Here is a 56672-nt window from a genome sequence, read left to right on the forward strand (position 1 = left end):
CGCCGGCGACCTCTTCGCGCACCCGACCGTCGGCGCGCTGGCGGCCCACCTCGACGGGCTGGCCGTCGACCCGACGCCGCTCGGGGAACCCGCCGGCCCGGCACCGGCCGGCCCCGCGCCGCTGTCGGCCGCGCAGGCCCGGCTGTGGTTCCTGCACCGGCTCGACCCGGCGGACACCTCGTACCTGCTGGCCTTCGCGGTGCGGTTCGACACGCCGGTGGACCCGGACCGGCTGGCCCGGGCGCTGACTCGGGTGGTCGAGAAGCATCCGGCCCTGCGCACCGTGTTTCCGGTCGGGCCGGACGGGCCGGTGCAGCACGTCCTCCCCGGCGCCGGGCCGCCGCCGCTCGTCGCGCCGCCCGAACCGGGCACCCCGCTCGACGAGCGGCTCACCCGACTCGGCGTCGAGGCCACCCGGGCCCCCATGGACCTGGCCACCGGGCCGTTGCTCCGCGCCCACCTGGTGCCGGACACCACCGGCCGTGCGGTGGCGCTGCTGCTCGTCGTGCACCACATCGTCTGCGACGACTGGTCGTTCGGCCTGATCGTGCGGGAGCTGGCCCACGCGTACGACAACGTCGCGACAACGGCGCCGGAGCCCCCGGTGGCCGGCCCGGCGGCGTTCGCCCTGGCCCAGCGGGACTGGCTAGCCGGTCCCGCCGGGCGGCGGGCGCTGGCCGACCAACTCGACGAGCTGCGCGGCGCACCCGACCTGCTCGACCTGCCCGCGACGGACCGGCTCGACCGACGCGCGGCGCAGGCCGGACCGCACCGGTCGCCGTCCGGCGCCACCCTGCGGACCACAGTGGACCCCGCCACCGCCGAGGCGGTACGCGAACTGGCCCGGGCCGAACGGGTCAGCCTGCACATGGTCGGGCTGGCCGCCTTCGCGACAGTGCTCGGCGCCGCCACCGGCCGGCACGACCTGCTGATCGGCGTGGCCTTCGCCGGCCGGACCAGTGTCGCCGCCGAACGAAGCGTCGGCTGCCACGTCAACACCGTGCCGCTGCGGCTGCGCCCCGCGCCGGAGCGCGGTTTCGCCGACCTGCTCGCCGAGGCCCGCCGGGCCACCCTGTTCGCCGCGGCCCACCAGGACGTGCCCTTCGACCTGCTGGTGGAGCGGCTACGGCCCACCCGCCAGCCGCACCGCACCCCGCTGGTGCAGGTCGCCTTCGGCGTGCAGAACGCCCCACCGGCCCGACACCGCACCGCGGCCGGCGTCGAGTTCACCGGCGAGGAGCTGACCCCGGACACCGCCCGCCTCGACCTGACCCTCTGGCTCGACGAGCGGCGGGACGGGCTGGCGGCGCTGTGGACGTACCGCACCGATCTGTTCGACCACGACGGGGTGGTCACCTGGCACCGCCGGTTCACGGCGTTGCTGCGGACCGCCGCCGCCGACCCCCGACGCAGTCTGGCCGACTGCGTCGACACCCTGGGAGCGAGAGATGACTGAGCAGACCCGGGTCGCGCGGAGCATTCCCCGTCGCGGCCGTGAACGGAACCTGGTGGACGTCCACCCCGACTGGCCCGGCGGCCCGCTGCCGGCGCTGATCCGGGCCAACACACCCGACGTTGATCTGGCCGGCTGGCTGGCCGGACGCCGCGACGAGGTCGATGAGCTGGCCCGCCGGCACGGGGCCGTGCTGTTCCGTGGCTTCGCCGTGGCCGGCGCCGAGGACTTCCGCACCGTGATGGCCGCGCTCTCCGACGAGGTCCTCAGCTACGGCGAACGGTCCTCGCCCCGCAGCCAGGTCACCGAGGGGGTGTACACCTCCACCGAGCACCCCGCCGATCAGCCGATCGTGCTGCACAACGAGCAGTCGTACACGGTGAACTGGCCCCTGCGGATCGTGTTCCACTGCGAGGTGGCGCCGGGCGCGGGTGGGCGTACCCCCCTCGCGGACAGCCGCCGGGTGCTCGCCCGGCTCCGCCCGGAGACCGTCGCCGAGTTCGAGCGGCGCGGGGTGCTCTACCGGCGCAACTACCTGCCCGGCATCAGCCTGACCTGGCAGACCGCGTTCCAGACCGAACGACGGGAGGACGTCGAGGCGTACTGCGCCCGCGCGCTGATCGACGTGGAGTGGGTCGGCGAGCGGCAGTTGCGCACCCGGCAGGTCCGCCCGGCGGTACGCCGCCACCCGGTCACCGGCGAACGGACCTGGTTCAACCACGCGCTGTTCTTCCACGTCACCTCCCTGCCCGACGACGTCAGCGCCGGGCTGCGGGCCGCCCTGGGCGAGGAGGACCTGCCCTACCAGACCGCGTACGGCGACGGCACGCCCATCTCCGACGAGGTGCTGGCCGAGCTGCGGGCCGCGTACGCCGCCGAGACCCGCTCCTTCGACTGGCAGCGCGGGGACGTGCTGCTGGTGGAGAACATGCTGGCCGCGCACGCCCGGGATCCGTTCACCCCACCCCGGCGGATCCTCACCGCCATGTCCGATCCGACCGCCGCGCCCGAACTGACCGAGGCGACCCGCGCGATGCCGGCTCCGACCGGGGACCGGGCATGAGCGGGCCGGCGCCGCGTCGACGCGGTACCGGCACGGTCAGCTCGCCGGTGTCCCGGCGGGTGCTCGTGGACGACCGGTTCGTGCTGCTCGTCGAGGCCGCCGTGCCCGACCTCGACCTGGCCGGTTGGCTCGCCGGCAGGCGCGAGGAGCTGCTCCGGGACCTGGACCAGTACGGGGCGGTGTTCTTCCGCGGCTTCGAGGTGCGCACCCCCGACGACTTCAGCCAGGCCGCCCGGGCGGTCAGCCCGGACCTGCTCGGCTACCTGGAACGGGCCGCGCCCCGGCACGAGGTCGCCGACCGGGTCTTCACCTCCACCGAGTTCAACGCCGAGCAGTGGATCCCGCTGCACCACGAGATGTCGTACTCGCACAACTGGCCCAGCTACCTCTACTTCTGGTGCGCGCAGCCGGCAACCGGCAGCGGCGGGGCCACCCCGCTGGCCAGCGAACGGGTCATCACCCCGCTGATCCCTGCCGACGTGCGGGAACTCTTCCTCCGCTCCGGGGTCTGCTACGTGCGCAACTACGGCCCGCACCTGGACCTGCCCTGGCAGGAGGCGTTCCAGACCACCGACCGGGCCGAGGTGGAGGCGTACTGCCGCGCCTCGGCGACCGAGTTCACCTGGCTCGGCTCCGACGGCCTGCGGACCAGGGCCCGGCGGCAGGCGGTCGCCACGCATCCTCGTACCGGGGAGACGGTGTGGTTCAACCACGCCCACCTGTTCCACGTGTCGAACATGCCGGCCGAGGTGTCCGGCGCGCTGCTGCGCGAGTACGGCCCGGATGGGTTGCCTCGCAACGCGTATCTCGGTGACGGGCAGCCGATCCCCGACGAGGTGGTCGCCGGGCTGCGCGAGCTGTATCGGGAACACGCGGTGTCGGTTCCCTGGCAGCGCGGCGACGTGCTGGTGGTGGACAACTTCCTGGCGACCCACGGTCGCGAACCCTTCAGCGGCGACCGGCAGATCCTGGTCGCCATGTCCGACCTCTACGTCAACCGGAGCGTTCTGTGAACGGTTACCGTCTGTCCCCCGTCCAGCGGCTCGCCTGGTCGGCCAAGCAGGACCTGGTCCGGGCGCGGGTGCGGTTGGACCGCCCGCTGGACCGGGCCCGGTTGCAGAGCGCCCTGGACGCGGTGGTGGCCCGGCACGAGGCGCTGCGCCTGACCCTGGTGCACCACCCGGGTCTGCGGGTGCCGATGCAGGACGTCGACGACGACCGCAGCGTCACCGTCGGCGCGCAGGGCGAGCTGTCGGTGACCCTCACCGACGATGCGCTGGAGCTGACCGCCACCCCGCTGATCGCCGACCCGGCCAGCCTGCGTCTGGTCCTCGCCGACCTGTCCCGGGCGTACGCCGGCGAGGCGTTGCCGCCGGATCCGGAGGCGTTGCAGTTCCTCGACGTCGCCGAGTGGCAGCTTGAGGAGCGCGAGCAGGCACCGGCCACCGCCGCGCCGACAGCGCCGGCCGCCCGACTGGTCACCCCGCACGGGGACGACCCGACGGCCGTGGTGTCCGCGACCGTTTCCGCCGCCGAGCTGACCGACGTGGCGCGGGCCGCCGGTGTCGAGCCGGAAACCGTGCTGCTGGCCGCGTGGGCGCTCGCGGTGTCCCGGCGCGCCGAGGCACCGGAGGGCGCCGACGAGATGGACCTGGTGCTGGCCCGGTGGAGCGACGGCCGTCATGCCGCTGGCACCGCCGAGGTGGTGGGTCCGCTGGGCGGCTACGGCCCGCTCCGGTTGGCCCTGCCGCTGCCCACCGCGCCCGCCGACCTGCTGGCCGTCGTCCGCGCGGCCGAGAGCACCGCCGACGACACGTTCCACCTGGTCGACCCGGTGGACGAGCAGTCCGGGGCGGTGGCGGGCTTCGCGGTGCCCTTGGCTGCCGCGCCGGCCACTGCCGCCAGGCTCGGTGGCGTCACTGTGGAGATCGACACCCCAGCGGCGGCGGCCGGCCCGCAGCTGACAGTGCTGGCCGAGGGCGACCGGGTCACCCTGGACGTGGTCGGCGGCCAGTGGCTGCTCGACGCGCTGCTGGCGGTCCTGCGGACCCTGCCCGCCGCGCTCTCCAGCGCCGACGCGCCGTCGGTGCTCGGCGACGCCGAGGGCCGCTGGCTGACCGACGCGGCGGGAACACCGTCGCAGGCGTCGGCGCGTACCCTCGTGGACCTTTTCGACGCGGGCCTGGCGGGGATGGACGAGCAGGCCGTGGCGGTGGTCGCGGCGGACGGCGCGTACACGGCCGGTGAGCTGGGGGAACGGGCCGCGCGGGTGGCCGGGGCCCTGGCCGCGCGCGGCCTGTCCGGCGCCCCGGTCGGCGTGCTGGCCGACCGGTCCCGGGACACCGTCGTGGCGTTCCTCGGCGTGCTGCGCGCGGGGGCGGTCTTCGTGCCGTTGGACCCGGACGCCCCGTCCCGGCGGCTCGCCGCGCAGATCCGCGCGGTCGGCGCGGAGGTCGTCGTCGGCGACGGCGGTGCGGCGACCGTGACGGTCGGCGACCTCGTCGCGGCCGGCGACCGCCCGCCCGCCGCGATGCCGGCCCCGACCGACCCGGCGTACGTGATCTTCACGTCCGGCTCCACCGGCACTCCCCGGCCGGTGCAGGTGTCGCACGGCGCCGCCGCGCACCTGGCCGACGCCCTGGAGCAGGTCGTGTACGCGGACAGCCGCCCCGGTCTGCGGGTGGCGGTGAACGCCCCGCTCACCTTCGACGCCAGCGTTAAGCAGCTCGTGCAGCTCGGCCGCGGCCGCAGCCTCTACCTGGTGCCCGAGCGGGTCCGCCGGGACGGGGCGGCACTGGCTGCCACGCTGGCCGACCACGGTGTCGACGTGCTCGACCTGACCCCCTCTCAGCTGCGCATCCTGCTCGCCGGGGCGGGTGACATCCGGCTTCCCGGCCTGCTGCTGCTCGGCGGTGAGGCGATCACACCCGACCTGTGGGAGACAGTCGCCGCGCTGCCCGATGTCCGGGCGGTCAACCTGTACGGCCCGACGGAGTGCACGGTGGACACCACTGCGGCGCACGTGCGTGCCGGGGAGGCCCCGACGATCGGCCGACCCCTGCCCGGCGTCGCGGTGTGGGTGCTCGACGAGCAGCTGCGCCCGGTGCCGCCGGGCGTGGCCGGTGAACTCTGCGTCAGCGGCCCGCAGCTCGCCGAGGGTTACCGGGGCGACCCGGAGGCCACCGCCCGGCGGTTCGTGACCGTGGCGCTGCCGTCCGGGCGCACCGAGCGGGTGTACCGCACCGGCGACCGGGTCCGCTTCGACGCCGACCGGCGGCTGCGCTACCTGGGTCGGCTCGACGACCAGGTGAAGATCCACGGGTTCCGGGTGGAGCCGGGCGAGATCGCGGCCACGCTGCGCGAGCACCCGGAGGTGGCCGACGCCGCGGTGATGGCCCGCGACGACGACGGGCACGGCGACCGGCTCGTCGCCTACGTCCGCCCGGGTGGCGCACCGACCACTGTGGACGTCGATCGGATTGCCGGAGTCAACCCCCACGAGACCCGCTACCTGTACGACGAGATCTTCGTCCAGCAGGTCTACCTGCGCGACGGCATCGTGCTGCGGCCCGGGGCCACGGTCCTGGACGTGGGCGCGAACATCGGCATGTTCTCGCTGTTCGTGAACGCCGTCTGCCCGGACGCCACGATCCACGCGTTCGAGCCGGTGCCGTCGGTGGCCGACCTGCTGCGCCGCAACGTCGCCGAGTTCGGCGTGCCGGCCACCGTGCACGCGGTCGGGTTGTCCCGGACGGCCGGGGAGGTGTCCTTCACCTACTACCCGGGCTACTCGATGATGTCCGGCCACGCCGCGTACGCCGACCCGGACGCAGAGGTGGCGGTGATCAAACGGTTCCTCGCCAACGAACGCGACGCCGGCGCCGACCGGGAGGTGCTGCTCGACCGGGTCGACGAACTCCTCGCGGAACGCTTCGCCGGCCGGGAGATCACAGTGCCGGTCCGGCCACTGTCGGCGTTCCTCGACGAGCTCGCCCCGGAACGGATCGACCTGCTGAAGATCGACGTACAGCGGGCCGAGGCGGATGTGCTCGCCGGGCTGGAGGATCGGCACTGGCCGCTGGTCGCGCAGGTCGCCATGGAGGTGCACGACGCGCCCGGCACCGACACCGAGGGCCGACTGGCCGAGCTGGTCGCCACCTTCGAGGCGCGGGGCTTCGACGTGGTGACCCGGCAGGACGACCTGCTGGTCGGCACCGACCGGCACACCCTGCACGCCGTGCGCCCCGAGTACGCCGCCGATCCACGCCCGGCCGTGGTCGTCCCGGCCGGGCCGACGGCAGGGCCCCTCGACGAGCGACTCACCGGCTGGCTGGCCGACCGGCTCCCGGCCCACCTGGTCCCGGCGGCGGTGGTGCTCCTCGACGAGCTGCCGCTGACCCGCAACGGCAAGCTCGACCGGGCGGCGCTGCCCGTGCCCCGCCTCGACCGGTCGCACGGCGGCACTGTGGTGGCGCCTGCCGACCGGGCCGAACAGATCCTCGTCGAGGCGTGGCGCGAGGTGCTCGGGGTGGCGACTGTCGGCGTGACGGACAGCTTCTTCGCGCTCGGCGGCGACTCCATCCGCAGCATCCAGATGCAGGTCGCCGCGAACAAGCGAGGGCTGTCCTTCCGGCTCAGCGACATCTTCACGTACCAGACGATCCGCGAGCTGGTCACGCACGGCGAGATCACCGTCGCCGGGACCGACGCGGTGGCCGGCGCGGCGTCGGTCCCGGCGGCCGGACGCTTCGCTCTGGTGGCCGCCGCCGACCGGGAGCTGCTGCCCGCCGGGCTGGCCGACGCGTACCCGATGACGACCCTCCAGCAGGGCATGGTCTACCACTGTGAGCTGACCGGCGACCCGGCGATGTACCACAACGTCACCGCGCACCGGATCGCCGCGCCGTTGGACGCGCCCGCGCTGCGGCGCGCGCTGGCCGGTCTGGTGGCCGCCCATCCGGTGCTGCGGACCGGGTTCGCGCTGGGCGCGTACTCCGAGCCGTTGCAGCTCGTGCACGCCGACGTGCCGGTCGAGGTGCCGGTGACGGATCTGACCGGTGTCGACGCACAGACCCGCCGCGCCCGGGTCGACGAACTCGTGGCAGCCGAGCGGGTACGCCCCTTCGACCTGGCCCGACCGCCGCTGCTGCGGTTGCACGCCGTCCGGGAGGACGTCGACGCGTTCACCCTGATCATCGCCGAGTACCACGCCATCCTCGACGGCTGGAGTCTGCACCTGTTCCGCACCGACCTGCTCGCCGCGTACGACCGGGAGCGGGCCGGCGCCTCTCATCCGGCCCGCCCCGGCCTGCCGTTCCGGGAGTACGTGGCCGCCGAGCGACGGGCCCGGACCGATGAGGCCAGCCGCCGGTTCTGGCTGGACGGTCCCGGCGCGGTGCCGCCGCTGCTGCTCGGCGGGGCCGCCCCACGGACCACCACCACCCAGCAGGTGCCACTGCGAGCGGGCACCACCGACGCGGTCACCGAGGCGGCCCGGGCCGCCGGCGTACCCGTCAAGTCCTGGCTGCTCGCCACCCACCTGCGGATGCTCGGCGAACTCACCGGCCGCGACGACGTGGTCAGCGGACTGGTGGTCGGTGGGCGGCCGGAGGGCGAGGGCAGCGACGCCACCCTCGGGCTGTTCCTCAACACCCTGCCGGTCGGTGTGGAGCTGGGCACCCGTTCGCTGGCCGAGCTGGCCGCCGAGGTGTGGCGGGCCGAACGGGACATGATGGGGCACCACCGCTTTCCGCTGGCGGAGATCGTCCGGGCCGGAGGGGTCGGACCCCGCTTCGACCACTTCTTCAACTGGACGCACTTCACCAACGACCCGGCCGGTGGCGGCCCCCGCATCGTGGACAGTCGGGGCGTCACCGTCGACGTGGCGTTCAGCCTCGCCGTCGACGCCGAGCTGGACGCGGACACCGGCCGCCTCGCCCTCACCCTCCAGTACGACCACCGCACCGTCGCCGGGGACCGGGTCGACGCGTTCGCCGACGGCTTCCGTCGCCTGCTGGCGGCCGACCCGCACGCGCCGCTGGCCGCCGTTGCCAGCGGTGGGCAGGCGGCCGGCGATGCGTGGGCGACCCGGGTGGCGGCGGCCTGGCAGGAGGTGCTCGGGGTCGCGCCGGATGATCCGGCGACCGGCTGGTCGGCCGCCGGCGGTGACTCGCTGCGCGCGCTGCGGCTGGTCACCATGCTGCGGCAGCGCCACGGCAGCGACCTCACGCTGCCCGAGTTCGTGACGCTGGGCAGTTACGGCGCACTGGTGGACCGGGTGGCCCGGTCATGACCGGTCTCAGCACCTCCGCCGTGCACGGCGACGACGGACTGGTCCCGGGCGGAGCCGTCGCGCCGCCGATCGTGCAGAGCGTCACCTTCAGCGCCGACTCCGACGAGCAGTTCACCGCGATCGCCACCGAGACGCGGGGCAGCGCCTTCTACACCCGCTACGGCAACCCGAACCACGCCCAGGTGGCCGCCGTCGTCGCCGAGCTGGAAGGCGCCGAGACGGGGCTGGTCACCGCCTCCGGGATGGGGGCGATCAGCACCATCGCGCTGGCCCTGCTCTCCGCCGGCGACCACGTCGTGGTGCAGCGCAGCACGTACGGCGGCACCACCTCGCTCACCACCGGCCTGCTGTCCCGGTTCGGGGTGTCGTACACCCAGGTCGACCAGACCGACACCGAGGCGTTCGCGCGGGCGATCCGGCCACGGACCCGGCTCGTGCTGGTGGAGACGCCGAGCAATCCACTGCTGGAGCTGACCGACCTCACCGCAGTGGTGGAGCTCGCCCACGCGACCGGCGCGCTGGTGGTGGTCGACAACACCTTCGCCACACCGGTCAACCAGCGTCCGATGGCTGTGGGGGCGGACCTGGTCTGGCACAGCGGCACCAAGTTCCTCGGCGGCCACTCCGACGTGTCGGCGGGAGTGGTCGTCGGCTCCGCCGAGCTGGTCGAGCGGGTGTGGCAGACGGCCATCGTCACCGGCGCCACCCTCGGCCCGGTGGACGCGTGGCTGCTGCTGCGCGGCATCCGTACGCTGCCGCTGCGGGTGGAGCGGCACAACGCCAACGCCCTGGCCCTGGCCCGTGCGTTGGAGGAGCATCCGGCGGTGGCCCGGGTCCGTTACCCCGGGCTGCCGTCGCACCCGCAGCACGCGTTGGCGCGGCGGCAGATGACCGGCTTCGGCGGGGTGCTCAGCGTCGACCTGCGGGCCGGCCGGGCCGGAGCCGCCGCACTGCTGGACGGGCTGCGGCTGGCCAAACGAGCGGCCAGCCTCGGCAGCGTCAGCACGCTGGTGGTGCACCCCCGGTCGATGTGGGCAGGCATCGTGGACCCCGAGCAGTTGGCCGCGACCGGCATCGGGGACGGGCTGGTGCGCGTCTCCACCGGCATCGAAGACACCGCCGACCTGGTGGCCGACTTCCTCGCCGCGGCGGACAAGGCGACCGGATGACGATCGGAGCCGTCAGTCTCGCCTCGACGGGGCGCCGATGGCCAGGACAGCGGTGTCGTCGGTGAGCCCGTCGCCAAAGGTGGCGAGAAGTTCGGTGACGGCCATGACGGCGGTGGCGGCGGTCGCGGGTGCGAGAGAGCCGGCGAACCGGGCGAGGGCTGCCGCTCCGTAACGGCCGTCGGCGGTCTCACCGCCAGTCGTACGAGCCTCGGTGAGGCCGTCGCTGTAGAGCAGCAACGTGTCGCCCGGATTCGCAACGAGGATGGTGTTGGTGTATCGGGTGTTCGGGAAGGCGCCCACAATGCGGCCCTTCGTAAGGTGGTAATGAACGGAGCCGTCGGCCCTCAGTAGCAGCGGTTCCGGATGCCCGCCACTGGCGATGACCGCGGTGAAACCGCCGACGGTCGAGGTGGGTGTGAGGATGCCGAACACGACGGTGCAGTAGCGCGCATCCTCCCGGTATTCCTGCCAGAGCACGGTGTTGAGGTTGTGCAGCGCGGCAGCGGGGTCGGGGTCGTAGACGGTTGCGGCGCGCAACGTGTAGCGGGCCAGAGCGGTGACGGCGGCCGCTTCGACGCCCTTGCCGCTGACGTCGCCGAGGAAGAACCCCCACCGGCCATCGACCAGGGGAAAGAGGTCATAGAAGTCGCCGCCGACCTGGTCGGTGGAGGCCGCCCGGTAGTACGCGGCGCTTTCCATTCCAGGTGGCGTCTGCAGCACGGCGGGGAGGAGGCTGCGCTGCAGCTTGCTGACGAGATGCCGCAGCCGCTCGTCCTCGCGCTCCGCGGCTTTGCGGGCGTTGAGGAGCTCTCTCTCGTAGGCGCGGCGCATCGTGGCGTCGAAGATGGCCGTCCGGATGAGCTGGGGTTGACCTTCGCTGCCACCCTTGACGACGGAAGTCACGAGGACCGGCATGCGAACGCCGTCCTTCGTGCGGAGGTCGAGGGCGACGCCGCCGATCTCGCCCCGCATGGCCAGCATCGGCGCGAAGTGGGTTTCGTGGTAGATCCGGCCGCCACCGGTGAGCAGGTCGCTGAAGCGGCGTCGGCCGACGAGTTCCTCACTGCGGTAACCGAGCCAGGCCAGCAGGGTGCCGTTGATCTTCGCGATGGTGCCGTCCAGCAGGGTGGACAACTGCCCGCAGGGCGCATTCTCGTACAGGTCTTCGAGGTCGTCTTCAAGCAGGGCAGAGAACCCGACCTCACTCGGCTGGGCACTCCCGTCATCGCCTGGGCCTTGTCCGTGAGGGTCAGGCCCCGCAGGGGCGGTCATCGGTAGGCGGTCCTGACAAACGACGTGATCGCTGCGGCCGTTGCCTCCGGCGCGCTCAGCTGCGGGCAGTGCCCGGTCGCGTCCAGTGTGACGAGCTGACTTCCGGCGATCTGCGCATGCACGAACGCGCCGACTTCGGGCGGCGCGATGGCGTCCTGGGCACATTGCAGGATCAGGGTGGGAACGCTCACCGCGGCGAGATCCGCACGGTTGTCCGACAGGAACGTCGTCCGGGCGAACACCTGCGCCATCGCGGGATCCGTCCGGCAGAAGCTCGCCGTCAGCTCTTCACCCAGCTCCGGCCGTTCCGGATTGCCCATGATCAAGGGTGCCATGCTCGACGACCAGCCGAGATAGTTGCTGTCCAGTGAATCGAGCAGGTCGTCGATGTCGTCGCGAGTGAAACCGCCCCGGTAGTTCTCGTCATCGATGTAGCACGGTGACGGGGTGACCAGGACGAGCGCGGAGAAGCGGTCCGGCTCGCGGTTGGCTGCGATGACCCCGATGCTCGAACTGACCGAATGCCCGACGAAGATCGGCTGCTGGAGGTCGAGGTCCTGGCAGATGCTCAGCACATCATCGGCGTAGCCGTCCAGGGAGGCATACCGGTCGGCGTCCCAGGCCGCCGGGTCAGCCTTGCCTGATCCGACGTGATCAAAGAGCACCAGTCGGGCCCATTGTCCGAGTTCGGTGGCCACGTGACGCCACATGTGCTGATCACAACCGAAGCCGTGCGCGAGCACAACGGTAGGGCCGTCCTCACGGCCAGCCAGCACCACGTTGTTGCGGTTCCGAACGCGCATTCGCCTATCTTCCATCACCCGCATCTGCGGACCAAGCGGGCTCAGCTGGGCGAACGCCGTCGCACGAACGACCTGGTGGAGCCGGTCGTGGGTGCTCCCCCGGAAACGCGGAAGTCCTCTGCCTGGTGGCGACGGACCGTGGCGCGGCGAGAGGCTCGTGTGCCACCTGTTCGACCTCCTCCACGGCCGCCAGGACCTGTGCCACACCCAGTGCTGCCAACGCCGGGTGGATCCCGGTCACCGGCGCGGGGCCCGGGGGGACCGGCCCGGCCCAGAGCGCCCGGTGCCAGGGACGGTCGGCGGGCGGCCCCCACAACGCCGGTGACACCGGCCCGAAGAGCAGGACGGACGGGGTCGCGTAGGCGGTGGCGAGGTGACCGATGCCGGTGTCGCCAGCGACCACCAGACGACAGTGGGCGACCAGGGTGGCCAACTCCCCCACCCCGGTGCGCCCCGCGAGGACCGCAGAACCGGGCAGCCCGGCCCGGGCCGCGACCTCGGCGGCAACGGTCCGCTCGCCACTCGACCCGGTGACCACGACCCGGTGCCCCCGACGGGTCAGTTCCCGGGCCACGGCGGCGAACCGGTCGACCGGCCAGCGCCGCTGCACAGCCTTCGCCCCCGGGTGCACGATGGTCGCCCCGATCGGCAGGTCCTGCGGTGGTGGTCGGCGCAGCGCGAGGTCGTCCGGGTTGGCGGCGATGCCGTACCAGGCCAGGAGACGGCACCACCGGTGGACCTCGTGTTCGTCCGGCCGCCACGCCGGTCCGGTGTGGTGTCCCGCCTCGGGGCACGCGAAGGCCATCAGCCGCCGGGGCTGGGCGGTGTGCAGCAGACGGTGCGACTGCGGTCCCCGCCCGTGCAGGTTCACCGCCCAGTCCGGCGACGTCGACGGCCACTCGTACGGCCCCAGCCCGTCCACGTCGATCAACTGGTCGACCACACCGATCAGGTCGACCATCGGCGCGAGCCAGCGCGGTGCCGCCAGTGCCAGTCGGTCATGCGGGGCGGCGACCCGCAACGCGCGCAGGGCCGGCACGACGGTGGCAAGATCACCGATGCCGAGGGCTCGGAGCGCGAGGATCACGGGTAGGAACTTTCCTGTTCGGCGCAGACGACCATTTCCCGTACCGCGCAGCCGGCTGGTTGGGACAGCGCGAAGAGCACCGCGTCGGCGACGTGGGCGGGGTCGTTGAGTACGGCGTCCGGCCCCGGCCGGTACTGCTCGTCGCGGTCGTCGAAGAACGCCGTCCGCATGCCCCCCGGGATGAGCAGGGTGACGCCGACCGAGCCGGCCAGTTCGGCGGCGAGGGCGCGGGTGAAGCCGACGACGCCGAACTTGGCGGCGCAGTAGGCGGTGGCGTCGCTGACCGCCTTGACGCCCAGCGTGGAGGCGACGGTGACCACCGTGCCCCGGGAGCGTTCCAGGCTGGGCAGCGCGGCCCGGATGACCGCAGCGGTGGCGAGCAGGTCGACGGTCACGACGCGTTCCCAGATCTCGGCGGGGACGTCGGCGAGCCGGCCGGGGGTGTCCGTGCCGGCGGCGGTGACGACTGCGTCCAGTTCACCGGCCTGCTCGGCGAGCTGACGGGTGGCCAGTTCGGCGGCCCGGGTGTCGGCGAGGTCGCACTCCACCCACGGCACGCCGTCTGCCGGCTCCTGCCGATCCAGCACGTACGGGCGTGCGCCGGCCTTCTGCAGGGCCGTCACGATGGCGGCGCCAAGACCACTGGCACCACCGGTGACCAGGACCGCCTTGTTGGTCAACGAGTTCATCGTCGTCCTTCCGTCAACTGTCGGCCGCCGGCACGGGCGGCGGCGATGGTGCTGGAGGTGGAGTGCCCGTCGAGGTAGGGCACGAGCACGACCTGTCCGCCCCAACGGCGTACCTGGTCGGCTTCGGGCAGGTCCGGGTGGTCCGGGCCGGCGCCGGACAGGTAGTCGCCGCCCTTGACCCAGATGTCGGGGCGCAGCCAGGAGAGCACCGCGTGCGGGGTCGGCTCGTCGAAGATGACGACGGCGTCGACACAGTCCAGTGCGGCGAGCAGGCGGGCCCGGTCGGCCTGCGGGGTGAGCGGGCGGTCGGGGCCCTTCAGTTCGGCGACACCGCGGTCGGAGTTGAGGCAGACGATGAGGCAGTCGCCGAGCCCGCGGGCGGCCTGGAGGGTGGCCAGGTGTCCGCTGTGCAGGAGGTCGAAGCAGCCGCCGGTGGCGACAACAGTCCCGTCGTTGGCGCGTACCCGGGCCAGCACGGCCGCTGCCGCTTCCCTGCCGTCGCCGGTCGCGGTGGCCGGGCGCCGAGCGGTGACGGCCCTGTCACTGCCGGCGGGGTGATGAGCCTCGGTGAGGGCCACGATGCCGGCCGGACCGCCGGCGGCGACGTAGGTCGAGGCGACCCGGACGGCCTCCTCGACCGCTTCCGACACCAGCGCCCCGTCTGCCAGGGCGAGAGCGGCCGCGGAGGCGAACCGGTCACCAGCGCCGCAGGTGTCACCTGCGGTCGCCGTCGACGCCGGTACGACCAGTGGTGCCCCGCCGTTCTGGCACAGCAGGCTGCCGTCGTCGCCCAGGGTCACCGCGACCGCGGCGGCACGCCAGCGGTCCCGCAGGGTCCGCGCGGCGCGGGCCACCCCGGAGAGTCGTGGACCGGTCGCCGCGTCGCCGGTGAGCCGGAACAGTTCCTCCTCGTTGGGCGTCAGCAGCCGACAGCCGGGTACGGCCGCCGGCCCCCGCGGGTGCGGATCCCAGACCACCGGTGCGGACGTCGCGGCGAGCGCGCGCCGCAGCGCCGGTTGCCGTGCCACGCCACGCCCGTAATCGCTGACCAGGATGGCTCCCGCCCCGGCCAGCACCTCCAGCGTCGCCGCCGACGGTTCGCCGCACGGCGGGGTGTCGCCGCCACGGTCCAGCCGGAGCAGGGTCTGTCCGCCGGCCCGCAGCCGGATCTTCTCCGGGGTGGCGCCGCGCAGCGGCAGTGGATGCAGGCGCACCCCGGCGGCGGTGAGCAGGGCGGCCAGCCGGGCCGCGGCCGGGTCGTCGGCGAAGGCGGTGACCAGCGCCACGTCGTGCCCGTCGGCGGCGGCGAGCAGTGCGGCCAGCCCGGCCCCGCCCGGGCGGTCGGTGGCCGACGTTTCGTTCAGCACCAGCGCCGGGGCGTCCGGGCAGAGCCGGTCGACGGTGCCGTCGACGTCCCGATCCAGCAGGGTGTCCCCGAGTACGACCAGTGGGCCGCTCATGAGGGCGCCTCCTCGTGGGGTGCCACGCTCAGCAGGTGACGCGCGGCGGATGGCGCTCGCCCGTTTCGTCCGGCCGGCAGCGGCGCCGAGGTGTCGTGGGCGGCGAGCAACTGGCCCGGTGCGGCACGCCGCTGCCGAAGCAGGGCCTGGTCGACGTAGGAGCAGAGCAGGTGCGTCGAGACCAGGTGCAGTTCCTGTACCACCTGCGGCTCGGGTGACGGCACGGTCAGCGCCTCGGCGCAGGCGTCGGCGAGCGGGTTGGGCGCCGGGCCGGTGAAGGCCCAGCAGGTCAGCCCCGCGTGCCGTCCCGCGTCCGCCGCGGCGAGCAGGTTCGCACTGCGGCCGCTGGTAGACATCAGCAGCAGGATGTCGCCGGGCCGGCCGTGGGCCCGTACCTGCCGGGCGAACATCTCGTCGAAGCCGTAGTCGTTGCCGATCGCGGTCAACGACGATGTCTCGGCGGTCAACGCGATCGCCGACAGCGGAGTCCGGTCGTCGCGGAGCTTGCCGACCAGTTCGGCGGTGAGGTGCTGGGCCTCGGCGGCACTGCCGCCGTTGCCGGCAGCCAGCAGCCGGCCACCGGCGGCCAGGGTCCGGGCGAGGTGGGTGCCCCAGCGGCTGAGTCGCCCGGCGGCGTCGCGGTAGCCGGGCAGGGCCCGGGACAGCTGGGTCAGGTGCGCGTCGAGAAGCAACTGTTCGGTCATCAGGCCACCGCCCCACTGGTCTGCGACGCGCCGCACACGGCGGTGTAGACGGCGTTGAGGCGGGCCGCGGTCCGGGCCCAGGAATAGCTGGTGCGGATCCGCTCGACGGCGGCGATTCCGTAGCGGCGGCGACGGTCCGCGTCGGCGAGGAGACGACGCAACGCGTCGCCCAGCGCCTCCGGGTCGCGGGGCGGCACGAGGTCGCCGGTGACGCCGGGAACGACGGTGTCGGTCAGGCCGCCGACGGCCGTGCCGACCACCGGTGTCCCGCACGCCATCGCCTCCAACGGGGTCAGCCCGAAGGGTTCGTACCAGGGGGTCGCCACCAGCAGATCCGCTGAGCGGTACCACCGGGCCATGTCCTCGCGAGGTACGGCGCCGACGAGGTGCACCCGACCGGCGACGCCCTCGGACTCGGCCAGCGCACGCAGCCGCCGGGCGTACCCGTCATCGGTCAGTCGCGTCGCCGGGGGGCCACCGATCAGGACGTACTCGGCTTCGGGTACCGCCCGCAGTGCACGTACCGCGTCCTGGAAGCCTTTGCGATCGACCAGCCGGCCCACGCCCAGCAGGCGCGGTCGGCCCGGGTCGCGGCGGGCGGCGGGGCCGTCCGGGGTGAAGATGCGCTGGTTGACCCCGGACGGTACGACGGTGATCGCCGAGCGGCGGACGCCCATCCGGGTCAGCTCGTCCACCTCGTCGGCGCACTGGGCGATGACCCGGTTGACGCTGCCGGCGAGCATCCGTTCACACCTGATCCGACGTGGTGGGCTGGTGTCGGCCGCACCCTGGTGGCGGCGTTTGACGGTGCCGAGCGCGTGGAAGGTCTGCACCACCGGCACGCCGGTCTGCCGGCCTGCGGCGAGGGCCGCAAGGCCGCTCATCCAGAAGTGTGCGTGGGCCACGTCCGGTCGCCACACGTCGTCGTCCCAGTGCCGGGCGAGCCACCGGCCGAATTCCGGCATGTACGGCGCCAGCTCGTCCTTGGGTGTCGGCTCGGCCGGTCCGGCCGGTACGTGGACCACGCTCACCCCGTCGCCCAGCGCGACCACTGTGTCCTGGTGCGGCTCATCGCGTCGGGTGTAGACGCGCACGTCGTGTCCCTGGTCGGCCAGGGCGACGGCGAGTTCAGCCACGTGGGTGTTCTGTCCGCCTGCGTCCGGGCCGCCAAGTGCGGCCAGCGGGCTCGCGTGTTCGGAGATCATCGCAATGCGCACTGTTCCTCCTGGAATAGTCGGTCCCAGTCCGCGAGGAACCGGTCGAGGCCGTACCGGCCGGTGGCGGCCCGGCGGGCGTGCTCGCCCATGGCCCGCGCGGCGACCGGGTCTTCGATCAGCCACGCGGCGGCCTCCCGCAGCGTGCCGAGGTTGGTCGACAGCACGCCCGCCTCGGGCGGTACGGCAGCGACCGCCTCCGTGGTGGCCAGCGCGACGACCGGCATTCCGATGGTCATCGCCTCCAGGAGGCTGAGCCCGAGCGACGTCCATCGACACAGGTGCAGGTAGGCGCGCCGTCGGGCGATCTGCTCGTGCAGCAGCGCCTGAGGCAGGTCGTAGGTCGCGAGGCGGTCGGCGGGCAGTTCGACCGCCTCGGCGAGGGCCTGCACGTTCATCCCGAACACGTCCAGTGGAGCGATCGAGGCGAACTGGGGCATCAGGTCCGTGCCGGTGACCCGCCAGCGGCGTACCGGTTCGTTTGTCACCACCGCCAGCCGCGCCATGCTGCCGTCGTAGCTGACCCGGGGTGGGACGATGCCGTGCTCGACGACTGTGGTGCGCGTGGCACCGGTGTCCCAGAACAGGTCGTTGAAGTGGGTGACGTGGGCGACGAGCAGGTCGTCGCGGTCGGCCATCGGATGGCGGGTGTTCGGTACGTCGCCCTTCGGGGTGTTGTGCTCGACGTAGATCGCCCGCAGGTCCCGGCCGGGGCGCCGTCCCAGCCAGGTCTCGGCCAGCTCCAGTTCCTCGGGTCGTTGCAGGACCACCAGGTCGACTGACTCGGTGGCGAGTTGGTCGGGCGTGACCTCCTCGACGGAGGCCGGCCAGTCGTAGGTCTGTGCCCGGCCGAGGCCGTACGGGCCGCGGTCCGGGGTGACCGGGACGAGGTATCGATGCTTGCCGTGGACGAACGCGGTCGTCCACGCGCCGTGTACGTGCCACACCAGGATGTTCATCGCACTCCTTCCGCTGGCTCGGGGGCGGCCCGCGCGGCGAGCAACCGGACGGCGGCCACCACCTCGGCCGGGTCGACCGCGGCGAGGCAGGGATGGCCGGGCACGGGACAGACAGTGGCCCTGGTCTGCCGGCAGGCGGCCCCGGCGTCGCCGACCCGGACCAGCGGCACCCGGTAGGGCGCCCACTGCCCGAACGGGACGGTGGGGGCGAACAGGCTGACCACCGGCGTGCCAACCGCGGCGGCCAGGTGGGCGGGACCGGTGTTTCCGACCACCACACAGTCGGCCTGCGCCAGAACGACGGCCAGTTCCGCCAGCGAGGTACGACCGCCGAGATCGACCCCGCCCGCCGCCGCCACCTGGGCGGTCAGCTCACGCTCGTCCGGGCCGCCGGTGACCACGACGGGGTGACCGGCGCGGGCGAGAGCCGAGACGATCTCGGCGCAGCGTCGGGGCGGGCAGGCCCGGGCCGGTACCGAGGCGCCGGGATGGACGACCACGTAGCCGGCCGGGAGATCGACCGGCGAGCGGGTCGGCAGCGCCTCGGCATCCAGCCGCAGCACTGGTTCGTCCCGAGCAGCCAGCCCGAACCCGGCCACGGTGGACAGCGACAGCGCCCGCTCCGCCTCCGGTATCCCCGGGGGCACGCGGTGACGCAGGTCGAGCAGGCTGCCGGGGTAGTCGTCACTGATCGCACCGACCCACGGCACGCCGGCCATCCGCAGCAGCAGCGCCAACGGCAGCGGTGACTGGTGGAACGACGTGAAGATCAGCGCCTGGTCGGCGCCGACGGCGGCGAGCCGAGCGGTCAGCGCCCGCATCGCCTCCGCCTGCACCGGTGCCGCCTCCGGGTCGATCCACGGCAGCGGCCACTCGATCACCTCGTCCACGCCCGGCAGCAGTCGCGCGGCGGCCCGGCCGCGCGGGCCACACAGCAGCACCACCCGATCCGCCCCGTGCGCCACCGCCCGGATCGCCGGCCCGGTGATCAGGACGTCGCCGGCCGAGTCGCTGCGCACCACCAGCACGGTGCCCCGCCGCCCGCCGGTCCCCCGCTCCGTTGCGGCTGCCGGGTCGGCGGCCAACCCGGCGTGTGCCAGCGCCTGACGGCGGAGAATCTGGTCGACCGCGTCCGCCAGGTCGACGGCGACCGTCGGCGCGGCATCGATCTCCTCCGGGCGGGTGACCGGTGTCGGTACCAGAATGCCGGCGGCCCCGGCAGCCGCCGCAGCGACCATGTCCCGGCCGATGTCGCCGATCACCGCACAGCGGCTCGGGTCGGTGCCGAGCGCCCGGGCGGCCGCGTCGACCAATCCGGGTGCCGGCTTGCGGCACCGACAGCCGTCGCCCTCCTGGTGTGGGCAGACCTGCCAGGTGTCGAAGGGGCCGAGCAGCGCGTCGACGCGAGCGTGCACCGCGCCCAGGTCGGCGACGGTGAACAGGCCCCGGGCCAGCCCGGACTGGTTGGTCACCACGCCGAGCCGCAGCCCGGCGGCGCGGAGCCGGTCGAGTGCCGCCCTCGCGCCGGGCATCGGACGAACCTTGTCCGGGTCGCCGTTGTAGGGCACGTCTTCGACCAGGGTGCCGTCCCGGTCCAGAAGCACCGCGTCGAAGAGGCTGGGGGAACCGCTCATCGCGGACCGCCGCGACGGCGCACGACCGGGCGCGGCGTCTCGTGACGGGCGCGCCACCAGCCGCGCAACCAGTGCGTCACGGCGAACGGCGGAATCGCCACACTGGTCACCAGCATCGCGGTGACCTCCGAGCGGGTACGCGGTCCCGGCGCGATTCTCTCGTGCGCGAATCGGGCCGTACCGGCCAACCAGAGCGCGCCAGCCAGCGCAGCCGTGCCGGCGAACGGCCGACCGGCACCGGAGCGCCGAGCGGCCAGCGCGGCGACCGTCAGGATCCCGGCTGTGGTGATCGCGGCGTGCCGGTGGCGACGTCCCGCCGGCACGCGCAGTTCGCCGCGCCAACCCGCACCGTAGAGCCGGCGCAGCAGGGCGTCGTCCGCGTTGCCCCGTTGAGTACGCAGGCTGACCCAGCGGCTCTCGGCACGCACCGGGTGTGTGACGGTTCGGGTGCCCCGGGTCAACTGCCAGCCGGCGAGTCGGACCCGATGGGCCAGCTCGGCGTCCTCCCGGTAGGCGCGAGGGAATCGTTCGTCGAAGCCGCCCACGGCCTGGAGGGCAGCACGCCGGTAGGCCATGTCGGCGGTGATCCACTCACCGTCGGCCAGACCTGCCGTCGCCCGTTCCCAGTCGGTCGGCCGTCGGTCGGCCGGCAGCGGCACCCGCACGACGCCCTGCACACCACCGACCCGGTCCGGCACCGCGAGATCGGCGACGAGCCGGTCCAGCCAGTCCGGTGCCGGGACCACGTCGTCGTCGAGGAACGCCACCCAGGAGGACCGGGCCGCCCGCCAGCCCAGGTTGCGCGCCGCGGCCGGACCGGCGCCGCGGCCACGCAACACCTTCGTGTACGCGGCCAGCGCCCCCGGCACCGGCAGCTCGCCGCCGCCGGTGGACCGGTCGTCGATCAGGAGAACCTCCAGATCCGGCTCCGCACCGACCTGCCCGGCGAGCGTGGCCAGCAGGTCGCCGAGGCTGTCCCGACCCAGGGTCGGCACGATGATGCTGATCATCGCGTTGCACCGAGGTCGGCGCGGTGCACCGCGTACGGGCCGATGGCGAGCAGGTCCACCGGCGCCGAGCCGAACAGCTCCATCGCCTCCCGTGGCGTGTCGACCATCGGCCGGCCGGCGGTGTTGAGCGAGGTGTTGACGACGACCGGCACACCGGTGAGCCGGTCGAACTCGGCCAGCATCTCGGCCACCAGTGGCTCGGTGGCCGGGTCGACGGTCTGCACCCGAGCCGTTCCGTCGACGTGCACCACCGCCGGGATCCGCTCCCGCCACTCGGGCGCGACCCGGTGCACGAAGAGCATGTACGGGCTGGGGAGCACCCCTTCGAAGATCTCGGCGGCGCGTTCGGCCCGCACCATCGGGGCGATCGGTCGAAACTGCTCGCGGCCCTTGACGTCGTTCATCCGGCGGGTGGTGTCGGCGTCGCCGGGGTGCGCCAGCAACGACCGGTGTCCCAGTGCCCGGGGCCCGTACTCGCTCCGGCCCTGGAACCAGGCGACGACGCCGTTGCCGGCCAGCACCCGGGCCGCCTCGGCGGCGATCGAATCCGGCCGCCGGTAGGGCAGTGCCGCCCGCCGCAGCTCCGACTCCAGCTCGTCGTCGGTCCACCCCCGGCCCAGGTCCACACCGGGCATCGGCGCGGCCGGCTCACCGAGCACGCTCGCCAGGTGCAGGGCCGCGCCGAGCGCCGTGCCCGCGTCGCCCGCGGCCGGTTGCACCCAGACCCGCCGGTACGGGCCCTCGGCGGCGATCCGGGCGTTGGCGACACAGTTCAGCGCGACCCCGCCGGCCATCGTCAGGGTGGGCGGGCCGTCGGCCGCCTCGTACAGCCAGCGGGCCAGATCGAGGATCGTCTCCTCCACCCGTGCCTGCACGCTGGCGGCGAGGTCCGCGTGCTCGGCGGTCATCTCCCCGTCCGCGGGGCGCGGCTTGCTCAGGGAGGACCAGTCGATCCGGTCGACGGTGAACCCGCCGTCACCCGTGGTGCGGACCAGCTCGCCCAACACTCCGAGGTGGCGCGGTTCTCCGTACGAGGCCAGCGCCATCACCTTGTACTCGTCACTGGAGTGCAGAAAACCCAGGTGCCGGGTGAGGTCCTCGTAGAGCAGACCCAGCGAGTGCGGCAACTGCTGCGCGGCGAGTTGACGCAACCGTCCCTCTGAGTAGACGCCACCGAGGTGGCTCGCGGTCTCACCCCGCCCGTCGAGAACCAGCACCGCGGAGGTCGACGCACCGGTCCCGTCCGGCGGCACGGCGAGCCCGGCGGAGGCGGCGTGCGCGACGTGGTGCGGCACGAACCGCACAATGCCCGGGTCGAGGCCCGGCAGCGCCTCGGCGAGGAACTGCGGCGCCCGTTTCGCGTACTCGACCCGCAGCCAGTCCCACGGGTCCGCCAGACCCAGCTCGGCCGCGTCCCGGCACAGGCCCGGGTCGAAGGAGTAGGCGACCGCGTCAAGGTCCTGAGCACCGATGCCGGCCTGCCGCAGACACCAGGCGGCAGAGAGCTCAGGGAGTTCCCACGCGGAGAAGGGGACCGGCCGCTTACCGTGCTTGCGCCGGCTGAACCGCTCCTCCTCCGCGGCGGCCACCACCTGGCCGTCGATGACCAGGGCAGCCGCCGGATCATGAAAGATCGCGTTTATCCCGAGGACACGCATAGAGCGCCCTCTACCCCGTCGCGGCGCAACAACACCAGAGATCAGCAACTTCCTATAAATACCAAAAGTCCATTTAGCTGGGAGGCACCTGTAGCCGGCTCGGCGCCAGTCCCAGCCTTTCGGACGTTTCCGCCACAGGCCTGGGGTTACCTCCAGAAGGACGAGGAACATCCGTCGACCGCTGAGGGGAACCGCCATGGCCCGACCCAGGATCGTCATCGTCGGCGCGGGATTCGCCGGCTTCCACGCCGCTCGCCGCCTGGCCCGCGTCTCACGCGGCGCCGCCGACGTGGTGCTGGTCAACCCGACCGACTATTTCCTGTATCTGCCGCTGCTGCCGGAGGTATCCGGCGGGGTGCTCGACCCGCGCCGGGTCACCGTGCCGCTGGCCGACACCCTGCCCGGCGTGCAGGTGATCCTCGGCGAGGTCGACGGAATCGACGTCGACGGCAGAACCCTCTCCTACGTGGACCCCGAAGGCCGCTCCGGCCGCCTGTCGTACCACCGGCTCGTCCTCGCCGCCGGCAGCGTCAACAAACTGCTGCCGATTCCCGGGGTCGCCGACCACGCGCACGGCTTCCGTGGCATCCCGGAGGCGGTGTACCTGCGGGAACGGCTGATCCAGCAGATCGAGCTGGCCGACGCGACCGACGACCCGGCCGAGCGGGAGGCACGCTGCACGTTCGTCGTGGTCGGCGCCGGCTACACCGGCACGGAGGTCGCCGCCCAGGGACAGCTGTTCACCGACGAGATCGTCCGCCACCATCCGCGGCTGGACGGGATCCGCCCACGCTGGTTGCTGCTGGACACCGCCGACCGGGTCCTGCCGGGCCTCGCCGACCGGATGTCCCGGGTGGCCGAGCGGGTGCTGGGCGAGCGTGGGATCGAGGTGTGCCTGGGCACCTCGGTCGCCGAGGCCACCGCCGACGGGGTCCATCTCTCCGACGGCCGGTTCGTGCCGTCCCGAACCCTGGTGTGGAGCGTCGGCGTACGACCCGACCCGCTCGTCGAGGCCACCGGACTACCGACGATCCGTGGGCGCGTCACCGTCGACGAGTACCTGACCGTGCCCGGCCACCCGGAGATCCTGGCCTGCGGCGACGCCGCAGCCGTGCCCGACCCGGGCCGCCCCGGTGAGATCACCCCGATGACCGCCCAGCACGCCGTGCGGCAGGGCCGCCTGGCCGCCGACAACATCGCCGCTTCCTACGGGGTCGGCCGGCGGCGCCCGTACCGGCACCGCGACCTGGGCTTCGTCGTTGACCTGGGCGGATGGCAGGCCACCGCGAACCCGCTGCACGTACCCCTGTCCGGGCTCCCAGCCCGCGCCATGGCCCGCGGTTACCACCTGCTGTCCCTGCCCGCCAACCGTGCCCGCACCGCCGCCGACTGGTTGTTCGCGGCGGTCGGGTCCCGGCCCAGCGTGCAACTTGGCCTCGTCCCCGACGCCGCAGTGCCCCTGGACACCGCCGCGCCGGAACTCGCCCGCCGCTGACCTCTCGAAACCGCCCCGCCGCCGCAGGAGCGGCGGGGCGGGCCGTTCGCACCTCGTCGGGTCACCTGTCGCCAGCGGCGCGCTCACGGTCGGCCTCGGCATCCGCCGCACCGGTGGGGACGCCGTCGCCGTCACGGGCGGCGTGGGACAGGTCCACGTCGGCACCGGTCCGGGCGGCGTCGGCCGCCGCGTCGTCCGCGCCGACAATCTCCCCGCCGCCGTCGGCGCCCAGGCCGTCGTCGTCGATGAGCTGTTCAGAGCCAGCCAGTGCGATCGGTACGTACCGGGGATCGGTCATCTCGTCCTCCTCGGGGGATCCTGAACGCTTTCCCAACCGCTACCCCGAGGTCCGTTCCACACACCTCCACCCGTGCCGGCGACTGGCTCACTGTCGGCTGGGGCAACCGCGCCGGCCGGAGCGGGCTCGGTCGGGGTGAGGTTTCGGGCCGGGCACAGTGGGCACTGGCCGCTCATGACCGACCAGCGCGGACCACACCTGGACGATTCACTCGGGTTCCTGCTCAACGGCTACGCCTGGCTACCCGCCCTGGCGAGACGCGACGGTCGGTCCACCGTGCGAACCCGCGTGATGGGCCAGCCGGCACTCACGCTGCGCGGGCCCGACGCGGTGCGGTTCTTCTACGACGAGCGGCATGTACGTCGGCACGGGGCCATCCCGGAACCGGTACAGGGAACGTTGTTCGGCCACCGGGCCGTGCACACCCTCGACGGCGCGGACCACCGTCATCGCAAGGCGATGTTCCTGTCCCTGCTCACCGACCCGAGACGCGTCGCCGACCTGGTCGACCACGTCGGCGCGGCCTGGAACGAGGCGATCGCTAACAGCGGCGACGGACGACGCGTCGTGCTCTTCGACGAGGCGAGTCGCGTGATCACCAAGGGCGTCTGCGGCTGGGCCGGGATTCCGGTCGACGACGCCGAGATCGCACCGGTGGCCCGCGACCTGACCGCCCTGGTCGACGGCTTCGCCACAGTGGGTCCGCGACACTGGCGGGCGCGGCGCGCCCGTGGCCGGCGGGAGGACTGGCTGGCCGGGCTCGTCGAGCAGGTCCGCGCACATGTCGTCACCGCACCCGCGGGCTCCGTCCTCGAAGCGGTCGCCCGGCACCGCGACCGCGACGGCGAGCCCCTGGACCCCAAGCTCGCCGCTGTCGAGCTGCTCAACATCATCCGCCCCACCGTCGCGGTGTCCTGGTTCGTGGCGTTCACGGCCCACGCGCTGCACCGCTGGCCCGAGCACCGCGACCGGCTGCGCACCGGCGACGCCGCCTACGCGGTCGCGTTCGCCCACGAGGTACGCCGCTTCTACCCGTTCGCCCCGTTCGTGGGTGGCCGGGCCGTCACCGACCTGACCTGGCAGGGCCAGCACGTCCCCGCCGGATCACTCGTGCTGCTCGACATCTACGGTCAGAACCACGATCCGGCGCTCTGGCCTGACCCGTACCGCTTCGACCCCCAGCGATTCCTCGGGCGTGCCCCCGACCCGTACGAGCTCATTCCCCAGGGCGGTGCCGACCGGAGCACCGGGCACCGCTGCCCCGGCGAGGATGTCACAGTGGCTCTGCTCGCCGCCTTCGCCGGCTGGTTGGCGCGCCTGGACTACACAGTGCCCGAGCAGGACCTGACCATCTCGCTGCGCCGCATCCCCGCGCTGCCCCGCAGTCGGTTCGCCGTGACCGACGTGCACCTGACCGCCGCCTCGCCGGCCTCCGGCCGACCCCTCTGAAGCCGGAACACCTCCAGGTGTGAGATCAGCTTCGTAGGGTAGGGACAGATCACGGGTCAAGACATGTGCCCTCCAACGCCCTTCCAGCCGCGTCTCGTGCGGCAGGGAGGCAGTCGATGGACAGCGGGAGCGCCATGTCAGCACGCCGGATGTCGCCTACACGGTCACGGAGTGCTCGCCGTGCGTCTGCTGCCCGCCCATGCCGGTACCTGCAGCGACGACTGCTGCCGGATGTCCTCGCCGTTCACGATCGACGACCGTTGACCGGGTGGCACCGGCGTGACGCCACCCCTGACGATGGGCAGCCTTCATGGTCATCACACCTTTCGCCAGCCACGACGCCGTCACCCGCCCAGAGGGGCGGCAACCGCTGACACTGGGCGTGGAAGAGGAATTCCTTCTCATCGACCCGGACAGCGGCGCGAACCTGCCGGTGGCAGATGATGTCGTCGACGCCCTGCCGGCCGCGATGCGCAGCCAGGCGCGACGCGAGCTACGCCGCAGCATGGTGGAGATGGTCACCCCCGTCTGTACAGACCTGACCACCCTCCGGGCCCACCTGCTGCGGCACCGCCGCGCCGTGGGTGACGCCGCGTCAGCGGCCGGGGCGCGGCTGGTGGCGATCGGCGCGACCCCGGTCGCGGAGCCACACCGGGCGGTGCCACCGCAGGAGCGCTACCGGGCGATGGTCGAACGCTACGGCCCCGTGGCCAGCGATCCCGCCGTCTGCGGCTGCCACGTGCACGTCGGCGTGCCGGACCCGGACCTGGCTGTCGAGGTCTGCAACCGGCTGAGGGTGTGGCTGCCGGTGGTGCAGGCGCTGACCGCCAACTCCCCCCTGCACGACGGCCGGGACACTGGCCAGGCGAGCTGGCGGTCGGTGCAGCTGCAACGCTGGCCGGGGGTCGGACCGACGCCCCACTTCGACTCCCGCCGGGACTACGACCGGACGGTCGCCGCGCTCATCTCGGCGCAGCTGATGCTCGATGAGGCGATGGTGTACTGGTACGCGCGCCCCTCGACGACGTACCCGACGGTCGAGGTGCGGGTCAGCGACGTCTGCACCGACGTCGACGACACCGTCCTGGTGGCCGCGCTGGTCCGCGCTCTGGTGGCGACCGCCGTCGCCGAGGCGTACGCCGGGGTGCCGGTGCCCCGGGCCCTTGACTGTGTGGTCGCGGCCGCGCACTGGCACGCCGCACACAGCGGCCTCGACAGCACGCTGACCGACCTGCGGACGGGCGTCGCCCGGCCTGCCTGGGACCTCGTCGGTGACCTGTTCACCGCCGTCGAGCCGGCCCTGCGGGAGCACGGAGACCTCGATTTCGTCCGTGCTCAACTGTCCCGGCTTCGCCGGGTGGGCAACGGCGCCATCCGGCAGCGTCGCACCCTGCACCGCACGGGAGATCTGCGAGCGGTTCTGCAGGAGATGGCCGAGCGGACCGTCGCCGGCTGACATCACACCACGCCCCGGTGGGGCGATCCACCAGGTACGAGTGAGCACCAGCGGAGGTATCCATGACGTCAGACATCCATGCCTACCTCAACACGCGCCGCCGTGATCTTGTCGAGGAACTCGTCGGGTGGGTGCGGATCCGGTCAGTGGCAGGGCTAGACGAGCGCCAGGTCGAGGTGCTCCGGTCGGCTAACTGGCTGGCCGGCACCCTGCGCGACCTCGGGTTCCCGGTGGTCGAGGTGTGGGACCGGCAGGGTGCGCCCGCCGTGTACGCCGAGTGGTGCGCGGCCCCGGACGCGCCCACCGTGCTGGTCTACAGCCACCACGACGTGCGCGCGGCCAAGGACGAGCAGTGGGAGGAAACTCCCCCGTTCGAGCCTGCCGAGCGCGGCGGGCGCATCTACGGCCGGGGCACCTCCGACGCCAAGGGTCAGGTCCTCGCGCACCTGTGGGGCCTGCGGGCGCACCTGGCGGTCACCGGCCGCACCGCCCCCGCGGTCAATATCAAGTTGCTCATCGAGGGTGAGGAGGAGACCGGCTCGTCGGCGCTGTCGGATCTGCTCGATGAACACCAGCCGACCGCGGACCTGGTGCTGTTCTCCGACACGCTGCTGTGGCACCGTGAGCATCCGGCCATCTGCATGGGCCTGCGCGGCATGGTCAGCGCCGAGATCGAGGTGTACGGGCCGTTGCGCGACGTGCACAGCGGGGCGGTCTCCGGTGCGGCGCCGAACCCGGTGATCGAGCTGAGCAAGCTGCTCGCCATGCTGCACGACGACAAGGGGCGCATCACCCTGCCCGGCTTCTACGATGACGTGGTCGAGCCGCCGCAGCGCTTCCGGGAAGAGCTCGCCGCACTGCCGTACCGCGATGAGGACTGGCTGGCCCGCTCGGAGACCCGCAGCATCGGCGGCGAGGAGGGCTACAGCGTTCTCGAACGGCTCTGGACCCGACCCGCGGCCGAGGTGCTCACCGTGGCCGCTGGCGACGTCACCGGCGTCTCCCGTGCGGCGGTGCCCGCCGTGGCCACCGCCAGCCTGAGCATCCGCACCGTGCCGGACCAGCGGATCGCCGACGTCGCGGACCAGCTGCGCCGATGGGTCGCCGACACCATCAGCGACCGCGTCGAATACCGGCTGACCGTCTCCGAGGAGACCGCGCAGGAGCCGTATCGGACTCCACCAGATCACCCTGCCGTCGCCGTGCTCGCCGAAGCGATGCGCGACGGCTTCGGTCGGCCGGTCGGTCAGATGGCCAACGCCGGCGGTGGGCCTGCCGAGCTGCTGGCCCGCAAACTCGAGGCACCGGTGCTGTTCTTCGGCACCGGCCTGCCCGAGGACCGCTGGCACGACAGCGACGAGAGCGTGGCCGTGGACGTGCTGCTGGCCGGAGCCGTCACCCTGGCGCAGTTCTGGTCACGTCTGGCCGGCCCCGACCCCACCGCACCTGCGAACCTGGGCGCGGGCCCTGCCGAACCGCCGCTCACCCAGTCGCCACACCCGCGACATCGGTACCGGGGCAACCGGACCGGACGGTGGGACTGACTGATCGGTCCGGCAGCCCTCGGCGGAGTCGATCTCGGATGCGCGGGACAGCGGCGGTGCTGACCCGGTGGGGCCACGAGCGGCACCTAAGGGCCATCGGTTGAGGAACACGGAGCCCAGCGCCGCACCGGGCGGCGCGGCACACGATCGGAGAACGCAGTGTTCCGCCACGACCCGCACCTGCAGTTCCAGGCCAGGCCCGAGAAGCCCGACGCCCTGTTCGCGATGAAACTCCAGGAGATTCTCGGCGGACAGTTCGGCGAGATGACAGTGATGATGCAGTACCTGTGGCAGGGCTGGACCTGCCGGGTGCCCGGCAAGTACAAGGACATGATCATGGACATCGGGACCGAGGAGATCGGCCACGTCGAGATGCTCACCACGATGCTGGCCCGGCTGCTCGAAGGCGCCCCCGCCGAGACCACCGAGAAGGCCGTGGCCGCCAATCCGGTGCTCGCGGCCGTCATCGGGGGCATGAACCCGCAGCACGCGATCGTCGGCGGGGGCGGTCCGTTGCCTCGCGACAGCCAGGGTGTGCCGTGGAACGCCGGCTACATCGTCGCCAGCGGCAACCTGCTCGCCGACTTCCGTTCCAACGTCGCAGCCGAGGCGCAGAGCCGGCTTCAGACCAGCCGGGTGATGGGCATGACGGACGACCCGGGGGTGAAGGAGATGCTGCGGTTCAACCTCGCACGCGACACCTACCATCAGCAGCAGTGGCTGCTCGGGATCGAGCAGCTCATCGCCGACGGCTACGTCGAGCACGGCATCGAGAACTCCCAGGGCGACCAGGAGAATGCCGACCACAACCACACCTTCTGGAGCTTCGGCACCGACAGCCGCGCCTGTGAGGGCCGGTGGGCGCAGGGCCCCAGCCTCATCGGCGGACCGGACCTGGACTGCATCTCCGAGCCGGTCGCGCTGACCGACGACACTCCCCTGCCGCCACCGCCGGACCCGAAGCTGTTCGTCACGTACGACGGCTCGCAGGGGCCGGGCAAGCCCGGCACCGCCGCCGGCGCCCACCAGCAGGGACTCACCAACGTCGTGAAGAAGGTCAAGGACGCTCTCGAATGACCCGTACCGGAGCAGCCGGAATGAAGGCGCGGACAGGTAGGGCAGCCGGGTCGGATGTTCACGGCGTTTGACCCGGCGGTGGGCACGAATCGCCATACCGTTGGGGGCAGGTCGGCTCCCACGACCCGGGGCTGGACCGAAGCGGAGCGACCGGTCGGCCATTGGGCGGCGGTCACGAGGGGAGAGATTTCGGTGCCGAGCCAGGTGACCCCGGCCAGCCCGGTAGTGCGTCCGTACCCGGTGGCCGGGGCACCGCTGCTCTGTGACGCGCAGGATCACGGCCTGACCGGCAACGGTACGACCAACGACCAGCCCGCGCTCGCCGCGCTGGTCGACCAGCTGGGCGACGCGTTCGCCGCGGACGGGCGGGCGCGGGTGATCTACTGCCCGCCCGGGGTGTACGCCATCCGGGACGCCGCCACCGTGTGGCGCAGCGGGGTGTCGCTGATGGGCGCGGGGCCCGGCGCCACCCGGTTCGTGCTGAGCAACGAGGGCAACCGGTCCCAGGCGGTACCGCTGGCGTTCTACACGGCGCAGCTGCACGGGGCGAGCCCGGACCGTCATCTCGCCTACTGCACCTTCGCGGACTTCGAGATCGACGGCTCGGGGGTGGCGCAGTCGGCGTACGACCCGCTCGCCAAAGGGCTCGGGTTGCAGTACGTGACCGGCGGGCTGTTCCGGAACCTGTTCATCCACCACACGGCGGCCACCGGCTTCGGCTGCGACTTCCTCCAGGACACCCTGATCCAGGCGGTCCGGGTGCTCGAGTGCGGTCGGATGGACAACGGCATGGAGATGGGCGGTGCCGGCATCGGTATCGGCATCGGCGGATGGGGGGCGATGGAGCGGCTGACCATCGCCAACTGCGTGGCGGTCGGCAACGCAACCAACGGCATCTTCCTGGAGATGCAGCACCCCGATCGCCCTCAGCCCCGCGGGATCAGGATCGTCGGCTGCCACGCCGAGGCCAACCGGTTCGGCATCTCCGACTGGGGCGCCGACGGTCTCATCGTCACCGGGTGCACCATGACCGGAAACCTGGAGGCCGGTTTCCAGGTCTCGGCGAAAGGCACCACCGGCATCCCCGGCAAGGGTGGGCTGCTCACCGACTGCGTCCTGGACGGCAATCTGCGCGACGGGGTCAGCATCGGCAACACCGCCGGCCCCTACACGGTGCGGGGCAACCGGATCACCGGCAACGGCCGCTACGGCTACCACCACCAGGACCTCGGCGCCGGCGACCAGGCCGCCGCCGAGGAGATCGTCATCGAGAGCAACGACATCTGGGGCAACAGTCTCGACGGGATCCGCTTCGACCGGCCACTGACCGACGCCGTCATCATCAACAACCGGATCCGCAACAACGGCCGCCAGTGCGCCGAGGCCGCCGAGGGGGGCGGCGAGTCGGTCCGCTACAGCCGGACCAGCCTGGTCGACCAGCGTGCGAGCTGGACGGCCGACGGCCACCGCGGCAAGGTGCTACGCGTCGGCCACCGGTACGCCGTCGTGGCCGCCAACGACTCCACCACCCTCACCCTCACCCCGATCCGCCCCGGCAGCGCCAACAGTTGGAGCGCCGACACACCGTCGCCCGGCACCCCGTACGAACTGCCGGCCGCGCCCACCAGTCGGGCCGGCATCACCATCAACGCCGCCGCCGACTCGGTCACCATCCGAGGCAACCTGATCCGTGACACCAAGTCGCACACCCAGACCCACGGGATCCTGATCACCGATCGGGGTGGCTGCGTCAACTGCCGTGTCGTGGAGAACGATCTCGACGGCAATCAGTTCGCCATCCAGACCGACACTTCCCCCGGGGGTGGCTACTGGGAGGGCAACCACGGGGACCAGTGATCACCTGCCCGGCGTGATGCAGCACTTCGACCTGCCGGTCGAGTCCGTCAACGACGATCACCTGTGGTGACAGGTAGCCGTCGTCAGGCGGCGACCAACCGGACTACGAACTGGCAGCCCTCGGCGGTGTTGTTCACCTCGACCCGACCCCTGTGCGCTTCGACAAGCCCACGGACGATGGCCAGGCCAAGCCCTCCGGACGCCCCACCGTCGCCGGGGCTGGGAGTGCGGGCCGGTTCACCACGAAACGCGATGTCGAACAGCTGGGGAAGGTCGGCCGGTGGGATGCCGCCACAGGTGTCGGCAACGGACAGCCAGGCGTGCTCCCCCTCGCGGCCGGCCTCGATGCGGACGGTGCCGTCCTCCGGGGTGTAGCGGACGGCGTTCAGCAACAGGTTCGTCACCACCCGGGCCAGTTCCGGTTCGCTCGCGGCGACCATCGGCCACCCGGACTCGCTGGCGACCAGCTTGATCCGGCGAGCGTCGGCCAGCGGGGCGGTGCTGGCCAGCGCGTCCGAGACCACCTCGCCGAGCGGCACCGCCGTCAGCGACAACCGCAGCGCTCCCGCGTTGATCCGGGACAGCTCGAACAGGTCGTCGACGAGCCGGGTCATCCGGTCGGTCTCCAACCGGATCCGCCGGTGGTACTCGTCGACCGTGTCCGGGTCACGGACCACCCGGTCCTCCAGCGCCTCGGCCATGGCCCGCAGCCCGGCGAGCGGCGTACGCAGGTCGTGCGAGACCCACGCGACCAGGTCACGCCGCCCCTTCTCCAGCTGTCGTTCCCGCTCGCGGGCCTGATCCCGCCAGACGGCGGCGAGTGCCAGTCGGCGGCCGAAGTGTCCGCCGACGGCGAGGCTGACCACGGCTGCCGCCGCGACGGTGATCAGCACCACCTCAAGATCATGTGGGGAGAGGAACATCGCCTCCGCGACCGCCATCACCCCGACGGTGACGGCGACGACCGTGGTGGTGAGCAGCACGCTGAGGTGCACGATGATCGAGCTGCGCCGAAGCGCACGGAGCAGCACCGCGCCGACGAACCCGATGGCAAGTGCCGCGCCGAGAGAGATCGCAAAGATCAGCAGGAGGTCACGCATGGGCGGGCTCGTACCGGTAGCCGACGCCCCAGACGGTCACGATCCGCCGTGGATCGGCCGGGTTGGCCTCGATCTTCTCCCGCAGCCGGCGTACGTGCACTGTCACTGTCGAGTGGTCGCCGAAGTTCCAGCCCCAGACCTGGTCCAGCAGTTCGGCCCGCCCGAACACCTGGGACGGGTGCCGCAGCAGGTGGACGAGCAGGTCGAATTCGCGCAGCGTCAGGGCCAGTTCGGTGCCGCCGAGGCGGGCGGTGCGGGACGCGGGGTGCACCACCAGCTCGCCGTCGGTCAGCGCCTCCGGTCGTTCGGGTGGCGGTTCACTGCCGGCACGACGAAGCACCGAACGGACCCGCAGCACCAGTTCCCGGGGGGAGAAGGGCTTGGTCAGGTAGTCGTCGGCGCCGAGTTGCAGCCCGAGGATGCGGTCCGACTCGTCACCGCGCGCGGTCAGCATGATGATCGGTACGCCATCCGGACGGGCTCGCAGCTCCCGGCACACCTGTAGGCCGTTTATCCGGGGCAGCATCAGATCGAGCACGACCAGGTGAGGTGCCTGCCGCTGCACCGCCGCCAGAGCCGCTTCCCCGTCCGCGGCGAGGCTCACCTGGAAGCCGTCGTTCTCCAGGTAACGACGGATGACGTCGCTCACGGTCTGATCGTCGTCGACCACCAGCACGCGCTGTGTCACGAACCTCCCCCGTTCCGGCCCGTCATTCCCCGCACGTCCATCGGCCCAGCGTAGCCACGCAGCGTGGTCCGCCCGAACCTGCAAAAGCTTGCGAGGTTCTTACGGCTGCGCGAGCAGGCCCGCGCGGGCGTAGACGAGGTCATACGGTGACCGGAATGCGGATACTTGTCACCGGTGCGGCCGGATTCATCGGCTCGCACGTCGCCGATCTGCTCACCGACCACGGGCACGAGGTGGTGGCCGTGGACGCGCTCCTGCCGGAGGCGCACGGTGCGACATCACCACCCTGGGCCGAGCGGCACGATCTCGTCGTCGGCGACATCCGTGACCTGGAACTACTGACCGGGCTGCTCGCCGGGGTCGACGCGGTGTGCCACCAGGCGGCCATGGTCGGCCACGGCATCGACCCCGCCGACGCCCCCCGGTACGCCGCGCACAACGACCTCGGCACGGCCACCCTGCTCGCGGCGATGCACGCCACCGGGGTACGCCGCCTCGTGCTGGCCAGTTCGATGGTGGTCTACGGCGAGGGCCGCTACCACTGCCCGACACACGACATCGTCCGGCCCGCCGGCCGCCGCGCCGCCGACCTGGCGGAGGGCCGGTACGAGCCGACCTGCCCCCACTGTGACCGGGTGCTCTCCCCCGGTCTCGTGCCGGAGGACGCGCCGCTGGAGCCGCACAGCACGTACGCCGCCACCAAGCTGGCCCAGGAACACCTCGCCGGTGCGTGGGCCCGGCAGACCGGCGGGTCGGTCTGGGCACTGCGCTACCACAACGTCTACGGCCCGCGGATGCCCCGCGACACCCCGTACGCCGGGGTCGCGTCGATCTTCCGGTCGGCGCTGGCCGCCGGGCAACCGCCCCGGGTCCTGGAGGACGGGCGGCAACGGCGCGACTTCGTACACGTCACCGATGTCGCCGCGGCGAACCTGCTGGCGCTGACGACACCGGCACCGGAGCCGCTGGTCGCGGTCAACGTCTGCTCGGGTGAGCCGCACACCGTCGGCGAGCTGGCCCACGAGTTGGCCAGGGCGATGGGCGGGCCGGCGCCTGTCACGGTCGGGGGCGGACGGGCGGCGGACGTACGGCACGTGGTGGCCGATCCGGGCCGCGCGACCCGGCTGCTGGGTTTCACTGCCCGGACCGGTTTCGCCGCTGGCGTCGCTGACTTCACCACTGCGGTGATGCGGGCACCGGCGACGGTCAGGACACCGTCCACAGCAGGTGGTTGACGGCGAGCGCGGTCACGGCCTGGGCAGCCAGCCACCACCGTCGGTGGCTGGCGGGTAGGTGCGCGGTGGCGACCAGCAGCCAGACGGTGAACGGCAGCCAGATGCGCTCCACCTCGGCCTTGCTCAGAGCGGACAGGTCCGCCGCGAGCACCGCCACCGCCGCCGCGATGGGCAACCACACAGTGGGTCCGACGCTGGCGAACCGCTGCCGGAGGGTCGCCGCGAGCGGACGGCCCGGCCCTCGGATCGGTAGGGCGGCCACCGCCCGCCGCACCGCTGGCCCGAGTACCGGGCCGGCCGAGAGCAGCAGGGCGGCCAGGTTCGCCCAGACCCAGTAACCGAAGGGACGTTCCGCCGCCCAGCCCTGGTAGTAACGACGTGCCACCAGCTGGTAGCCGTCCAGCCACCAGAAGCCGGCCAAGGTGAACACGGCGACAACCGCCGCGACGGCCGCCGCCGCGAGCAGGAACACGCCGAGGCGGTCCCGGGCCCGGAGCAGCACCACGGTCACGGCGAGCACCCCGACCAGGACGAACCCGTACGACAGGTAGAGCGCGAGACCGAGCAGCAGGCCGCCGGGTACGGCCCCGCCTCGACCACCCACCGCCAGCAGCGCCAGCCCGGCCGCGACCACCGCGGCGAAGATCCCGTCCGCGGACGCGCCCACCCAGACCGCCCCCGGGAAGAGAATCAGGAACGGCCACACGGCCCGAGCCGCGCCCTCGGCGCCGAGCGCCCGCAACGTCACCGGAACCGACACCGAGACGGTGGCTCCGAGCAGCACACAGGCGAGCCCCGCGGCAGCCCCGCCGCCCAGACCGATCCGTTCCAACCCCACGAAGAACAGCAACGCGCCCGGTGGATGACCAGCGGCGTGCGTGGACCACGAATCGGGCTGGAAGTCGAGGATCCGGGCGGCGAAGCCGGACAACATGGTGCCGACATCCGTCACCCGGGGCACCTCATGCAGGTACTCGGCCTGCACGGTGAGCCGCTCGGTCAACCCGGCGGACCAGCCGTCAACCAGGGCCAGCGACAGTGTCCAGAGCACCGAGGCGAGGTATCCGACCGCCAGCAACTGCGGCCACCGCGTGTCGGTCGCCCAGCGCACGCCGCGCCAGACGACCAGTGCCGCGACAAGAAGCGCGACGGGGGTGCCCACACCCAGATGAGGCTGCCAACTGGCGTAGAGCGGAGCGGCGTCAGCGTGCAGCCGCACACCCCGATGGTTGAGCAGTGCCCCGACGGTGACGGCGGCGGCGAGCAGTGCCACCTCGGCACCGAGGACGATCAGGTCGGCGCGCCGGGATCGTCCCGGCCGGGTCATCGTGGTCATGGTGACGGCCGACGATACGACCTCCGACCAGGGATCCGACGGCTCGACGATGAGACGTCAGGGACTCGTAAGACCCGTTGCCGCGTAAGCGATTCGTAAGGCGGCACGGCGGTCGGATCGGCGCGTGGCGGGCCTAGCGTCGCCGGTATGCACACAACGATCGACGTGGTGCTGCCGTGTCTGGACGAGGCGGCCGCACTGCCTGCCGTACTGAGCGGGCTACCGCCGGGCTACCGCGCTCTGGTGGTCGACAACGGCTCCACAGATGGTTCGCCGGTCATCGCCGCCGAGTACGGCGCCCGGGTCGTGCACGAGCCGAGACGCGGGTACGGCGCGGCAGTGCACACCGGCCTGCTGGCGGCGGACGCGGATCTCGTCTGCGTCCTCGACGCGGACGGCTCGTTCGATCCAGCCGAGCTGCCCAGGCTCGTCGCGGCGGTGCTCGACGGTCGGGCGGATCTCGCCGTCGGGCGGCGGCGACCGGTCTCGGCGGACGCCTGGCCGTGGCATGCCCGTGCCGGCAACGCGCTGGTCGCGGCGCTGCTACGACGCCGTGGCGTGCCGGTGTACGACATCAGCCCGATCCGGGTGGCCCGTCAGGCGGCGTTGCTGCAACTCGGTGTCAACGACCGGGCGTTCGGCTATCCCCTGGAACTGCTGCTCCGCGCGGCCGGGGCGGGCTGGCGGATCGTCGAGCTGGACGTCGCGTACGCACCCCGGGCCGCCGGCACCAGGTCGAAGGTCTCCGGGTCGGTCAGGGGCACCGTGCGGGCGGCCCGGGACTTCGCCGGAGTGCTGCGCGCCGGCATCGGAGGTGGGAGATGAATGTCCTGCTCCTTGTCGCGAAGGCGCCGGTCCGGGGGCTGGCCAAGACGCGGCTCTGCCCGCCCGCTGATCCCGCACAGGCCGCCCGGATCGCGGCGGCGGCGCTGCTGGACACCCTGGCGGCGGTGCGCGCCACCGCGTCGACCATTCCCGTGCTGGCCCACACCGGTCTGTTCGCCGACGCCGAGTTCGGCGCGGCGCTGACCGCCGCGCTGACGGGTTGGCACCTGATTCCTCAGCGCGGCGACACGTTCGTCGACCGTCTCGCCAACGCCCACGCCGACACCGGTATGGCCTTCCCCGGCCGACCGGTGCTGCAGATCGGCATGGACACACCGCAGGTCACGCCGGCCCTGCTCACCGCCGCGCTGGAGCGACTCGCCGAGCACGAGGCGGTGTTCGGACCAGCACTCGACGGTGGCTGGTGGGCACTCGGGTTACGCGATCCGGCCAACGGGAGCGTGTTGCGCGACGTACCCATGTCGACCGCCGACACCGGTCGACGCACCCTCGCCGCTCTTCGCGGGCGCGGCGTACACCCGGCGATCCTGCCCGTCCTGCGGGATGTCGACGACTGGCCGACGGCGCTGGCGGTCGCGGCCGACCTGCCCGGCACCCGGTTCGCGGACGCCGTGGCGTCGGTAGGCGGCCAACTGGTGAGCGGACGCCTCCGGTGAGGTCGACGATCAGTCTCGACGGTTTCGACGTGGTGCTGGGCAGGCTCGACGCGTGGGCCGCCGATCAGGACGATTCCGGTACGCCGGCCGCCGCGTTGTCCCCACAGCAACGCGAACACTGGCTGGTGCACGCCGACGGGCGACGTGACCTGCTGCCGGTCCGCCGCTGGCACGGCCCACCCGAACCAGCGATCGAGTCCGTCGCCGCCCGGTGCACCGGCCCCACGATCGACCTCGGCTGCGGCCCCGGCCGGCTGACCATGGCACTCGCCCAACGAGGCCTCGTCGCACTGGGGGTGGACATCTCCGCCGAGGCGGTACGCCTGACCCGGGGCCGGGGTGTGGTCGCCCTGCGACGAGACGTCTTCGAACCACTTCCCGGTGAGGGGCGGTGGGCACACGCCCTGCTCGTCGATGGCAACATCGGCATCGGCGGGGACCCGGTCCGACTGCTGCGCCGGTGCGGCGACCTGATCGCGGCCGACGGGACGCTGGTGGTCGAGGTGGACCCTCCCGGCGCCGGCCTGTGGCAGGGACAGGCGTACGTCCTGTCCTGCTCGCGCCGGGGATCGGCGTTCAGCTGGGCACGCGTCGGGGTGGAGGCGATGGACCGCACCGCGGCCGCCGCCGGCTTGCGGGTCGTCGACGGTTTCCGGTCCGGCCCGCGCTGGTTCACCGAGTTGGCGCGCCGATGAACCGCAAGCCACGTGTTCCCACCCCGGAGGACTTTCCGGCGCCGTCACACTCGCCACTGGTCGCCGCCCGCCTCGGCCTCTGGCTCGGGGTGGCGTTCGGGCTGTGCTTCGTCACCGGACTGCTCAGCCACTACATCCAGCACCCGCCGGGCTGGTTCACCTGGCCGACCCGACCGGTCAACCTCTACCGGGTCACCCAGGGCGTGCACGTGCTCTCCGGGATCGCGGCGATCCCGTTGCTGCTTGGCAAACTGTGGAGCGTCTACCCCCGGCTGTTCGTCCGCCCGCCCCTGCGCCAGCCGATCCGGTTGTCCGCGCACGTCCTCGAACGGATCTCCGTCCTGGTCCTGGTCTGCGCCGCGTTCTTCGAACTGGTCACGGGCCTGTTCAACGTCGCTCAGTCGTACCCGTGGGGGTTCTTCTTTCCGACGGCGCACTACGCGGTCGCCTGGCTGGTGGTGGGCGCGTTGCTGCTGCACATCGCCGTGAAGCTCCCGGTCGCCAGCGCGGCGCTACGAACGCCACTGCGACGGGAGGAGGTGGGTGAGGCCGCGTCCACCGGGCGCGACGATCGTGACTCGTCCGGACGGCGCGTCTTCCTGCGTACCTCGGCAGGCGTCGCAGGCGTCGCCGTGCTGGCCACCGCCGGGGTCACAGTGCCGTGGCTGCGTCGGGTGTCGCCGCTGGCCTGGCGGTCCGCGTCCGGACCGCAGGGCGTGCCGATCAACCGTACGGCGGCGGCCGCCCGCATCGTCGTTCCACCGGACTGGCGGCTGGAGATCGTCTGGCCGGGCGGCCGGGGCACCCTGTCCCTGGCCGAACTGACCGCCCTGCCACAACACACTGCGGCACTGCCGATCGCCTGTGTCGAGGGCTGGAGCGTCTCCGCCAACTGGACCGGCGTGCCCGTCGTCGAGCTGCTCCGACGGGCCGGGGCGCCGACCGGCAGACCGGTTCGGGTCTCCTCGCTGGAGACCGACGGCCTCTACGCGGCAAGCACACTCCCGGCGGCCCATGCCGGCGACCCGCTGACCCTGCTCGCACTGCGGATCAACGGCGAAGAGCTGTCCGCCGACCACGGACACCCCTGCCGTCTCATCGCTCCGAGCCGGCCGGGCGTCCTCCAGACCAAGTGGGTGGCCCGGCTGGAGGTGCTGCGGTGAGAGCCGTCCGCCTGCTGCTGGCCGCACTCGGTGCCGCGGCGGCGGCGTACGGCGGTTGGCTGCTCCTCCCCCAGCTCGGCACCACAGTGCCCTGGCTGATCGGCGGCCCGGTGCTGCACGACCTCCTGGTGGCACCGCTGGTCGGGCTGGTCGGGCTGGCGCTGGGCCGGCTGGTGACAGACCGGCTACGCCGGGCCTGGATCAGCGCGGGCCTGCTGGCCAGCGCCACATTGCTGCTGATCGCGGTGCCACTGCTGTGGCGACCGCCCTCGGCACCTCCGAACCCGGGCCTGCCGGACCGCGACCATCCGCTGGGCCTCGCTGCTGGGCTGGCCGTCATCTGGGCCGTCACCGCTGCCGCTCTGGTGGTCGGCACGGTCAGCCGCCGCGTCCGGGACCGACGAGCCGACCGCCAGTGAGTGGGTCCCACACGCGCTTCGCTCCACTCCGAGGAGGAGTTCGCATGTCAGGACAAGTCCCCACTACCGACCGACCACCGATCGGCGTGATCGGCGGATCCGGGTTCTACGAGTTCCTCGACGACGTCGCCGACCTCACCGTCGACACCCCGTACGGACCGCCAAGCGACGGTCTGTCCATCGGGAGACTCGCCGGACGTCCGGTGGCGTTCCTGCCCCGCCACGGGCGGCGTCACACCGTAGCGCCGCACCGCATCAACTACCGGGCCAACCTGTGGGCGTTGCGAGCGGTCGGTGTCCGCCAGGTGCTCGCAGCGGGCGCCGTGGGCGGCCTGCGACCGGATCTGGGCCCCGGGACCCTCGTCGTACCGGACCAACTGGTCGACCGGACCAGCGGCCGCGAGCAGACCTACCACGACGGAACGCCCGGCGCCGACGGGCAACTGCCCGGGGTGGTCCATGCTCCGTTCGCCGACCCCTACTGTCCGGTCGGACGCGCCACGGTCCTCGACGCCGCCCGCTCCGCCGACTGGCAGCCGGTCGACGGCGGCACCATGGTCGTCATCGAGGGGCCCCGGTTCTCCACCCGCGCCGAGTCACGCTGGTATGGCCGAGAGGGGTGGTCGGTCGTCGGCATGACCGGCCACCCCGAAGCGGTTCTGGCACGCGAACTGGCACTGTGTTACACCGCGCTGTCGCTGGTGACCGACCTCGACTCCGGCGTCGAGGTCGGTCACGGTGTGACCCAGCAGGAGGTGTTCGCGGTCTTCGCACGAAACGTCGATCGCCTGCGCGGCCTGCTCAGCGAGGCGGTGAAGACGTTGCCGGAGGGCCAGGACGACTGCCCCTGCGACTGGAGCCCGGCGGGCACGGAGAACGGCACCACCGATGACGCTCGACATGACTAGTGTTTCGGTATGGCACAACGACTCGTCAGCGTGTGGCAACCGTTCTTCCTCGTCAGCGAAGGTCGGGGTGCGGCCATCGATGCCGCGACCGAGCTGGAGGAGCTCGGCTATGCACGGCTCTGGTTCTCGGGCGGTTTCGGGGAGAACGTCGCTCCCCGCTTCCGGGAGATCCTGGACGGGACCACCCGCATCGGGGTCGCGTCGGGGATCGTGAGCATCTGGCACTCGTCGCCCCCTGAGGTGGCGGCATTCGCCCTGGACGCGGAGCGGGCACATCCCGGCCGGTTCCTGCTCGGCCTCGGCGCCAGTCACGCTGTGCTGCTGGAAGGCAGTGGCACCGCCTACCGCAAGCCGTATTCGAAGATGGTGGATTACCTCGACGGTCTTGACGCTGCCGGGCTCCCTCCGGAGCGGCGGATCCTGGCCGCACTCGGCCCGCGGATGCTCGAGCTGTCCCGCGACCGTTCAGCCGGGGCGCACCCATACTTCGTCCCTGCCGAACACACCGCCGAGGCCCGCGCGGCACTCGGGCCAGACCGGCTGCTCGCTCCCGAGGTCGCGGTGGTCCTCGACGCAGACCCCACCACCGCGCGCGCCACGGCCCGGCAGTACACGAGCGGATATCTCGCCCTGCCGAACTACACCAACAACCTGCGGCGATTCGGCTGGACCGACGAGGACTTCGCCGGCGGCGGCAGCGACCGCCTCGTCGACACCCTGATCCCCTGGGGCACGGCCGAGCAGGTCGCGGCCGGGCTGGAAAAGCACTACCAGGCTGGCGCGGACGAGGTGGCGGTCCAGGTGCTCAACGGCGGTGACGCCGCAGCGTTCCCCGCCGACGCGTTCCGCGCTCTCGCCGCGATCCTGATCTGACCTTCCGCAGAAGGCCCGCGTCCGGTGTGAGGTGATGGGGTGGTGACAGCAGAGGCAGCGGGAGCCTTCCGCCGGACGCCGCTCGAGCGAGCAGATCAGCAGGTCGCCTGGGCCCGGGCTGACCAGGCCTTCTTCGCTGCCGGAGCGTGTCACATCCTCGCCTGGGCCTGTCGAGACGCATACCCGGCCCGGTCGATCGACGTGGCGGCGGTGCGTCTGGCGGGCGACACCCAGATCTTCCACGCCTACGCGAGCTGGAATGGTTGGGCGTTCGACCATTCGGGGTGGAATCCGGAGCCGCAACTGTTGGCCGTCAATGCCGACTTCGAGGGCCATCCGCTGGACCGCGTCGGGATCACTGTCGATCTGGCTGAATTCTGTGCGGAGCACCACCACCGGATGCCGGACCAGTTCTGGCGCGACCCAGTGCCCCGTGCTCGCCGGTATGTTGGCCGGTTCACCCCGCCCTGGGCGTAGCACCAGTCGGGCTCAGGCCGAACCACTCGGAGTGCTCGGAGAAGGTGAGTTTCTTCAGCGCCTGCCGCATGCGGCCACTCTAGGTAAGGACGGCCGGCCGCAGAGGCAAGATCACCACTCATACGATAGGCACCCTAGGATCGGGCGGTATGACGTCAGCCCCTGCCGCCACAGCCTTCGACTCGCTGCGCCTCGACGCCGTACCCGATCAGGAGGCGCTTCGCCGGGTCTACGAACTCCCCAGCGACGCGGCCGTGCGAAAGCAGATGACCGAACTCACCGAGCAGACCCGGCGGCTGATCGCCTGCTCGTCGCTGGTCCTCGTGGCCAGCGTGGACGCCGAGGGCAACTGCGACGTCACCCCGCGCGGCGGCCCCGCCGGGTTCGTCGCCGTCCTGGACGCACGGACGGTGGCGATACCGGACGCCACCGGCAACAAGCGTCTGGACACCTTGCAGAACGTTGTCGCCACCGGGCGGGCCGGGCTGATGTTCGTCATCCCCGGCCGCACCACGACGCTCAGGGTGAACGGCCGGGCCTGCGTCTCCACCCGCCCGGAGCTGCTGTCGCAGCTGACCGCCGTGGGCAAGCCACCGGCCAGCGCGCTGGTGCTGGGGATCGAGGAGGTCTACCCGCACTGTCCCAAGGCGCTGCTGCGCAGCGGGGCCTGGAAGCCGGAGCAGTGGCTGCCAGCGGACGCCCAGCCGACCTCGGCCGAGGTGACGCTGGCCCAACTGCGGATGCCGGAGCTGACCATCGCCGACATCGAGAAGACGGAGGCGGACTCGCTGAAGTACCGGTACGAGTGATGGGACAAGCGCCTCAGGCCGATTGTGTGTCACCGTTCGCGGACTTCTTCGCGTACCCGCTCATCGGTCAGCGGCGCACCCGGTAGCGCAGGTGGAGCACCCGGTTACCCGGAATCACCGCGTCAGGTTCCTCCAGCAGGTGCTGTGCGTCGACGGACCCGAAGTAGCGCTTGCCGGACCCGAACACGACGGGTACGACGTCCATACGCACCTCGTCGACCAGGCCCGCGGCAAGCACCTGTCCACCGACGTCGCCAGCGGCGACCTCGACGATGCGGTCACCCGCAAGCTCCTGCGCCCTGGCCACGGCTGCCTCGACGCCGTCGACGAAGTGAAACGGCGCCTCGGGGTCCCAGCCCTCGGGCTGCGGCCGGTGCGTCACGACGACCACGTGGTCGATCCCGCTCGGAGGCTTCCCGTCCCAGCCGTCCGTCATGTCGAAGACGTGGCGGCCGGCGATCGTCGCCCCGATCTGGTCCCAGTAGGACCGGGTGTAGTCGTAGGACGCCTGTGACACCTTCAACGCGCCGCTCTCGTCCAACGGCACGTCACCGCTGAGCAACCAGTCGAACAGCGGTCCGGGCTGGTCGTTGTCGTCGGCGATGAAGCCGTCCACCGACACCGAGCTGTACATGACCACTTTGCCCATGGGCGCTCCTCTGATTGGGGATGCCCTCAGGTTAGAGTCTCGTGAGCTGCCGTTCTTGTAAGAAATCAATCGGCCGGTAGCGGCCAGCCGTCCAGCACGTGGCCGGGATGTTCGCGCAGGAACCGTCGCCGGACTTCGACGTACCGTGTCGGTGTGAGCCCGGTGAACGCGCGGAACTCGTGGCCGAAGTGGGCCTGGTCGAAGTAGCCCGCGCTACTGGCGAGGTCGGCCCAGTCGATCGGTTCTGCGGGGTTGATCGAGAGCACGGTGGCGGTGAAGCGGTAGGTGCGGGCCAGCCGCTTCGGCGTGACGCCGATGAGCTCCTTGAACCGCTGTGCCAGGTGAGTGCTGCTGACACCGGCTGAAACCCTCAGGTCATCGATAGCCACCGCCCCGCTGGTCGCCGCGATCACGCTGCTCGTGTGGCGGACCAGCCCCAGGCCGGCCGCGTCGCCCAGCCGTCGCATCAGCTCCTGCTCCAACAGCGTCAGCATCTCGTGAGGTCCGTCCGCCGTGTTCAGCCGGTCTCGCAGCTCAGCAATGGCCGGCCGGCCCCACACCTGCTCCACCGTCACCGGCCGGTCACACAGCTCGGCCGCGGGCATCGGCAGGAACAGCGCCAGCCCCCAGGGCTTGAAGTGCACGCCGACGGACCGGGTCACCGACGGATAGCTGAACTCGAAGGCGCGGGTGGGCATGGTGACCACGCAGCCGTCGGCGTACTCGGCCGTCTCGATGTCGGTGCGGGCACGGATGCGGAACGGCGCCCCGAGGTTGACGATGAGGAACGCCGCCGGACTTGCCGGCAGCGTCAGCCGGGCGTACGGCGGCGCACCCTCCAGGTAGTAGAGGTCGTCGATCAGCCCGTCCAGCGGCGGTCGCGGCACTCTGGACACATACTCCACGCGCACAGCATCGCCGACGCGGCGCCGGCCGCAACATTGACTGGCCGGTCTACGAGTCGTCTCGGCCCTGCCAGGTCGTCAGACAAGCCTCGTTACCCTCGATATCGGCGAGAACCCAGAAGGCGGGAGCATCGGACGCGGACACAAGTCGGCCACCGGCCGTCAGCGCGGCTTCGATCCGCCGTGGTGCCTCGTCGTGCGGGACACAGATGTCGAAGTGGATGCGATTCCGGTCCGGGCGTGGCTGGTCCATCTGCTGAAACCAGATCGTCGGACTCTGCCCGACCGGGTCGACGATCGGATCCTTGGGACCGTCGGCTCCCGGCTCGTCCGTGTAGCCCAGCACGGCCTTCCAGAACGGCCGGACCGCTGCGATGTCGAGCGCGTCGACAGCGATCTCCACGAGCTGAACCGATCGCGGCGCTCCCGTACCAATCTCAGGCTCCGTCCGTAGCCAGACGGTCCGCATGGCGGCGGAAATCCGATGCGCAAGGTCGATATCGCAAGCGGTGAGCGCCGCCTGATCCATCGACTGAAGGGTCAAGACGACCCGGTCTGGCCGGATATCAGCGCGTAGGTGCCCATCGGCGTCGCTGCCGCACGCCGCCACCACGCGCGCCGCCACGTCGGTTGCCTGGACCAATGAGCCGACGGGGACCGACGTGCGCAACGCGCCCAGCAGATATCGCCATCCCTGGTCGCTGATCGCGTCCGAGGCCGCCCGCCGACTCAGTGTCTGTTCCATTCAGGCATCCTCACATGTGCCCGTCGTGACTTCCGCCCGCTGGCAATCGCGGCCTGGTCGGCGAGGATCCGCACCATCGCCACGGTCCGCATCACCTCAGGCCGAGTCGAACCTCAGACGGCCGTGCGCGACCACTGCTGGTTGGCGCCGGTGTTGCACGAATACTGCTTCAGGACCACGCCGTCAGCGGTCGACAACGCCGGTACGTCCACGCATTTGCCGCTGTGGCGGGCGCGGAGCTGGAAGTAGCTACCGTTGGTCACCATCTGGAACTGCTGGTTGGTGCCGGTGCCGCAGGTGTACTGGACGAGCTCGGCACCGTCGGCGGTGGAAGCGCTCACCACGTCGAGGCACTTTCCGCTGTGCCGGCTGACGATGCGCCAGTAGCCGCTGCCGGCGTCCTGGAACTGCCACTGCTGCCACGCATTGCCGCCGTAGGTGTACTGACCGACGCGCGCACCGTTGTCGGTGTTCGGTGACTGGACGTCCATGGCCTTGCCGCTGTGCCGCGCGGTGATCCGGTAGAACGTGCCCGTTGCCGGCGGAGGCGTCGTGGGGCCTCCCCCGATGGTGTCGCCCCACGCGTACCGGATCTGGTCAGCGCCGGAGGTGTTGCGGACCGTCAGGTTGAGGTCGGTGCCGCTGCCGCTGAGGGAGAACATCGAATACCAGTCGTATCCGATGCTGCCCGGTTTGCCGCCGAGGGCAGGCCAGTAGGTGCCGCCCATCTGGTTGTCGCGCATGACCTGGGCCATGGCGCGGATGTGTCGCACGAAGTTGTCCGTGCTGCTGGCGTCGGCGTAGTTGCGGCCGTCGTTCATGGGCGCGCCGAACTCGGTCGCGACCGCCCGTGAGGCGCAGTTGCCGAGACGGGTCTGCATGTGGCTTCGGAAGGCGTCGTAGGTCATCGCGCCGTAGAAGAAGGCGTAGTGGTGGAAGGACAGCAGCGTCGCGTTGAAGCGGCTGTCGTTGCAGATGTCCCGCAGGTCCTGGCTGAAGCCGGTGCCGCCGATGAGCACCCGACCGGGCACGGCCGAGTAGTGGTAGCTGAGCCAGTTGGCCGCAACCGTGCGCCACTCCGCCGAGCTGTAACCGTGCGGCTCGTTCATCGGCTCGAAGTAGACGTTGGTGTTCGAACCGTACGTGTTGGTCACCGTCGACCACATCGCGTTCCAGGCGGCGAGGTTGGTGATCCTGCCGCCGGAGGCGGCGCCGTCCTCCCAGTAGGCCAAGATGACCTTGAATCCGCGGGCGGTGGCGGCGTCGATGGCGCCTCGGTAGGCCTCCCACCACGCCGTCCCCACCGTGTGGGTGTTGATGGGCAGCCGGACGGTGTTGACCCCCATGGTGGAGGCCATGTCGTCGTAGAGGGCATTGGCCTTGGCCCGCACTGTCGCGTTGCTGTCGGACGAGCTCAGGCCCTGTACGACGAGCGGGCCGGTGCTGAAGTTGTCACCCAGCACGGCCCAGTTCATGCCGCGGAACTGGCTGGTGGCGGCAGTGGCCGGCGACGACGTGACGACGACGACGCCGACCATCGCTGTCATCGCGGCCGCCAGGGCGATCAGTATCCGGCGCATCAACCGGGTGCTCCGCGATACGTGCTCCAGGGGCAAGCTGGTGTGTCATGACCTGTCCAATCGGTGTCACCCGCAGTCGGGGTTCAGCTCGTCACGCGGAAGGTGGCATCGGCGCGACTCTGCGCGTCGGAGACCGGGTCGAGCCGGAGCAGGTAGGCGTAGTGCCGGATGTAGCGGTCCGGGTGGCTGTAGGACTGGAATGACGTCCACGAGGAGTTGGCGAGGCCCGCGACCTGCCGGAACGTGGAGTCGGCGGCGAAGGTGGCGGTGCCGTCATTGGCTTCCAGCCGGAAGTCGAACCCGTAGTGGCGCAGGTAGTGGCCCGGGAAGTTGACCGACTGGATGGAGACAGTGCCGGAGCCGACCAGGCCGGGCACCACCCGCCACTGGCCGTCCTGCGCGGGACTGACGTTCGGGTCGATGCGGACGTCGTAGTCGGCGTGGCGCACATACCGGTCCTGGAAGTTGTACGACTGGACCCGGCTGATCGCGGTGGCGGGCCAGCGGGCGAGCACGCGGCTCTGCTCCGCGGCGGTCAGGTTGAGGATCGAACCGTGTCGCTTCTTGGTGCCACCCATGGCGTACGAGCCGGACGCCGGCAGCCGGAAGGCACTCGGGCTCGACGGGTTGGTGGTCAGGACGGGCAGGTAGCCGCGCCCGGTGGCGTACTGGTCAAGGTAGAGAACCCACTCGTTGCGGGAGTTGAACTTCATCCACATCGGGCCCTCGACGAGGGCCCCGGTCAGCCCGATGCCGGACAGGTTCCCGAGGGTCGTCCAGGTGCCGAGCAGGGAGTTGCTGCCCTCGATGGTGATCTGGTCGTCCCGGGAGGCCCGGACGTAGCGGTAGGCGCCGACGCCGGTCGGCACCTCGACGATCTGGGTGTCGATGATCTCCTGGCTGCCGGGCCGGCTGAGGTAGACCTGCGGCGTGGTGATGCTGCGGAAGTCCGCCGTGCGCGAGTAGTAGATGCGGTGCTTGGCCGACCCGTTGAGCGGTACGTTCGTCGCCCAGTAGAGGACGTAGTCGCCGGTGGCAGGGTTCCAGATCGCCTCCGGAGCCCAGGCGTTACGTCCGTCCGGGATCGGGCCGGCGACGTTCAGCAGCCACGGCGCCGACCAGTTGACCAGGTCGGTGGACTCCCACACGACCAGGTTGCGGCTGCCGTTGTTGATCGCGGTCGACCAGTCCTGTCCGCAGCCGATGCACAGGTCCGTGGCGATGATCCAGTAGCGGTCACCGGCGGGCGAGCGGACCAGGGCGGGGTCGCGGACGCCACGGGTGCCGACTGTGGAACGCAGCACGAGCCCGCCGTTGTTGAGGTCGGTCCAGCGTAGGCCGTCGGTGCTGTGGGCGAGGTAGATCTGCTGGTTGGTCGACGACTCGCCGGTGAAGTGCGCCATCAGGTAGCCGACGGTCGGATCCAGCGCGGCTGCCTCCTTCGGCGTCGCCGCCGACCAGGTGGTGAACAGCAGGCACGCGGCGACCGCCACCGCGCAGAGCCGGGCAAGGACTCTCGACATGGGTCTCTCTCCTTCGCGGAGGGGCATACGAGGAGGTCGGATGGTGTTAGCGCTAACAGAAGTGCTGCGGCGAGGCTTGGGTTCTGCGGTTTTCTAGGCGGCAGTGACCTGGCGGAACGGGTGGCTCTGGCGCTTCAGGTTGACGCAAGCGCCATGTGTCCACTTCGTTAACGTCACGTTGCAGACCAGTGTTAGCGATCGCATCTGGAGTGTCAAGGCATCGAAGAACTTCGTTCGACCGAGGTTCCGCCACCACGGCGAGCGGCGGTGCCGGTGGCGCGCCGACGTGCTCCACTCGGCGCAGCACGGCCTGCGACCTGCCACTGAGCCAACGAGCGCAGGTGCCCGGTGACGAACCAGACCGTGGGCAACGCCTCCTCTCATGGTGTCGCCGGCTTCCAGCCGGTCAGCCGAGCGCGGCGGTCAACGGTCGGGCAACAGCTTGAGCCACTGCCCGCTGTCAGAGTGCTCCGGAGCCAGTTCACCGAGAGGATTGTCGGCATGTGGAGCCGGGATCTCGACGTACTGGTACCGACGTGGCAGGGCGCGGACGACCTCTGTCTGCGCGAGGGCGCGACCGCACTGGCTGCCCTCACCACCCCTGGAACACACCCGCGAGCTCGCCGAGCGGGACGGCGCACGGCATACCCCTGCGGCTGCTGCTCGATGGCGACGTGGACGGCGCACTGCCGGATGCCCACTGTCTCTCGCCGGAGCAGGTCGGCTCGACCACCCCCGGCGACAGGTGGCGGGTGCAGCTCTGGTCGCCTGCCGGCGATCTCCCCGCGCGTCGGCTCAAGCAGTGGCGTCAACCTGCCGTCTGAGCACTTCGTACGATCCTGGACATGCCTGATCTGCGGCGCTAGGTTGAAACGTCATTGATGACCATCTTTATGATGCACAGGTACGGGGGCCCGCATGTCCACGTCTGTCACTCGCCGCACCGTCCTGGCCGGTGGTGCTGGTGCCGCCATCGGCTTCGCGCTGCCCGGCACCGCAGCCCACGCCGGTGGCCACCACCCCACCAGCGTGAGATTCACCCTCGACGCGAGGACCCTTGACGGCGGTGAGCAGGTCACCTCGGTCACCCTGGAGACCGGCCGGCTCGGGCCGATCGACCCGGCCGGGCTGACCCCCGGCACGTTCACCGTCCACGCCAAGGCCACCAGCCCGATCCCGATCGCTACCGGGGACCAGATCTTCAGCGAGTACGACCTGGACCGCACGGTGACCACGGCCCGGCTCGACCGGCACGGAAACATCGTGCTGGAGCTGAGCCACGCCGAAGGTCAACTCGGCGGTGGCACCCTCGGCTACATCGTGAGCAGGGGCCGCAACGTCCGGCTGGACCTCGTCTACACCATCAGGCAGAACACCCCACTCGTCCGGCGCCACGGCTCGCCGGTCACCATCACGCGCTTCGTGCAGGGGCGGCTGTCGAACGCCGAGGTGGACGCGTTCAGCCACCACGTCTCCGGCTCGGGCCTGAAGTACCGGCTGTACTCCCCGGAGCGCTCGCCCCGCCACGGTCGGCGGCCGTTGATCCTCTGGCTGCACGGTGGCGGCGAGGGTGCCTCCCTGCCCGACGACTACTACGACAACGAGACCACGCTGCGCGCCAACCGGGGTGCCCTGGGCTTCGCCACTCCGGAGGCTCAGCGGATCTTCTCCGGCGCGTACGTCGTCGCTCCGCAGAGCACCTCCTACTGGATGGAGGACGGCCCCCGGTTCGCCCCGTTGATCCGCGAGATCGTCCAGGACCTCGTCCGCCGCAAGCGCGTCGACCCGGACCGGATCTACGTGGCCGGTTGCAGCAACGGCGGCTACATGTCCCTGGAGATGACCGTCGCCTATCCCGACCTGTTCGCCGCGTCGGTGCCGATCTGCGGCGTCGTCGAGCCGCTCAGCGGGGAGGGGCCGCCGCTGATCACCGACGAGGAGCTGGCGAAGATCCAGACCCCGACCTGGCTGGTCACCTCGCTCGACGACGACACGGTGCCACCCGAGACCAACACGATCCACGCCCACGACCTCATCCCGGGCTCACTGATCACCCTGTACGACCACGTCGTCTGGAACGGCTACCAGTTCCCCGGTCACTGGTCCTGGATCTACGTGGCCCGCAACGACCCGAGTCGCAACGGCACCCACATCTGGCAGTGGATGGCCCGCCGCCGTCGGTGATCCGCCGTCCGAGGTCAAGCGGGCGGGCGCACCGTCGGCTGGAGCAAGCTTGTCCCATCCCTGTGCTCCAATCCCGTCATGCATGTCGTCGTCACAGGCGCACTTATTGAGAACGGCGCGGTCCTGCTGGTACACCGCAGCCCGACCCGCCGGGCATACCCGGATCTCTGGGATCTGCCCGGGGGGCATGTCGACACGGGCGAGTCCGAACTACAAGCGCTCGCCCGTGAGATGCGCGAGGAGCTCGGTGTTCAGATCGTGGCGGAGTCCGCCTCACGGTTGGGCGACTGGCATGCCGGCAGTGGCGAGGACGCCGTTCACGTGGGCGTCTGGCAAATTGGAGACTGGGTCGGCTCCCCCACCAACCGCGCACCCGAGGAGCATGACGACATCGCTTGGGTCGGGATCAACGAGCTGGGTGGCCTTCCCCTGGTGTTCGGCGACCTGGCGGCGCTGCTTCGGGACGGGACGCCTTGAGCCCTATCTGGCAACCAGGGGCCTGACACCCTGGGGAGTCGACCTCTCACCCGAGATGATCCGCGTGGCTCGGCGTGACCATGCGACCTTCCGGTTCAATGTTGCCGACCTGCGTGAGCTGCCCTTCGAGGATGCGTCGCTGGTAGGTGTGGTCTGCTGGTACTCCCTCATTTTCCTGGCCCCGGCCGATCGACCGGCGGCCTACGGCGAGCTGTGTCGCGTCGTCAAGCCGGGTGGGTATCTGGTGACCGCCTTCAAGGCCGGACCCAGTCAGGTCCGACGCGCGGGTGGCAGCACCAGCCTTGGCGTCGAGTTCGACCTCTACTGGCAGACGCCGCAGGAGATGGAACGAAGCGTCTCGGACGCTGGCTTCACGACAGTGTTCTGGGGCGGCGTGCCCGCCGATGCACCAGGCCCTAAGAAGCAAGGCCCGGGCGAATGCATCCCGTTGACAACATCACCCGCATCCCAATACGCTTAACACACTGGTTAAGTGAAGGAGCTCACGATGGCTGGCACCGATCAGCTCAGCGCGGTGTTCTCGGCGCTCGCCGACCCGACTCGACGGGCAATCGTCGCCGAGTTGGCCGAACGCGACGCCACGGTCACCGAACTCACCGCTCCTCTGTCCATCTCGATGCCAGCGGTGTCACGGCACCTGAAGGTGCTCGAACGCGCCGCGCTCATCTCGCGGTCACGGTCGGGCAAGTGGCGCGCGAGTCACCTCGAAGCTGCCCCGCTGCGCGAGGCAGCCGACTGGATCGAGCGCTACCGGCGGTTCTGGGACTCGTCCCTCAACCGCCTCGATGCCCACCTCGCCGCGGTGCAGGCCGCCGGACCGGCGACGGACCGGATGGCCGACGACCCCAGGGAGCCCGAATGACCACCGAAACTCCGCAGCTCGTCGTCTCTCGCGTGTTCGACGCGCCGCGGGAGCTCGTCTACCGAGCCTTCACCGATCCCGACCATCTGGCGGCGTGGTGGGGCCCGACCGGCAACTCACTGCCGCGCGACGAGATCGAGTTCGACGTACGCCCCGGCGGCTTCCAACGGTGGACGGAGGTCAGCTCAGCCCAACCCGAGCTTCGGGTGCACGTCCACGTCGACCTCACGGACGTCGCCGACGGCGAACTGCTCCAAGGCGTCATGCACGTCGGTGGCCGGCTGCAGGAGGGCGTCGAGCCGTTCGAGACGAGACTCCGGGTCGAGTTCCACGACGAGGCGGGCGGACGGACGCGACTGGAGATCCGCCAGTGGCTCCCCGAACATCTGGCGCGCCCCAGCGAGGAGGGCTGGCGCCAGGCGTTCACCAAGCTGGACGCCGCGCTGATGAATGCGCAGGCCGTTGCAACAAGTCATCGAGAGGCAGAGGCATGGCAAAGCTGATCTACGTGACCAACGTGTCGCTTGACGGGTACATCGAGGACGAACGCGGCGCGTTCGACTGGTTTCCACTCGGCGACGAGGTGTTCGCGTTCCACACCGACCTCCTGCGATCCGTGGGCACGTTTCTCTACGGGCGGGGCCTGTACGAGACGATGGCCGTCTGGGAGACCGACCCCGCTCTGGCGGCGCAGTCCGACCTCGCAGCAGCCTTCGCGAACGCCTGGCAGGCGGCGAGCAAGGTCGTCTACTCCACGACCCTCGACGCGGCCTCAACTGCGGACACTCGAATCGAACGCCGTTTCGACCCCGCCGCCGTACGCGAACTGAAGGCCACGGCCAGCAGCGATCTCACCGTTGGAGGTGCCGACCTCGCGGCGCAGGCTTTCAAGGCCGGGCTGGTCGACGAGTGCCAGCTGATGATCCTGCCGGTTGTCGTCGGCGGCGGCAAGCCAGGGCTGCCGACCGGCATGCGCACCGACCTTGAGCTCCTCGATGAGCGCCGATTCCCAAACGGGGTCGTACACCTGCGCTACCGCCCTCGCGGGCAGTGAACGACAGCCCTGCGAGGTTGGATGACGGCGGTGGCTCAGTGGCCACGGAACGCCTCCTCCAGCCACCATGAGCCGCGTGCCGCGCTGACCTTGGCGTCGACCACCAGTGGCCGGGTGCGGGGACCAGCGAGCCAGTGGCGTACCGGTCCGAGATCGTCGACGGTCCGGACGGTCAACCCGTCACAGCCGTAGCCACGGGCGATCGCGGCCAGGTCGGTTTCGGGGAAGGTGACCGTCTCCAACGGGTGCCCGTCCGGGCCGAAGTGGTGCACCTCGGCGCCGTACGCCGCGTCGTTGTAGATCACCACGACGAGCGGTGCCGCCAGCCGGACGGCGCTGACCAGTTCGGTCGCGGACATGACGAAGCCACCGTCGCCGACCGCCGCGACGGTGAGCCGGTCCGGCCGGGCGACCGCCGCGCCGAGTGCACTGGCCAGGCCGAGCCCGACCGACTGGAAAGCCTGGGTGAAACAGAACCCGGCCACGTCCGGCACGTCGAGCCACATGGACGGGTAGCCCATGAAGTTGCCCGAGTCGACCACCACCGTCCGGTCGGGCGGCAGCAGGTCGTCCAGGGCTGCCGACAGCGTCCTCGGGTCGATCGTCGCCGGGGTGCCCTGCCGCGCCGGCCCACCCTCGTCTGAGTACGGGACGGTCCGCCACCGGCCGTGGTCGCGAATCCGTTGCGCCAGCTCCGGCGTACGCCAGCCGCCGGGCCCGGCGTCCACGGGCCCCGCGGAGCCCAGTCGACCGAGTGCCGCCTCGGCGACCGCCGACACCTCGCCCGCCACCGTCAGGTCGACCGGGCGGTTCACCCCGAACGCGGCCGGGTCGTGGTCCACCTGGACGACGACGGCGGAGGGCGGGATCAGTTCACCGTGCCGGGTGGTCCACATGTTCAGCGTGCTGCCCCACGCGACGACCAGGTCCGCCGCGCCGATCAACTCGGCGGCGAGTGGGGTGGCGAAGCCGCCGGCCACGTCGATGTACCACGGATTCCCGGCGAACAGGCCCTTCGCCGCGGCGGAGACCGCGAGCAGTGCCCCGCACGCGTCGGCGAGCCGGGTCAGCGGTTCCCGGGCCGCCCGGGCGCCCCGACCCGCGATGAAGACCGGTCGACGTGCGGCCTGGAGCGCGGCCAGCAACGGCTCGACCTGCTGGACGGTGGCCGGGGTGGGCGCGACCGCAGGGACCGGGCCGGACCACGGTTCGGTCACGGTGAGCTGCACCTCCAGCGGGAGGCCCAGCACCACCGTCGCGCCCCGGGCGGCAGCCCGGTACGCCGCGCCCGCGTCCTCGGCCGCGTGTGTCGCGCGTACCCGATGGAAGTCGGCCCCGACCGCGGCGGCGAGCGCCGGCAGGTCGATGAAGAAGTTCGACCGCGGCGCGGTCGCCTCCGGGGCCAGGACCACCATCGGTGTACGGCTCTTCGCGGCCTCGGTGAGGCCGGTCAGCGCATTGGTGACGCCCGGACCCTGGTGCACCGAGAGCAGGCCCACCGTCCCGGAGGTGCGGGCGTACCCGTCCGCCATGCTCGCCGCGCCGCCCTCGTGGGCCGCCGCCACGAACCGGGCACCGGCCGCCACGAGCGCGTTCGTGACATGGAAGTTGCCGCTGCCGACCACCCCGAAGACGTGCCGTGCGCCGTGTTCGTACAGAACCCGGCCGACCACCTCGGCGACCCGCATCGGTGGCCCGCTCCTACCGTTCGACCAGCGCGAGGACCCGGCACGGGCTGCCGGATCCGGAGACGATCGGCAGCGGTCCGGCGATCACCACCGCGCCGGTCGTCGGCAACTGCGCCAGGTTGCGTAGCTGGGTCAGGCCGTACTTCTCCTGGCCGAGCAGGAACGAGTGGCACGGGAACGGCGGGTCGAACGAGTGTGCGGCGCCCGCATCGGTGCCGACCGTCTCCACCCCGACGCCCTGGATCGGCGACTCCTCCGCCAGCCAGCGGGCGCACTCGACGGAGATGCCCGGGGTACGCCCGGCGTTGGCGTACCGCTCCGGGTCGTCGCCGTACGCGTCCCAACCGGTGCGGTAGAGCAGCCAGCCGCCGGTGGGCAGGGCACCATGTTCCGCCTCCCACGCCTTGACATGCTCGACCTCGAGCAGGAAGTCACTGTTGTCGGCGGCGTCGGCCGCGTGGTCGATCACCACCGCCGGGGCGATCAACTGGCTCACCGGGACCTGCGCGACGTCCGCGCCCTGTTGACCGGAGACCCAGTGCACCGGCGCGTCGAAGTGGGTGCCGGTGTGCTCGCCGGTGGAGAAGTTGTTCCAGTACCAGGCCGGACCACGGTCGTCGTACCGGCTGATCTCGCTGAGCCGGAACGGCCAGGTCTGGCCGAACTGCTCGGGCAGACCCAGTATCGGGGTCTGGTCCGAGAGTGGGGCGGTGAGGTCGACAACCTGGATCCGGCCGCTGGAAAGAGCGGCGACAAACTCCTGCAGCACCGTCATGCGGCGACGGTACACCGCACTCACGATCCACGATGGATGCCCGGACCGGTCACGTGATCTGCTCGGCCAGCGCGACGATGATGCCTGCGGGGCCGCGGAGGTAACAGAGGCGGTAGCTGTTCTCGTACCGCACCACTTCGCCGACGAGCTCGGCTCCGTGTGGCCGCAGGCGGTCGAGGATGTCGTCCATGTCCTCGACGGCGAACATGACGCGATGCGCGCCCAGCGTGTTCGCTGGCGCCCGCGGGTCACCGTCTGGGCTCGACGGCGTGTGGTACCTGGTCAGCTCGAGCCGTCCGTGGCCGTCCGGGGTGCGCATCACCACAATGTCTGAGCGGACTCCCTCGAGCCCGACGAGGCGATCCACGGCGCTGCCCTCGACTGTCGCCTCGCCTTCGAACTCCAGGCCGAGTGCGACGAAGAACGCCCTGGCAGCCGCGAGGTCGTCGACGACGATGGCGATGTTGTCCATCCGCTGGATCGTCCCCCGCCCAGGTTGGGGGTCCCGCGGGTCGGCGTCTTCCATGAGCCACAGATTACAATTCCGCCATGGACGACCCCACCCGCGGCGTACGGATCAGACGCGGTGGCCCGGCCGACGCACCCGCAGTGCTGACCATGCTCGACTCCGCGGTGGCCTGGATGAATGATCGCGGCAACACCGAGCAGTGGGGCACGACGCCGTTCTCGGAAAAGCCCGAACGGGTCGAGCTGGTCGACCGGTATCTGACCGAGAACCTTCCGTTCATCGCGGAGATGGACGGAACGCCGGCCGCGGCATTGGTGTTGCATTCCGGGCCCGATCCGAAAGCACCGATCGCGCCTGCGGCAGAACCGGAGCGCTACGTCCGTCTCCTGGTTTCCGACCGACGATTCGCCGGCCGGAGCCTGGGTTCGGCCCTGTTGGCACACGCCGTCAAGGAGACTCGACGAGCGGGCGTGCGGTTGCTACGGGTCGATTGCTGGGCGGGCGGCGGTGGCGAGTTGGTGGCGTTCTACGAGCGCCACGGGTTCACCCCCACCCAGACCTTCCTGTCTGGGTCCTGGCCGGGTCAGGTGCTGTCCCAGCGGGTCGACTGAACCGCACTTCTTCACCGGAGCCTGGGCGCACACCGGGTCCGGCCCTTACCGCAGGACGGGGACGGGCCCGGCGCGGAGAGTGCTCCTCCGCGCCGGACCGCAGCACCCCTGTGGGGTCAGCCGACGCAGACGGCGATCCTGCCCGGGCCGGTGCCGGTGCCCTGGAAGCCGAAGGTGGTCGACTGCCGGCCGGCGATGCGTCCGTTGTAGCTCACGTTGGTGAACTGGACGGTGCCGCTGGTGCCGCTGGCCTGAGCGTTCCAGGTGCCGGCAACCGCGGC

General features: G+C 71.6%; 50 protein-coding genes and 2 pseudogenes (2 of these 52 cut by a window edge). 28 read left to right on the plus strand and 24 right to left on the minus strand.

The window, feature by feature from the left end:
• The 5 genes in view from FBZ33_RS18420 to FBZ33_RS18440 are tightly spaced (each overlapping or abutting the next) and all read left to right on the plus strand, a layout consistent with a single transcriptional unit that may run on beyond the window.
• Positions 1 to 1456, plus strand: partial view of a non-ribosomal peptide synthetase gene (locus tag FBZ33_RS18420; RefSeq protein ID WP_141910028.1) — the end only. The gene continues 1706 nt to the left of window position 1, outside the view; the window shows 1456 of its 3162 coding nt (coding positions 1707-3162); its start codon lies beyond the left edge, outside the window; its stop codon occupies positions 1454 to 1456.
• The gene (locus FBZ33_RS18425) at positions 1449 to 2516 is read left to right on the plus strand and encodes a TauD/TfdA family dioxygenase (RefSeq protein ID WP_141910029.1); all 1068 of its coding nucleotides are present in this window, start codon (positions 1449 to 1451) and stop codon (positions 2514 to 2516) included. The genes FBZ33_RS18420 and FBZ33_RS18425 overlap by 8 nt, the downstream gene beginning before the upstream one ends.
• Positions 2513 to 3529: a TauD/TfdA family dioxygenase gene (locus tag FBZ33_RS18430; RefSeq protein ID WP_141910030.1), complete on the plus strand. Its 1017-nt coding sequence runs from the start codon at positions 2513 to 2515 to the stop codon at positions 3527 to 3529. The genes FBZ33_RS18425 and FBZ33_RS18430 overlap by 4 nt, the downstream gene beginning before the upstream one ends.
• A complete protein-coding gene (locus FBZ33_RS18435; protein ID WP_141910031.1) occupies positions 3526 to 8808 on the plus strand; it encodes a non-ribosomal peptide synthetase in 5283 nt (1760 codons plus the stop codon). Before FBZ33_RS18430 ends, FBZ33_RS18435 begins: the two co-directional genes overlap by 4 nt.
• Positions 8805 to 9977: a PLP-dependent aspartate aminotransferase family protein gene (locus FBZ33_RS18440; protein ID WP_141910032.1), complete on the plus strand. Its 1173-nt coding sequence runs from the start codon at positions 8805 to 8807 to the stop codon at positions 9975 to 9977. The genes FBZ33_RS18435 and FBZ33_RS18440 overlap by 4 nt, the downstream gene beginning before the upstream one ends.
• A 12-nt stretch (positions 9978 to 9989) precedes the next feature.
• On the opposite strand, the gene FBZ33_RS18445 is transcribed toward FBZ33_RS18440, so the two are convergent.
• The 11 genes and pseudogenes from FBZ33_RS18445 to FBZ33_RS18495 all read right to left on the minus strand — a co-directional run bounded on the left by FBZ33_RS18445 (position 9990) and on the right by FBZ33_RS18495 (position 22467).
• Positions 9990 to 11249 (minus strand): PP2C family protein-serine/threonine phosphatase, encoded by a 1260-nt coding sequence (locus tag FBZ33_RS18445; RefSeq protein ID WP_141910033.1) that lies wholly within the window; start codon positions 11247 to 11249, stop codon positions 9990 to 9992.
• Positions 11246 to 12052 carry an alpha/beta fold hydrolase gene (locus FBZ33_RS18450; RefSeq protein ID WP_141910034.1) on the minus strand — a complete coding sequence of 269 codons (807 nt, stop codon included), beginning with the start codon at positions 12050 to 12052 and terminating at the stop codon, positions 11246 to 11248. The genes FBZ33_RS18445 and FBZ33_RS18450 overlap by 4 nt, the downstream gene beginning before the upstream one ends.
• A 163-nt stretch (positions 12053 to 12215) precedes the next feature.
• A pseudogene (locus FBZ33_RS18455) lies at positions 12216 to 13139 on the minus strand (glycosyltransferase family 9 protein); the annotation flags it as partial.
• A complete protein-coding gene (locus tag FBZ33_RS18460) occupies positions 13136 to 13828 on the minus strand; it encodes an SDR family oxidoreductase (RefSeq protein WP_141910036.1) in 693 nt (230 codons plus the stop codon). The gene FBZ33_RS18460 and the pseudogene FBZ33_RS18455, both read right to left, overlap by 4 nt.
• On the minus strand, positions 13825 to 15288 hold the full coding sequence (locus FBZ33_RS18465) for a PfkB family carbohydrate kinase (RefSeq protein ID WP_141910037.1): 1464 nt from the start codon (positions 15286 to 15288) through the stop codon (positions 13825 to 13827). The genes FBZ33_RS18460 and FBZ33_RS18465 overlap by 4 nt, the downstream gene beginning before the upstream one ends.
• Positions 15285 to 15992, minus strand: coding sequence for an SIS domain-containing protein (locus tag FBZ33_RS18470; protein ID WP_370453018.1), 708 nt, complete (start codon positions 15990 to 15992; stop codon positions 15285 to 15287). Before FBZ33_RS18470 ends, FBZ33_RS18465 begins: the two co-directional genes overlap by 4 nt.
• Positions 15992 to 17209 (minus strand): glycosyltransferase, encoded by a 1218-nt coding sequence (locus FBZ33_RS18475; RefSeq protein WP_141910038.1) that lies wholly within the window; start codon positions 17207 to 17209, stop codon positions 15992 to 15994. The genes FBZ33_RS18470 and FBZ33_RS18475 overlap by 1 nt, the downstream gene beginning before the upstream one ends.
• A complete protein-coding gene (locus FBZ33_RS18480; protein WP_141910039.1) occupies positions 17194 to 18165 on the minus strand; it encodes a glycosyltransferase in 972 nt (323 codons plus the stop codon). The genes FBZ33_RS18475 and FBZ33_RS18480 overlap by 16 nt, the downstream gene beginning before the upstream one ends.
• Positions 18162 to 19799: an HAD-IIIA family hydrolase gene (locus FBZ33_RS18485; RefSeq protein ID WP_141910040.1), complete on the minus strand. Its 1638-nt coding sequence runs from the start codon at positions 19797 to 19799 to the stop codon at positions 18162 to 18164. Before FBZ33_RS18485 ends, FBZ33_RS18480 begins: the two co-directional genes overlap by 4 nt.
• A complete protein-coding gene (locus tag FBZ33_RS18490) occupies positions 19796 to 20809 on the minus strand; it encodes a glycosyltransferase family 2 protein (RefSeq protein WP_141910041.1) in 1014 nt (337 codons plus the stop codon). The genes FBZ33_RS18485 and FBZ33_RS18490 overlap by 4 nt, the downstream gene beginning before the upstream one ends.
• Complete coding sequence (locus tag FBZ33_RS18495) at positions 20806 to 22467, minus strand: carbamoyltransferase C-terminal domain-containing protein (protein WP_141910042.1); 1662 nt, start codon at positions 22465 to 22467, stop codon at positions 20806 to 20808. The genes FBZ33_RS18490 and FBZ33_RS18495 overlap by 4 nt, the downstream gene beginning before the upstream one ends.
• A gap of 196 nt (positions 22468 to 22663) precedes the next feature.
• On the opposite strand from FBZ33_RS18495, the gene FBZ33_RS18500 reads away from it, so the two are divergent.
• Complete coding sequence (locus FBZ33_RS18500) at positions 22664 to 23962, plus strand: NAD(P)/FAD-dependent oxidoreductase (RefSeq protein ID WP_141910043.1); 1299 nt, start codon at positions 22664 to 22666, stop codon at positions 23960 to 23962.
• 61 nt (positions 23963 to 24023) lie between these two features.
• Here the strand turns inward: FBZ33_RS18500 and FBZ33_RS18505 are convergent, their stop codons facing one another.
• The gene (locus FBZ33_RS18505; RefSeq protein ID WP_141910044.1) at positions 24024 to 24260 is read right to left on the minus strand and encodes a hypothetical protein; all 237 of its coding nucleotides are present in this window, start codon (positions 24258 to 24260) and stop codon (positions 24024 to 24026) included.
• 174 nt (positions 24261 to 24434) lie between these two features.
• Here FBZ33_RS18505 and FBZ33_RS18510 point away from each other — a divergent pair, with 174 nt between their 5' ends.
• The 5 genes from FBZ33_RS18510 to FBZ33_RS18530 all read left to right on the plus strand — a co-directional run bounded on the left by FBZ33_RS18510 (position 24435) and on the right by FBZ33_RS18530 (position 31643).
• Positions 24435 to 25709, plus strand: a complete 1275-nt coding sequence (locus tag FBZ33_RS18510; protein WP_141910045.1) for a cytochrome P450 — start codon at positions 24435 to 24437, stop codon at positions 25707 to 25709.
• 310 nt (positions 25710 to 26019) lie between these two features.
• Complete coding sequence (locus FBZ33_RS18515) at positions 26020 to 27165, plus strand: glutamate--cysteine ligase (protein WP_141910046.1); 1146 nt, start codon at positions 26020 to 26022, stop codon at positions 27163 to 27165.
• A gap of 62 nt (positions 27166 to 27227) precedes the next feature.
• A complete protein-coding gene (locus tag FBZ33_RS18520; protein WP_141910047.1) occupies positions 27228 to 28709 on the plus strand; it encodes a M20/M25/M40 family metallo-hydrolase in 1482 nt (493 codons plus the stop codon).
• A gap of 159 nt (positions 28710 to 28868) precedes the next feature.
• Entirely contained in the window at positions 28869 to 29786 is a 918-nt protein-coding gene (locus FBZ33_RS18525) for a manganese catalase family protein (protein WP_141910048.1), read from the plus strand.
• A 192-nt stretch (positions 29787 to 29978) separates the two neighbouring features.
• Positions 29979 to 31643, plus strand: coding sequence for a right-handed parallel beta-helix repeat-containing protein (locus FBZ33_RS18530; protein ID WP_141910049.1), 1665 nt, complete (start codon positions 29979 to 29981; stop codon positions 31641 to 31643).
• Between the two features lie 83 nt (positions 31644 to 31726).
• Here the strand turns inward: FBZ33_RS18530 and FBZ33_RS18535 are convergent, their stop codons facing one another.
• Together FBZ33_RS18535 and FBZ33_RS18540 are read right to left on the minus strand one after the other, a co-directional pair.
• On the minus strand, positions 31727 to 32743 hold the full coding sequence (locus FBZ33_RS18535) for a sensor histidine kinase KdpD (protein WP_141910050.1): 1017 nt from the start codon (positions 32741 to 32743) through the stop codon (positions 31727 to 31729).
• Entirely contained in the window at positions 32736 to 33431 is a 696-nt protein-coding gene (locus FBZ33_RS18540; RefSeq protein ID WP_141910051.1) for a response regulator transcription factor, read from the minus strand. Before FBZ33_RS18540 ends, FBZ33_RS18535 begins: the two co-directional genes overlap by 8 nt.
• A gap of 155 nt (positions 33432 to 33586) precedes the next feature.
• Here FBZ33_RS18540 and FBZ33_RS18545 point away from each other — a divergent pair, with 155 nt between their 5' ends.
• Complete coding sequence (locus FBZ33_RS18545) at positions 33587 to 34666, plus strand: NAD-dependent epimerase/dehydratase family protein (RefSeq protein ID WP_141910052.1); 1080 nt, start codon at positions 33587 to 33589, stop codon at positions 34664 to 34666.
• Here FBZ33_RS18545 and FBZ33_RS18550 read toward each other — a convergent pair.
• The gene (locus tag FBZ33_RS18550) at positions 34638 to 36002 is read right to left on the minus strand and encodes a hypothetical protein (protein ID WP_141910053.1); all 1365 of its coding nucleotides are present in this window, start codon (positions 36000 to 36002) and stop codon (positions 34638 to 34640) included. The two genes, FBZ33_RS18545 and FBZ33_RS18550, sit on opposite strands and share 29 nt — an antisense overlap.
• Positions 36003 to 36149: 147 nt before the next feature.
• Between FBZ33_RS18550 and FBZ33_RS18555 the strand changes: the two genes are divergently transcribed.
• From FBZ33_RS18555 to FBZ33_RS18595, 9 genes are all read left to right on the plus strand, one after another.
• Positions 36150 to 36827: a glycosyltransferase family 2 protein gene (locus FBZ33_RS18555; RefSeq protein WP_099855014.1), complete on the plus strand. Its 678-nt coding sequence runs from the start codon at positions 36150 to 36152 to the stop codon at positions 36825 to 36827.
• Positions 36824 to 37504 (plus strand): DUF2064 domain-containing protein, encoded by a 681-nt coding sequence (locus FBZ33_RS18560; protein WP_141910054.1) that lies wholly within the window; start codon positions 36824 to 36826, stop codon positions 37502 to 37504. Before FBZ33_RS18555 ends, FBZ33_RS18560 begins: the two co-directional genes overlap by 4 nt.
• Positions 37505 to 37533: 29 nt before the next feature.
• Positions 37534 to 38199, plus strand: a complete 666-nt coding sequence (locus tag FBZ33_RS18565) for a class I SAM-dependent methyltransferase (protein WP_141912780.1) — start codon at positions 37534 to 37536, stop codon at positions 38197 to 38199.
• Complete coding sequence (locus FBZ33_RS18570) at positions 38196 to 39362, plus strand: molybdopterin-dependent oxidoreductase (RefSeq protein WP_141910055.1); 1167 nt, start codon at positions 38196 to 38198, stop codon at positions 39360 to 39362. The genes FBZ33_RS18565 and FBZ33_RS18570 overlap by 4 nt, the downstream gene beginning before the upstream one ends.
• A complete protein-coding gene (locus tag FBZ33_RS18575) occupies positions 39359 to 39781 on the plus strand; it encodes a hypothetical protein (RefSeq protein ID WP_141910056.1) in 423 nt (140 codons plus the stop codon). The genes FBZ33_RS18570 and FBZ33_RS18575 overlap by 4 nt, the downstream gene beginning before the upstream one ends.
• Positions 39782 to 39825: 44 nt before the next feature.
• On the plus strand, positions 39826 to 40689 hold the full coding sequence (locus tag FBZ33_RS18580; protein WP_141910057.1) for an S-methyl-5'-thioadenosine phosphorylase: 864 nt from the start codon (positions 39826 to 39828) through the stop codon (positions 40687 to 40689).
• Positions 40690 to 40698: 9 nt separating this feature from the next.
• A complete protein-coding gene (locus tag FBZ33_RS18585; RefSeq protein WP_141910058.1) occupies positions 40699 to 41562 on the plus strand; it encodes an LLM class F420-dependent oxidoreductase in 864 nt (287 codons plus the stop codon).
• 42 nt (positions 41563 to 41604) lie between these two features.
• Entirely contained in the window at positions 41605 to 42039 is a 435-nt protein-coding gene (locus FBZ33_RS18590; protein ID WP_141910059.1) for a hypothetical protein, read from the plus strand.
• 149 nt (positions 42040 to 42188) lie between these two features.
• Positions 42189 to 42848, plus strand: a complete 660-nt coding sequence (locus FBZ33_RS18595; RefSeq protein WP_141910060.1) for an MSMEG_1061 family FMN-dependent PPOX-type flavoprotein — start codon at positions 42189 to 42191, stop codon at positions 42846 to 42848.
• Between the two features lie 67 nt (positions 42849 to 42915).
• Here FBZ33_RS18595 and FBZ33_RS18600 read toward each other — a convergent pair whose 3' ends face one another.
• The 5 genes from FBZ33_RS18600 to FBZ33_RS18620 form a co-directional block, all read right to left on the minus strand.
• Complete coding sequence (locus tag FBZ33_RS18600) at positions 42916 to 43497, minus strand: dihydrofolate reductase family protein (protein WP_088948961.1); 582 nt, start codon at positions 43495 to 43497, stop codon at positions 42916 to 42918.
• A 65-nt stretch (positions 43498 to 43562) separates the two neighbouring features.
• The gene (locus tag FBZ33_RS18605; protein WP_255508949.1) at positions 43563 to 44402 is read right to left on the minus strand and encodes a helix-turn-helix domain-containing protein; all 840 of its coding nucleotides are present in this window, start codon (positions 44400 to 44402) and stop codon (positions 43563 to 43565) included.
• Positions 44403 to 44451: 49 nt separating this feature from the next.
• Positions 44452 to 45147, minus strand: a complete 696-nt coding sequence (locus FBZ33_RS18610; RefSeq protein ID WP_141910061.1) for a VOC family protein — start codon at positions 45145 to 45147, stop codon at positions 44452 to 44454.
• Positions 45148 to 45260: 113 nt separating this feature from the next.
• Positions 45261 to 46727 (minus strand): RICIN domain-containing protein, encoded by a 1467-nt coding sequence (locus FBZ33_RS18615; protein WP_221629482.1) that lies wholly within the window; start codon positions 46725 to 46727, stop codon positions 45261 to 45263.
• An 83-nt stretch (positions 46728 to 46810) separates the two neighbouring features.
• Complete coding sequence (locus FBZ33_RS18620) at positions 46811 to 48250, minus strand: glycoside hydrolase family 43 protein (protein WP_141910063.1); 1440 nt, start codon at positions 48248 to 48250, stop codon at positions 46811 to 46813.
• A gap of 918 nt (positions 48251 to 49168) precedes the next feature.
• On the opposite strand from FBZ33_RS18620, the gene FBZ33_RS18625 reads away from it, so the two are divergent.
• The 6 genes and pseudogenes from FBZ33_RS18625 (at position 49169) to FBZ33_RS18650 (ending at position 52848) form a co-directional block, all read left to right on the plus strand.
• Entirely contained in the window at positions 49169 to 50434 is a 1266-nt protein-coding gene (locus FBZ33_RS18625; protein WP_141910064.1) for a PHB depolymerase family esterase, read from the plus strand.
• A 78-nt stretch (positions 50435 to 50512) separates the two neighbouring features.
• Positions 50513 to 50911 carry an NUDIX domain-containing protein gene (locus FBZ33_RS33420; protein WP_141910065.1) on the plus strand — a complete coding sequence of 133 codons (399 nt, stop codon included), beginning with the start codon at positions 50513 to 50515 and terminating at the stop codon, positions 50909 to 50911.
• Positions 50895 to 51392, plus strand: a pseudogene (locus tag FBZ33_RS18635) (class I SAM-dependent methyltransferase); the annotation flags it as partial. The gene FBZ33_RS33420 and the pseudogene FBZ33_RS18635, both read left to right, overlap by 17 nt.
• Positions 51393 to 51419: 27 nt before the next feature.
• The gene (locus tag FBZ33_RS18640; protein ID WP_141910067.1) at positions 51420 to 51794 is read left to right on the plus strand and encodes a helix-turn-helix transcriptional regulator; all 375 of its coding nucleotides are present in this window, start codon (positions 51420 to 51422) and stop codon (positions 51792 to 51794) included.
• Positions 51791 to 52297: an SRPBCC domain-containing protein gene (locus tag FBZ33_RS18645; RefSeq protein ID WP_141910068.1), complete on the plus strand. Its 507-nt coding sequence runs from the start codon at positions 51791 to 51793 to the stop codon at positions 52295 to 52297. The genes FBZ33_RS18640 and FBZ33_RS18645 overlap by 4 nt, the downstream gene beginning before the upstream one ends.
• Entirely contained in the window at positions 52285 to 52848 is a 564-nt protein-coding gene (locus tag FBZ33_RS18650; protein WP_141910069.1) for a dihydrofolate reductase family protein, read from the plus strand. The genes FBZ33_RS18645 and FBZ33_RS18650 overlap by 13 nt, the downstream gene beginning before the upstream one ends.
• Before the next feature lie 35 nt (positions 52849 to 52883).
• On the opposite strand, the gene FBZ33_RS18655 is transcribed toward FBZ33_RS18650, so the two are convergent.
• Genes FBZ33_RS18655 through FBZ33_RS18665 form a run of 3 tightly spaced genes read right to left on the minus strand, consistent with a single transcriptional unit; the run spans position 52884 to position 55783 of the window.
• Positions 52884 to 54536 (minus strand): thiamine pyrophosphate-binding protein, encoded by a 1653-nt coding sequence (locus FBZ33_RS18655; protein ID WP_141910070.1) that lies wholly within the window; start codon positions 54534 to 54536, stop codon positions 52884 to 52886.
• A gap of 13 nt (positions 54537 to 54549) precedes the next feature.
• Positions 54550 to 55311: a cyclase family protein gene (locus FBZ33_RS18660; RefSeq protein ID WP_141910071.1), complete on the minus strand. Its 762-nt coding sequence runs from the start codon at positions 55309 to 55311 to the stop codon at positions 54550 to 54552.
• Positions 55312 to 55360: 49 nt separating this feature from the next.
• Entirely contained in the window at positions 55361 to 55783 is a 423-nt protein-coding gene (locus tag FBZ33_RS18665; protein WP_141910072.1) for a VOC family protein, read from the minus strand.
• 146 nt (positions 55784 to 55929) lie between these two features.
• On the opposite strand from FBZ33_RS18665, the gene FBZ33_RS18670 reads away from it, so the two are divergent.
• Positions 55930 to 56391 carry a GNAT family N-acetyltransferase gene (locus FBZ33_RS18670; RefSeq protein WP_255509138.1) on the plus strand — a complete coding sequence of 154 codons (462 nt, stop codon included), beginning with the start codon at positions 55930 to 55932 and terminating at the stop codon, positions 56389 to 56391.
• Between the two features lie 116 nt (positions 56392 to 56507).
• On the opposite strand, the gene FBZ33_RS18675 is transcribed toward FBZ33_RS18670, so the two are convergent.
• Positions 56508 to 56672: the 3' portion of a glycoside hydrolase family 6 protein gene (locus FBZ33_RS18675; RefSeq protein WP_141912783.1), read on the minus strand. The gene runs 1179 nt beyond the window's last position; 165 of the gene's 1344 nt are visible here — the last part of the coding sequence; the start codon falls outside the window, past its right edge; the stop codon is at positions 56508 to 56510.

It is taken from the genome of Micromonospora sp. A202 (assembly GCF_006715105.1).
Taxonomy (GTDB): Bacteria; Actinomycetota; Actinomycetes; order Mycobacteriales; family Micromonosporaceae; genus Micromonospora; species Micromonospora zamorensis.

What these genes read in the sequence shown, in the direction of transcription:
- FBZ33_RS18430 (WP_141910030.1), top strand. Translation starts at nt 2,513, where the DNA reads ATGAGCGGGCCGGCGCCGCGTCGACGCGGTACCGGCACGGTCAGCTCG.
- FBZ33_RS18550 (WP_141910053.1), bottom strand. Translation starts at nt 36,002, where the DNA reads ATGACCACGATGACCCGGCCGGGACGATCCCGGCGCGCCGACCTGATC.
- FBZ33_RS18650 (WP_141910069.1), top strand. Translation starts at nt 52,285, where the DNA reads ATGGCAAAGCTGATCTACGTGACCAACGTGTCGCTTGACGGGTACATC.
- FBZ33_RS18655 (WP_141910070.1), bottom strand. Translation starts at nt 54,536, where the DNA reads ATGCGGGTCGCCGAGGTGGTCGGCCGGGTTCTGTACGAACACGGCGCA.
- FBZ33_RS18645 (WP_141910068.1), top strand. Translation starts at nt 51,791, where the DNA reads ATGACCACCGAAACTCCGCAGCTCGTCGTCTCTCGCGTGTTCGACGCG.
- FBZ33_RS18480 (WP_141910039.1), bottom strand. Translation starts at nt 18,165, where the DNA reads ATGAACATCCTGGTGTGGCACGTACACGGCGCGTGGACGACCGCGTTC.
- FBZ33_RS18535 (WP_141910050.1), bottom strand. Translation starts at nt 32,743, where the DNA reads ATGCGTGACCTCCTGCTGATCTTTGCGATCTCTCTCGGCGCGGCACTT.
- FBZ33_RS18515 (WP_141910046.1), top strand. Translation starts at nt 26,020, where the DNA reads ATGGTCATCACACCTTTCGCCAGCCACGACGCCGTCACCCGCCCAGAG.
- FBZ33_RS18580 (WP_141910057.1), top strand. Translation starts at nt 39,826, where the DNA reads ATGTCAGGACAAGTCCCCACTACCGACCGACCACCGATCGGCGTGATC.
- FBZ33_RS18460 (WP_141910036.1), bottom strand. Translation starts at nt 13,828, where the DNA reads ATGAACTCGTTGACCAACAAGGCGGTCCTGGTCACCGGTGGTGCCAGT.
- FBZ33_RS18595 (WP_141910060.1), top strand. Translation starts at nt 42,189, where the DNA reads ATGACGTCAGCCCCTGCCGCCACAGCCTTCGACTCGCTGCGCCTCGAC.
- FBZ33_RS18425 (WP_141910029.1), top strand. Translation starts at nt 1,449, where the DNA reads ATGACTGAGCAGACCCGGGTCGCGCGGAGCATTCCCCGTCGCGGCCGT.
- FBZ33_RS18640 (WP_141910067.1), top strand. Translation starts at nt 51,420, where the DNA reads ATGGCTGGCACCGATCAGCTCAGCGCGGTGTTCTCGGCGCTCGCCGAC.
- FBZ33_RS18520 (WP_141910047.1), top strand. Translation starts at nt 27,228, where the DNA reads ATGACGTCAGACATCCATGCCTACCTCAACACGCGCCGCCGTGATCTT.
- FBZ33_RS18660 (WP_141910071.1), bottom strand. Translation starts at nt 55,311, where the DNA reads ATGACGGTGCTGCAGGAGTTTGTCGCCGCTCTTTCCAGCGGCCGGATC.
- FBZ33_RS18470 (WP_370453018.1), bottom strand. Translation starts at nt 15,992, where the DNA reads ATGACCGAACAGTTGCTTCTCGACGCGCACCTGACCCAGCTGTCCCGG.
- FBZ33_RS18445 (WP_141910033.1), bottom strand. Translation starts at nt 11,249, where the DNA reads ATGACCGCCCCTGCGGGGCCTGACCCTCACGGACAAGGCCCAGGCGAT.
- FBZ33_RS18555 (WP_099855014.1), top strand. Translation starts at nt 36,150, where the DNA reads ATGCACACAACGATCGACGTGGTGCTGCCGTGTCTGGACGAGGCGGCC.
- FBZ33_RS18465 (WP_141910037.1), bottom strand. Translation starts at nt 15,288, where the DNA reads ATGAGCGGCCCACTGGTCGTACTCGGGGACACCCTGCTGGATCGGGAC.
- FBZ33_RS18625 (WP_141910064.1), top strand. Translation starts at nt 49,169, where the DNA reads ATGTCCACGTCTGTCACTCGCCGCACCGTCCTGGCCGGTGGTGCTGGT.
- FBZ33_RS18440 (WP_141910032.1), top strand. Translation starts at nt 8,805, where the DNA reads ATGACCGGTCTCAGCACCTCCGCCGTGCACGGCGACGACGGACTGGTC.
- FBZ33_RS18450 (WP_141910034.1), bottom strand. Translation starts at nt 12,052, where the DNA reads ATGCGCGTTCGGAACCGCAACAACGTGGTGCTGGCTGGCCGTGAGGAC.
- FBZ33_RS18585 (WP_141910058.1), top strand. Translation starts at nt 40,699, where the DNA reads ATGGCACAACGACTCGTCAGCGTGTGGCAACCGTTCTTCCTCGTCAGC.
- FBZ33_RS18615 (WP_221629482.1), bottom strand. Translation starts at nt 46,727, where the DNA reads ATGCGCCGGATACTGATCGCCCTGGCGGCCGCGATGACAGCGATGGTC.
- FBZ33_RS18495 (WP_141910042.1), bottom strand. Translation starts at nt 22,467, where the DNA reads ATGCGTGTCCTCGGGATAAACGCGATCTTTCATGATCCGGCGGCTGCC.
- FBZ33_RS33420 (WP_141910065.1), top strand. Translation starts at nt 50,513, where the DNA reads ATGCATGTCGTCGTCACAGGCGCACTTATTGAGAACGGCGCGGTCCTG.
- FBZ33_RS18620 (WP_141910063.1), bottom strand. Translation starts at nt 48,250, where the DNA reads ATGTCGAGAGTCCTTGCCCGGCTCTGCGCGGTGGCGGTCGCCGCGTGC.
- FBZ33_RS18670 (WP_255509138.1), top strand. Translation starts at nt 55,930, where the DNA reads ATGCTCGACTCCGCGGTGGCCTGGATGAATGATCGCGGCAACACCGAG.
- FBZ33_RS18570 (WP_141910055.1), top strand. Translation starts at nt 38,196, where the DNA reads ATGAACCGCAAGCCACGTGTTCCCACCCCGGAGGACTTTCCGGCGCCG.
- FBZ33_RS18490 (WP_141910041.1), bottom strand. Translation starts at nt 20,809, where the DNA reads ATGATCAGCATCATCGTGCCGACCCTGGGTCGGGACAGCCTCGGCGAC.
- FBZ33_RS18510 (WP_141910045.1), top strand. Translation starts at nt 24,435, where the DNA reads ATGACCGACCAGCGCGGACCACACCTGGACGATTCACTCGGGTTCCTG.
- FBZ33_RS18610 (WP_141910061.1), bottom strand. Translation starts at nt 45,147, where the DNA reads ATGGAACAGACACTGAGTCGGCGGGCGGCCTCGGACGCGATCAGCGAC.
- FBZ33_RS18485 (WP_141910040.1), bottom strand. Translation starts at nt 19,799, where the DNA reads ATGAGCGGTTCCCCCAGCCTCTTCGACGCGGTGCTTCTGGACCGGGAC.
- FBZ33_RS18505 (WP_141910044.1), bottom strand. Translation starts at nt 24,260, where the DNA reads ATGACCGATCCCCGGTACGTACCGATCGCACTGGCTGGCTCTGAACAG.
- FBZ33_RS18545 (WP_141910052.1), top strand. Translation starts at nt 33,587, where the DNA reads ATGCGGATACTTGTCACCGGTGCGGCCGGATTCATCGGCTCGCACGTC.
- FBZ33_RS18665 (WP_141910072.1), bottom strand. Translation starts at nt 55,783, where the DNA reads ATGGACAACATCGCCATCGTCGTCGACGACCTCGCGGCTGCCAGGGCG.
- FBZ33_RS18500 (WP_141910043.1), top strand. Translation starts at nt 22,664, where the DNA reads ATGGCCCGACCCAGGATCGTCATCGTCGGCGCGGGATTCGCCGGCTTC.
- FBZ33_RS18600 (WP_088948961.1), bottom strand. Translation starts at nt 43,497, where the DNA reads ATGGGCAAAGTGGTCATGTACAGCTCGGTGTCGGTGGACGGCTTCATC.
- FBZ33_RS18560 (WP_141910054.1), top strand. Translation starts at nt 36,824, where the DNA reads ATGAATGTCCTGCTCCTTGTCGCGAAGGCGCCGGTCCGGGGGCTGGCC.